Raw genomic sequence first — 57,671 nt, forward strand, 5'->3', positions numbered from 1 at the left:
GGAACGCTCTATCGAAGCTGAGCAGGCCATGATCTCAAAAACCGAAGCCGGTTTTGGGAAGAGGTCATGGTCAAGCGAGAAGTCGACGTTCACGGAGCCGCGCGAGTTCGGCTAGCCGCTCCAGCGTACCGGTTTCCGGTGCCCAGCCCTGCGATATCAGCAGCGAAGGGTCGCATATCTGCGTCGCGGTCATGCTGTCCCAAAACGCCCGCTTGCCCAGTACGGCCGCGGCCGGCCGCATCAGGCCGGCCGGCACCGTGATCAGGCGCGTCGGCCGTCCGAAACCCCTGCGAAAGGCGGCAATGACGGCAGCGACCGTGACCGGTGGCACATCAGCGCCGACATAGATCGGGCGAAGCGGTTCCGAATGGCTCAGCAGGTGCGACACGGCTCGCGCCGCGGCTTCGGAGGACATCAGCGAGCGGATTCCCGCCAAGGCGCCTGTCGGCAGCGGCAGCGCCGTATCGGCCAGGCGCATCAGCGTCGCCAGGTTTCCCCTCATGCCGCTTCCATAGACCGGAGGCAGGCGCAACACGGCGGCATCGGAACGGCCGTGCGACGCATAGGCGCTCAGAACCTTGATTTCGGCTTCGCGCTTCGAGCGCCCATAGACGCATTGCGGGGCAGGAAGCGTGTTCTCGTCGATCGTTGCGCTGGCGCGAGCGCCGATCACGGCGCGGATCGACGAGAGGTGGATGAAACGTCCGCTGACCTGCGCGGCCGCTGCCTGCGCCAGCCGCGCGCTCAATTCCACATTGGCCGCCCGATAATCGGCTTCGGTGGCGTCGCCCTGATCATTGTTGAGGCCGGCGCAATGGACGACATGGGTCACATCCCTGGTCAGCGCCAGGAAGGCCGCGGCAGGCGCATCGAAACCGGGCATCGCCACAGCTTCGCTTCCCGAACCCAGCCTCTCCGGGTGACGGGAGGCGAGGCGAAGCTCGGCACCTGCGTCGCGAAGGTGGTGCACGACAAGACGTCCGATGAAACCTGCCGCACCTGTCACCAGGACTCTCATTGCCTTGCTCGCGACAGCTCTTGGGTGGCTGGTGGAAGCGCCTGTCCTTCCACCTCTGGTGGAAGTACTTGCCCTTCCGCCAACGGAGCCTGACGTCCGGAGGCAAGATATGTCCCGCACACCAGGAAGACCATCAGCACGGAGTCTAGAATGTCATGGCCGATCAGGATGCCTGTCATCCCGGCTGTGAGATAGGTGATCACAACGATGACAATCATGGTCGCGCCGAACCGTTCGACCGGATCGCGGCTGTCTTGCAAGACCCGGACGGCATTTCCAGCGGCAAAGACAAAGATCGCCGCCAGCGTCATGGCGCCCAGAATTCCTGCTTGCACCAAGGCGGTCAGGAAGCCGTTGTGGAAATGGTTGAAGCCTGTGTCCATTGCGAACTGGTCATGAAAGCCCTGCTTGATCAGAAGCTGGCTCGCGCCCACGCCATGTCCGAACACCGGCATGTCATGGAATGCCTTGAGGCCGATGTCCCAAAGGGCAACACGTATCCCCAACGAGGTGTCGTAGTTGTCGTGGGTCCCAAGCGCATCCCAATCGGAGCGCAGAAAGTCGACGCGCCCGGATATCGCCTGGGAGCCGAAAGCCGCGATGACGACACCGACTGCCGTTAGCAGCAGCAGCACGCGAACGGCATTCCTGCCTCTGAGCCTCTGATGGTTGATCAAAAGAACAGCGATGCCGGCAATCAGCAGCGCCAGCCAGACAATACGCGAACCGGAATAGATGATGGCGATCGTCCCGGCCAGTGCGGCGTAGAAGAGGGGGTTTCGGGCTCGCTCTATGCCTGACAAGGCACCGGCCACGCAGACCACCACGGCAAGGCAGACGACGGTTGCGAAGACGATCGGATTGCCGGCCCCGCCCTCGGCCCTGACCCCAATCCAATATTGCTGGATGACGGCCATCAGCAGTGCGACAAAACAGGCGGCCATGCTGCTGAGCACGATAGTACGGGCAAGCGTGGCTTTCTGCGTGATGCTCCAGGTCGAATAGGAGATTGGGAAAAACAGGAAGGTAACGAGCGGGATCAGGTGTGGCGCATCTCTGGCGAACGCATTGTTGACGATGGAAGCCATGAGATTGGCCGCGCAATAGGCATAGATCGCGACCGTCAGCCAGATCATGGGCCGGTCGATGTTGAAGCGCCTTTTCCCGGCGGCAATCAGCGCGAGGGAGGCGAGGGCTCCGCCATTGAACACAAAACTGACCAACGATCCCAGAACCGGTGGAAAAAAGAAGCAAAGGATGGAGAAGTAGACATTCACCCGCGAGGCAGTGAATTGCTGTCTTATCGATGAAAACCGGTTCAATGCTCTAGGTCACAATTCTCTGGGAGCGATAGGTGTCGTCGGCGGCAACGGATATCGCCTCGAAATAGCACGTGTTCCATCATGCGTCGTGCTCGTCTTCAGCAGCCGGTATAGCGGCTTGGCCCTTTTTTCGATAGTGCGGCAAGGTAGGATTGCCGCCAGAAATCGATGGCCACCGACGATGGCCTGGGTGAGGCTCTCACGTAGCAATTTGCATGTTCAGCCAGGCAATATTTTCCCTCGCTTTTCCTAGCGGCTTGCCCTGTGAGCAGGAATTTCCGGGTTTTGCCGCGCCCATGGAAAATTCATTCCCGAACCGTGCGCCGCGGGGCCAGTCCAGCATTGTTCTCTCCAACGGCGATCTGCTAGAACGCCGGCACGAGAGAGATTGTCCAGAAGCAAGGCTTGAACCGGGCGCAAAAAGCCCGATGATTTGAGGCAAGGTCTTCTGTCGGAAGGCACGAAAGAACGCTTACAGTCCATGACCATTGCGCTTACGCATCTTCAACGGCTTGAAGCCGAGTCCATCCATATCTTCCGCGAGGTTGCGGCTGCCTTCGCCAAGCCTGTCATGCTCTATTCCGTTGGCAAGGACTCTTCGGTGCTGATGCATCTGGCGATGAAGGCGTTTTATCCCGCCAAGCCGCCATTCCCTTTCCTCCACGTCGACACGACATGGAAGTTCCGCGAGATGATCGCTTTTCGCGATCAGATGGCGCAGAAACTCGGTTTCGATCTGCTGGTTCATGTCAATGAAGACGGCGTGCGCGATAACATCAATCCGTTCGATCACGGTTCGAACACCCACACCCATGTGATGAAGACCGTGGCGTTGCGCCAGGCGCTCGACAAATACGGTTTCGACGCGGCCTTTGGCGGCGCCCGTCGCGACGAGGAGAAATCGCGCGCCAAGGAGCGCATATTCTCCTTCCGCAACGCGCAGCACGTGTGGGACCCGAAGAACCAGCGGCCCGAGATGTGGAAGATATTCAACACCCGCATCGCATCGGGTGAATCGATCCGCGTCTTCCCGCTGTCGAATTGGACCGAGCTCGACATCTGGCAGTATATTCTGCAGGAAAGCATCCCGATCGTGCCGCTCTATTTCGCCAAGCAGCGGCCGGTGGTCGAGCGCGACGGCATGCTGATCCTGCGGGACGACGAGCGCATGAAACTGCGTCCCGGCGAGACGGTGGAGAACCGGCTTGTGCGGTTCCGCACGCTCGGCTGCTATCCGCTGACCGGCGCCATCGAATCGGATGCCGACACGCTGGAAGCCATCGTCGGCGAAATGCTGACCGCGCGCACCTCCGAACGGCAGGGTCGCCTGATCGACCGCGATGAAGCCGGCTCTATGGAAAAGAAGAAGCGCGAGGGGTATTTCTGACCATGCGCCACATCATGGCAAAGAGCCTCGCACCCACCGACGGCGTCCGCGACTACCTGGCGGCGCAGGAGAAGAAGTCGCTGCTGCGTTTCCTGACCTGCGGTTCGGTCGATGACGGCAAGTCGACGCTGATCGGGCGCCTGCTGTCGGACACCAAGCAGATTTTCGAGGACCAGCTCGCCGCGCTCGAACGCGATTCGCGCAAACACGGCACGACCGGCGACGACATCGATTTCGCCCTCCTGGTCGATGGTCTCGAGGCGGAGCGCGAGCAAGGCATCACTATCGACGTCGCCTACCGCTTCTTCGCCACGCCGAAGCGCAAGTTCATCGTTGCCGACACGCCCGGCCACGAACAATACACGCGCAACATGGCGACCGGCGCCTCGACCGCCGACCTGGCGATCGTGCTGATCGATGCCCGGCAAGGGGTATTGCCGCAGACGAGACGTCACTCGATCATCGCCTCGCTGCTCGGCATCCGCCACATCGTGCTGGCGGTCAACAAGATCGATCTCGTCGGGTTCGACCAGGCGGTCTTCGAACGCATCACCGAGGCCTACGGCCAATTCTCGCGCGATCTCGGCTTCCAGACCATCGTGCCGATCCCGATGTCAGCCCGCTACGGCGACAACGTCACCAGCCGCTCGGACAGCATGGCATGGTATTCTGGTCCGACGCTGATCGAGCATCTCGAAACCGTCTCCGTCGAGGAAGCAGTGGTCGAACTGCCGTTCCGTTTCCCGGTCCAGTATGTCAACCGCCCCAATCTCGACTTTCGCGGCTTTGCCGGCACGATCGCGTCCGGTTCGGTTGCACCCGGTGACGAGGTCGTCGTCGCCAAGTCCGGCAAATCCTCGCGCGTCAAGCGGATTGTCTCCTATGGCGGCGACCTGGCCCAGGCGGCCGCCGGCCAGGCCATTACGCTCGTCCTGGACGACGAGGTCGAGATCTCGCGCGGCAACATGCTGGTTTCGCCGGCCGCACGGCCGCAGGTCGCCGACCAGTTCGCCGCCAACATCGTCTGGTTCGACGAGCATGCGCTGCTGCCCGGCCGCTCCTACATCCTGCGCACCGAGACCGATCAGACCAGCGCCACCGTCACCGACCTGAAGTACCGGATCAACGTCAACGACTTCGCCCATGAAGCGGCCAAGTCGCTTGACATGAACGAAGTCGGCATTTGCAACATCTCGACACGGACGCCGATCGCCTTCGATACCTTCGCCGAGAACCGCACCACCGGCGCCTTCATCCTGATCGACCGCATCAGCAACGCCACGGTCGGCGCAGGCATGATCCTGCACTCGCTGCGCCGGGCCGAGAACATCCATTGGCAATCGCTCGATGTCGGCAAGCGCGTGCGTGCCGACATGAAGAACCAGCGGCCCGCCGTGTTCTGGTTCACCGGACTGTCGGGCTCCGGCAAGTCGACCATCGCCAACCTGTTCGAAAAGAAGCTGTTCGCCACCGGCCGCCACACCTACATCCTGGACGGCGACAACGTCCGTCACGGCCTCAACCGCGATCTTGGTTTCACCGACGCCGATCGCGTCGAGAACATCCGCCGCGTCGCCGAAGTGGCGCGTTTGATGGCCGATGCCGGATTGATTGTCATTGTCTCGTTCATTTCGCCGTTCAGCGCCGAGCGGCGCATGGCGCGCGAATTGATGGCCGACGGCGAATTCATCGAGGTGTTTGTCGACACGCCCTTCGAGGAATGCGCCAGGCGCGACCCGAAGGGCCTCTATGCCCGCGCGCTGAATGGCGAGATCAAGAACTTCACTGGCGTGGATTCACCCTACGAAGCGCCGGAAAAACCGGAAATCCATCTGCAGACGCTCGGCAAATCGGCCGAACAGATGGTAGACGCCCTGGAACACTGGCTGAACGAGCGCGACATTGCCGAAGACCAATACGACAACGGCGGCGGCATCTGACGACAGGCTGATGCTCGAAATCTTCGAGCGGCTGGCCCTGGCGGCCGGCCGCGAGGTCATGCGTGTCTTCCATGCCGGCTGCGCGGTCGACCGCAAGTCCGACGCCTCGCCGGTGACCGAGGCGGACCGCGAGAGCGAAAAGATCATTCTCGCCGGGCTGCGCGCCGCATTTCCCGACATCCCCTGCGTGGCCGAGGAGGAAGCATCCGCCGGCATCGTGCCGCCGGATCTGGATGGCCCGTTCTTTCTCATCGATCCGCTCGACGGCACCAAGGAATTCGTCAACCGCCGCACCGATTTCACCGTCAACATCGCGCTGGTCCGCCATGGCGTGCCGGAAGTCGGTGTCGTCTTCGCGCCCTGCAGCGGCCGTTTTTTTTCGGGCCGGCCGGGCAGGGCGGAAGCCATCGAGGTCGACAACGACTACCGGATCACAGGCCGCCGGCCGATCTCAGTGCGGACGGCCGTGGAACCATTGGCCGTCGTCGCCAGCCGCTCCCACAACACACCGGAAACCGAGGCCTATATTCGCGACCTCGGTGCTGCCGAGATCGTCTCGGTCGGCTCGTCCTTGAAATTCTGTCTTCTCGCCAGCGCCGAAGCGGATGTCTATCCGCGCTTCGGCCGCACCATGGAATGGGACACGGCGGCGGGCGATGCCGTGCTGCGCGCGGCCGGCGGCATGACGCGCACGCTGGACGGCCAGCCCCTGGTCTACGGCAAGCGCCAGCAGAGCGATGACGAGGATTTCGCCAATCCGCATTTCATTGCCAGCGGCAAAGTTGGCGCCAGCAGCAGGGCAGGCGAGGCCAGCCGCAGCTGAGGCGGGCTGGCAGCTTACTCGGCTGCCGCCTGTGCCGAATTCGAGCCGATATAGTTGCGGATCGTCTCGATGATCCGGTCCTGGTCGGCTTCGCCGAGATAGGGGTGCATCGGCAGGCACAGGATCCGCTTCGGCAGGTCCTCCGACACGGCAAGGCCGGTCGGCGTGCGCGGGTAGTCGCGATAAGCAACTTGGGTATGCAGCGGCTTCACATAATAGATGACCGATGGAATGCCCTTTTCGCCGAGATGCGCCTTCAGCCCGTCGCGCTTGGGCGTCTCGATCGCATACTGTGCCCAGGCCGACCGGCTGCCGTCCAGATTGCGGGCCGCGGTGACGATATCGCCAAGCCCTTCGGCGTAGCGGTTGGCCACCACCTGGCGGGCCAACATCTCGTCTTCGAGGATGGCCAGCTTCTCGATCAGGATCGCCGCCTGTAGGGTGTCGAGCCGCGAATTGATGCCGACACGGACATTGTCGTACTGCGTCTCGCCCTTGCCGTGGAAGGCGAACGACCTGAGCTGCTCCGCCAGCGCATCGTCATTGGTGAACATCGCGCCGCCGTCGCCATAGCAGCCGAGCGGCTTTGCCGGGTAGAAGCTGGTCGAGCCGACCGTGCCGAACGAGCCGCACATCTTGCCGTCGCTCGAGCCGCCCATCGACTGGGCGGCATCCTCGATCACCATCAGCCCTTCGCGGTTGGCGATCGCCATGATGGCATCGTAGTCGGCGGCAAGGCCGAACAGATCGACGGGAATGATCGCCTTCGGCTTCAGCCGGCCTTCTTTCTTGATCATGGCGATGGCCGCCTCGAGGCTGGCAATGTCGATGTTGTAGCTGTGCGGATCGACATCGACGAACACCGGCTCTGCCTTGGCCAACGCCACCACTTCGGCCGTGGCGGCGAAAGTGAAGCTTGGCACGAATACCGCGTCACCCGGGCCTACGCCGGCCGCAAACAGCGGCAACAGCAGCGCATCGGTGCCGTTGGCGCAGGCCACGACATGCTTGGTGCCGACATAGGCGGCGAGCTTGTTCTCGAATTCGGTGACTTGCGGGCCGAGTATATAGCGGCCTTCTTCGACGACACGGTCGATCGCGGCCTTCAGCCGGTCGCGGATTCGTTCGCGCTGCGCGCCAAGATCGATGAACTGCATGTCGGCCTCAAAACGGGTTAGCCAGATAACCGGCCGCTGGTATCAGAGTTGTGCCGGGCGAGAAAGCCGCAGGAGCAAAACCGCGAATTGCGCAAGTGTCGCAGTCTGTTACCTGTATTTTCCGGCGTGTTCTTCGCGATATGCCGGAAATCCGGCTTTCGTCGGGCCCGATCCCACCTTGATAATCCCTGAGATCGGCCCTGCGAAACATAAAGTGATCGAGAAGCCCGATCTGTCTTTAGCCCTTCGAGACCTGGTCAGGCGATCTCATGCCGCCAGGGCGGATTGGCGCCGGCCCGCGAGACGGTCACGGCCGCCGCCTTGTTGCCAAGCGCCAGTGCCTTGCCGATGGCGTCCTGCGAAAGGCCGGCGATTGCCGTCTTTGTCARCAGGCCTTGTTCCTGCAGCGAAGCGAGGATGCCGGCATTGAACGTGTCGCCGGCCCCGACCGTGTCGACCACCTTGACCTTCTCCGTCATCACCGTCACGGCGTGTTCCTTGGTGTAGCCGATGGCGCCCTCGCTGCCACGCGTGACGACGATCAGCTTCGGGCCGCGGTCGAGCCAGTTGCGGATGACATCCTCGTGCGATCCGGCTTCGCCGAACCAGTTCAGGTCCTCATCCGACAGTTTCACGATATCGGCCATCGCCATCATGGCGCGGATGCGCCTGAGGTGCTTGGCCTTGTCAGGGATGAAGTTCGGCCGAATGTTGGGGTCGAGCATCATGACGCGGCTGTCATGCTCGCGCTTCATGAACTCCTCATAGGCACTGCCGGCCGGCTCGGAGATCAGGCTGATGGCGCCAAACAGCATGGCTTCGATCTCGTTGCCGAGCTGCGGCAGGTCGTCGACGGTCAGCATGCGGCCGGCGGTGTTTTCATCATAGAACGTGTAGGTCGCCTGGCCGTTGTCCAGCTTGACGAAAGCAAGCGTCGTTGGCCGTGGTGACGTGTGCGCATAGGTGGAGCTGACCTTGCTCGCCCCAAGCGCATCCCTGAACTGACCGCCGAACAGATCCGACGACAGGCCGGAAAAGAATCCGGCCGGCGCGCCCAGCCGCCCGAGCGCGATGGCCGTGTTGAACACGGYGCCGCCGACATAAGGGGCAAAGGCCGGCTCGCCGTTGGTCGTCGTGCGCGGCAGCATGTCGATGAGGGCTTCGCCGCAGCAGAGGATCATGGCTTCCTGGTCTCCGGCGGATAGATCACGCCCTTGCGGATGATGATGTTGGCGTAGAGCCGCGGCTCGCTTGTCGCGACGATGGCGTGTGCCGATTTGACCCGTGCATAGAAGTCGGCGCCGGCCAGCGCAACCACCTTGCGGCCGGGCGCGCGTTTTGCGCATAGCGCCTCGATCTCGTGATGCACGGGATCGGCAAGAGAGGGATCTCCCTTGACCGAGGCGCGAAACAGCGCCTCTGGCACGGCATCGTCGACCGGCAGCACGCTCAAGATCGCGTCGAGCACCGGCAGGAGATGATGACCGTCGGCTCGGATGAGCCGGTTGGCCTGCTCTTCCGCCGGATAGTTTCCGTCGACAATGGCGATCTCGTCGCCATGGCCCATGGCGCGCAACGTCGCCAGAAGCTCCGGACCAAGCAGCGCCGGGATCCCGATCAGCATCAGGCACTCCTGGAAATCGTCGTCGAACCGATCAGGAAGCGCTCGGAGAGCGGCAGGCTGGCGCCGCCGAGCGCCCGGGCATGGATGCCGACGGTTCCCTCGCGGACGGCTGGGAGCTTCAGGCCTTCTCCGTCGATCGTGGCGATGGCCGCGATGATGGCGTCGACCAGCCGGCGGCGCACTGCCTTCGGCATCCATCCGTCGATCACCGCTGCTTCGAAATCGATGACCGAGGACGCGGCAACGATTGCATAGGCGAGCGCCCGCGAGGCGCTGGCAATCCAGTCATCGAGTTCGGGGCCGATCTCGCCCCAGTCTTCCGGCGATGTCCACAAATGCGAAGCCTCGACGCCGCGCGCATTGAGAGCCTTTTCGAGCATGGCGATGGACGCCACATCGATCAGCTGGGTCGGCTTGCCATTCGGCCCCGGCACGGGCATCGAGCCGAGTGCTCCGGCATTGCCGGTTGGCCCGCCGAAAAGCCGGCCATTCAGCACGATGCCGCCACCGGCAAAGGCGCCGATGTAAAAATAAACGAAGTCGCGAGCAGCACCGGTCTGGCCGAAGACGAGTTCAGCGCCGCAGGCCGAAGTCGCATCGTTCTGCAGGTAAACCGGAAAATCGCACTGTGCCTGGATGTCCGCCCTGATGTCGCGATGACGCCATTCGTCCATGGCGTCGCGCGGGGCGCCTGCGGTATCGGCCCAGTTCCACAATTCGAACGGCATGGCGATGCCAAGACCGGCGATGCGCTTGTCCTGCGCGGGCGTCAGCTCGCCACGCATCTTCTTCATTCCGGTGGTGACGAACTCCACGGTCTCGCGTGGCGCCGGGTAGCGGTAGGAATGCTGCAGCATCGACCGGACTTGGCCAAGGAAGTCGATCAGCACGAGTTCGGCGCTGCGGCGGCCGATCTTCAGGCCAATGAAGTAGGCGCCGTCGGGGTTGAGCGCCATCGGGATCGAGGGTTGGCCGATCTTGCCGCGCAACGGCGCCTGCCGCAGCAGGAGGCCTTCTTCCTCCAGTTCGCGCATGATGACCGAAACCGTCTGCGCCGAAAGCCCGGTCATGCGGGCGATGTCGGACTTCGCCAGGCTGCCGTGCTGGCGCACCAGCGAGAGCACCAACCGCTCGTTGTGGTCCCGCATGCCGCTCTGGTTGGTGCCACGGTGCAGACGGCTCTCGGCTGCCTCAGGCGAACCGTGCCTCGCAATGCCGGTCTCCACCTTTGTTCCTCCCGTCGTTTCCCCTCACTGCTTTTGGGTCAGAATGGGTGAATGGCGCAAGGCTGTCAATAATAAATAAGAGTGATTTAATTATTGACAGCAATCGTCGACTGGTGTCTGTTGCGATAAGGCGTCCATGCTGGGAGAATGTCGTGGATGCCATGGAGGCCGGTTGGCCGGCACCCGAAAATGCATCATTGGGAGGAAGTCATGGGTAAATGGAATATCATGAAGGCGGCTGTTGCCGGCCTTGCCTTTTACGGCGCGATGGCAGGCGCCTCGTATGCGGCCGATACCGTCGGCCTGATTACCAAGACCGAAACCAATCCGTTCTTTGTGAAAATGCGTGAGGGCGCTCAGGCCAAGGCTAAGGAACTTGGCGTTACCCTGATCGCCGCCGCCGGCAAGTTCGATGGCGACAATGACGGCCAGGTGGCGGCGATCGAGAACCTGATCTCGGCCGGCGCCAAGGGTTTTGCCATCGTGCCGAGCGACTCGAAGGCGATTGTGCCGACCATCAAGAAGGCGCGCGACGCAGGCCTCAAGGTGATTGTGCTCGATACGCCGCTCGATCCGATGGACGCTGCGGACGCGACCTTTGCGACCGATAACCGCAAGGCCGGCATGCTGATCGGTCAGTGGGCTGCCAAGACCCTGGGCGACAAGGCAGCGGACGCCAAGATCGTATTTCTCGATCTCGCGACCAACCAGCCGACCGTCGATTTTCTGCGCGATCAGGGCTTCATGCAGGGCTTCGGGATCGACGTGAAGGATCCCAACAAATACGGCGACGAAGACGACAAGCGTATCTGCGATCACGAAATCAGCCAAGGCGACCAGGAGAAGGGCCGCACGGCGATGGAGAACGCGCTGCAGAAGTGCCCGGATGTAAACGTGGTCTACACAATCAACGAGCCCGCCGCGGCCGGTGCGTGGGAAGCGCTCAAGGCAGTAGGCAAGGATGACGGCAGCGTGATGATCGTTTCGATCGACGGTGGTTGCCCTGGCGTGAAGAACGTTCAGGCAGGCGTAATCGGCGCGACCAGCCAGCAGTATCCGCTGAAGATGGCGGCGATGGCTCTAGAGGCGATCGTCTCGGGCAAGATTCCGGATATCGACCCGAAGATGGGCTTCCTCGACACCGGTGCGCAACTCATTACAGCCAAGCCGGTTGAGGGCGTGACGTCGATCTCGGTCGAGGAAGGCCTGAAGCTCTGCTGGGGCTGAGCGCCTTTCAACATCGTTCCATGAAGACTATTGTCCAGAACTCAAAGGGGGCGCACGTGGCGCCCCCTGACAGCGAGGCGTTGGGGAGGATTGCCTGATGAGCGACGATACCGCGGGTTCGGTCACCGCCGAACGCGGGCTGAAGGGTGCCACCGAAGCCCTGGCCAGTTTTGATGAGTCGGATGCCGGCGCGATCCGCCGCCTCCAGGCCTTCCTTCATCAATTTCCCACGTCCATTCCCTTTTTCGTTCTGCTGTTGGGTGTGGTCATCTTTTCGATTGCAGCGCCGGACAAGTTTTTTGCTCCGTTCAACTTTTCGTTGGTGCTGCAGCAGGTGACGATCATCGCTGTGCTCGGTGTGGCGCAGACGCTGATAATCCTTACGGCCGGAATCGACCTGTCCGTCGGCGCTATCATGATCCTGTGCTCGGTGGTGATGGGGCGGACCGCGGTCGTCTACGGCGTTCCGGTATTGATCGCATTTCCGCTCGGGTTGCTCTGCGGTCTGGCATGCGGCGTCGTCAACGGCCTGATCGTGACGATGCTGCGCTTGCCGCCCTTTATTGTCACGCTTGGCACCTGGAGCATTTTTGGCGCGCTGAACGTTTGGTATTCCCAGAGCGAAACCATTCGCCAGCAGGACATGGAGGCGGCGGCGCCATTCCTGCAGTGGACGGGTACGATCTTCAAACCTTATGATTTCTTCTCAAAAACGCTCGGGCTCGACTGGACCTTTTTGAAAGGCTGGGTGCTGACCTATGGTTCGCTGGTCATGTTGATCCTGGCGTTCGTTATTTGGTACGTGCTGAACAGAACGGCGTTGGGTCGACACATCTACGCCACTGGTGATGATCCGGATGCAGCCAGACTGGCCGGTATCAACACCAAACGGACCCTGATCGCCGTGTACGGGCTCGCCGGTTTCATCTGCGCGATCGCCGCCTGGGTGCTGATCGGGCGCATCGGTGGCGTAAGCCCGCAGGCTGGCCAGACCGCAAACCTCGACTCCATCACCGCTGTCGTGATCGGCGGCACCTCCCTGTTTGGCGGCCGCGGCTCGATCGTCGGAACGCTGATCGGCGCCTTGATCGTCGGCGTCTTCCGCAACGGCCTTGCGCTTTCGGGGCTTGAGTTGCTGTGGCAGGACTTCGCCGTGGGCGTGCTAATCATCGTTGCTGTCACCATCGACCAATGGATCAGGAGAATTTCGGCATGAACGTTACTCCGGTTCTCCAAGCTAGAGGCCTCAATAAGCGCTACGGCAGGGTTGTCGCCCTCGATAATGCCGATTTCGACCTGTTGCCAGGCGAAATCCTCGCTGTCATCGGCGACAACGGCGCCGGCAAGTCGACGCTGGTCAAGGCGCTATGTGGGGCGGTGATTCCGGACTCAGGCACGATCGAACTCAATGGCCAGCCGGTGCATTTCCGCTCACCGATCGAGGCGCGTGTGGCCGGCATCGAGACCGTCTACCAGAACCTTGCGCTGTCCCCAGCGTTATCGATCGCCGACAATATGTTTCTCGGCCGCGAGATCCGCAAACCGGGCTTTGTCGGACAGTGGCTGCGAAGGCTCGACCGCTCGGCGATGCAGAGGATCGCCCGTGAAAAGCTCTCCGAACTGGGGCTGATGACCATCCAGAACATCAACCAGCCCGTCGAAACGCTCTCCGGCGGTCAGCGCCAGGGCGTTGCGGTGGCGCGCGCCGCCGCTTTTGGCAGCCGCGTCGTCATCATGGACGAGCCGACCGCCGCCCTCGGCGTCAAGGAAAGCCGCCGTGTGCTTGAGTTGATGCTTGACGTCAAGAGGCGCGGGCTGCCGATCGTGCTGATCTCGCACAACATGCCGCATGTCTTCGAAGTCGCCGACCGCATCCACATCCACCGGCTGGGCCGTCGCCTCTGCGTCATCGATCCCAAGCAATATACGATGTCGGATGCCGTGGCCTTCATGACGGGAGCCAAGGTTCCGCCGGAGGCGGCACTGGCGGCCTGAACTGTCAAATTGCCGCAGGGTAACTCCGCGCAGGTTCATCTAAATCGATTGAACATGTGGGAGTATTGGCTAGCATGGGCTGGGAGGGACGATGAAAGCCGGTATGATCATGGCAACAGCACGAGAGGCAGCATGACGCGCGCTATGACATCCGAACCCCTCCCGCCACTGCTCAAAAATCCTGACCCCCAGACGCTCGCAAGGGAAGTCTTGATGGCCCTCAAATACAGGGTCGGCAAGGATACCACCGTCGCGACCCAGTRCGACTGGCTCACCGCCTCGATCAAGGTCGTGCGCGACCGTGTTGTCGATCACTGGATGCAGGCGACGAAAGAGGCGTACGACCAGAAGGAAAAGCGCGTCTACTATCTGTCGCTGGAGTTCCTCATTGGCCGTCTGATGCGCGACTCCTTCTCCAATCTCGGCCTGATGGACAATATGCGCGAAGCCTTGTCCTCGCTTGGCGTCGATCTGGACCTCATCGCCGCACTGGAGCCGGATGCGGCACTTGGCAATGGCGGCCTCGGCCGGCTCGCGGCCTGCTTCATGGAAAGCATGGCGACCGTCGATATTCCCGCGCATGGCTACGGTATCCGCTACGCCAATGGCATGTTCCGCCAGGAGATTCACGACGGCTGGCAGGTCGAACTGCCCGAGACCTGGCTCGATCACGGCAACCCCTGGGAGTTCGAACGGCGCGAACGCTCCTTCGAGGTCGGTTTCGGCGGCTCGGTGGAATCGATCACCTCGAAGGACGGCCGGCTCGAACGCCATGTCTGGAAGCCGACCGAGCATGTCCTGGCCGTCGCCTATGACACGCCCGTCGTTGGCTGGCGGGCCAACCGCGTCAACACGCTGCGACTGTGGTCGGGCATGCCGGTCGATCCGATCCTGCTCGACAAGTTCAATGCCGGCGACCACATCGGCGCGCTTGCCGAAAGCAACAAGGCTGATGCCTTGTCACGCGTGCTCTATCCCGCGGATTCGCACAAGGCCGGGCAGGAGCTGCGGCTCAGGCAAGAGTACTTCTTCTCCACAGCCTCGCTGCAGGACATCGTCCAGCGCCATCTCAGCCAGTATGGTGATCTGAAGTCGCTGCCCGACAAGGCGGCGATCCATCTCAATGACACCCATCCGGCCATCGCGGTGCCGGAGCTGATGCGTCTGCTGATGGACGTCCACGGTATGGACTTCGACCAGGCCTGGAGCATCACCAAGCGCACCTTCGGCTACACCAACCACACGCTGCTTCCCGAAGCGCTGGAAAGCTGGCCGGTGCCGCTGTTCGAGCGGCTGCTGCCGCGCCACATGCAGATCGTCTACGCCATCAATGCCGAAGTGCTTCTGGAGGCGCGTGCCTCCGACCAGTTCTCGGACGAGCAGATCAGCCGCATCTCGCTGATCCAGGAAAATGGCGACCGCCGGGTGCGCATGGGCAACCTGGCCTTTGTCGGCTCGCATTCGATCAACGGCGTTTCGGCTCTTCACACCGACCTGATGAAGGAGACGGTGTTCGCCGACCTGCACAAGCTCTATCCCGATCGCATCAACAACAAGACCAACGGCATCACGCCGCGGCGCTGGCTGATTCAGTGCAATCCCGGGCTTACGTCGCTTGCCCGCGAAGCGATCGGCGACCGTTTTCTCGATGACATCGACGCCATCAAGGATCTCGATGCCTTCGCCGACAATGCCGCCTTTCGCGACAAGTTCGCCGCCGTCAAACGCGCCAACAAGACGCGGCTGGCCAATCTCGTTGCCGACCGGCTCGGCATCAAGGTCGATCCCTCGGCGCTGTTCGATATCCAGATCAAGCGCATCCACGAATACAAGCGTCAGCTCCTCAACATCCTCGAAGCGATCGCGCTCTACGACCAGATCCGCTCACACCCGGAACGCGAGTGGATGCCGCGCGTGAAATTCTTCGGCGGCAAGGCGGCGCCCAGCTACCACAACGCCAAGCTGATCATCAAACTCGCCAACGACGTCGCCAAGGTCATCAACCGCGACCCGGCCGTGCGCGGTTTGCTGAAGGTGGTGTTCGTGCCGAACTACAATGTCAGCCTGGCCGAGATCATGATGCCGGCTGCCGACCTATCCGAGCAGATATCGACCGCCGGCATGGAGGCGTCGGGCACCGGCAACATGAAGTTCGCGCTGAACGGCGCGCTGACCATCGGCACGCTCGACGGCGCCAATGTCGAGATCAAGGAATGCGTCGGCGACGACAACATCTTCATCTTCGGCCTGACCACGGCCGAGGTCGCCGAGCGGCGCAACAATGGCTACAACCCGCGCGCTGTGATCGAAGCATCGCCCGAACTGGCACAGGCAGTCGCCGCCGTATCGTCGGGCGTGTTCTCGCCGGATGATCCGGAGCGTTACCGCGACTTGATCAACGGTCTCTATCAGAGCGATTGGTTCATGGTCGCCGCCGATTTCGACGCCTACACCGCGATGCAGCGCGAAGTCGATGCCGTCTGGCGCAACAGTCCCGACTGGTACGCCAAGGCAATCCGCAACGTTGCGCGTGTGGGCTGGTTCTCCTCCGATCGCACGATCCGCCAATATGCGAAAGAAATCTGGAACGTGCCCGTCTGATGTGATTGCATGAGGCCACGAACAATCGGTCTCGTTGCATGTCGCCCAAAGTGCATAGCCGTTTTGGGACAATGACAGGCACGAAACAAACATTGGTGCATGTCGCCCGAAAGTGCCTGGCGGTTTTGGGATAACGACATGCACAAGCACAAAGAGTCGTGCCCGGGGAGGGACACTGCCTGATGAAGAAGCCGCGCGCGACCGCTGCGACAAGCGGGCCGGACGGACTGGCGGCAGCCAGCGATGTCGCGGCGATTGTTGCCGGCACGCATGGCGATCCCTTCGCTATCCTTGGCGTTCATGAGGTCGGCAAGAGCCTGTTTGCCCGCTGCTTCGTCCCGCATGCGGAGTTCGTCACCGCCTATACGTTGACCGGCAACATCGCCGGTGAACTGTCGAGGCGCGACGACGGTGGGTTTTTCGAAGGCAAGCTGTCGATCCGCAAGCGTCAGCCGCTGCGCTATCACGCCAGGAACGCCGGCGGCGACTGGTGGCTGACGGATCCCTATTCGTTCGGTCCAGTGCTCGGGCCGATGGACGATTACTACATCGCCGAGGGCTCGCATCTGAGGCTGTTCGACAAAATCGGCGCGCATGTCATCGAGCACGAGGGCGCCACGGGCGTGCATTTCGCCGTCTGGGCTCCCAACGCGCGGCGCGTCTCGGTGGTCGGCGATTTCAACGAATGGGACGGCCGCCGGCATTCGATGCGCGACCGCCGCGACACCGGCATTTGGGAAGTGTTCATCCCCGATATCGGCGCCGGCCGGCCGTACAAATACGAGATCATCGGGCCCGATGGTGTCAGGCTGCCGCTGAAGGCCGACCCGTTCGCCTTCAAGTCCGAATTGCGGCCGGCGACCGCCTCGGTGACCGCGGTGCCGCCGGCGCATCCGTGGGGCGACGAGGCCCATCGCAGTTTCTGGCGCAATGCCGATCATCGGCGCGAAGCCATCTCGATCTACGAGGTCCATGCCGGGTCCTGGCAGCTTCGCGACGACGGCACGTTCCTGTCATGGGACGAACTGGCCGACCGGCTGATCCCCTATGCAGTCGAGACCGGCTTTACACACATCGAGTTCATGCCGATCTCCGAACACCCCTATGATCCGTCGTGGGGTTATCAGACAACCGGACTTTATGCGCCGTCGGCCCGCTTCGGCGATCCCGACGGCTTTGCCCGCTTCGTCGATGGCGCCCACCGCGCCGGCGTCGGTGTCATTCTCGACTGGGTGCCAGCGCATTTTCCGGTCGACGAGCACGGCCTCGTTCATTTCGACGGCACCGCGCTCTATGAGCACGCCGATCCGCGCAAGGGCTTTCATCCCGACTGGAACACCGCGATCTACAATTTCGGCCGCCGCGAGGTGGTGTCGTTCCTCGTCAACAACGCGTTGTTCTGGGCCGAGAAATATCATGTCGACGGGCTTCGCGTCGATGCGGTCGCCTCGATGCTCTACCTCGACTATTCGCGCAAGCAGGGCGAATGGATCCCCAACGAGAAGGGCGGCCGCGAGAACCTCGAGGCGGTCAGCTTCCTGCAGAAGATGAACAAGGAGGTCTACGCCCACCATCCGGGCGTGATGACCATCGCCGAAGAATCGACCTCGTGGCCGAAGGTCTCGGCACCGGTGCATGAAGGCGGGCTGGGCTTCGGCTTCAAGTGGAACATGGGCTTCATGCACGACACGCTGGAGTATTTCTCCAAGGAGCCGATTTTTCGCAAGCACCACCACAACGATCTCACCTTCGGCCTGACCTACGCCTTCTCGGAGAATTTCGTGCTGCCGCTCTCGCATGACGAGGTGGTGCACGGCAAAGGTACGCTGCTTGGCAAGATGGCCGGCGACGACTGGCAGAAATTCGCGACGCTGCGCGCCTACTACGCCTTCATGTGGGGGTATCCCGGCAAGAAGCTGCTGTTCATGGGGCAGGAGTTCGCGCAGCGCCGCGAATGGAGCGAGGCACGCGCGCTCGACTGGAACCTGCTTGAGTTCCGCCCGCATCGCGGCGTCTGGCAGACGGTGCGCGATCTCAACTATCTCTACCGTTCGCGCCCGGCGCTGCATGGCCGCGATTGCGAACCGGAGGGGTTTTCCTGGCTGATCGTCGACGACAGCCAGAATTCGGTTTTTGCCTGGCTGCGCAGCGCGCCGGGCGGCAGCCCGGTGGCCGTCATCTCCAATTTCACGCCGGTGCCGCGCGACAATTATCGCGTGCCATTGCCCACGGCCGGAAACTGGCGCGAAATCATCAACACCGACGCTGCGGAATATGGCGGTTCCGGCAAGGGCAATGGCGGCATGGTCGAGGCGCGGGCGGAGGGAGGCGGCATCTCGGCAACGATGCTTCTGCCGCCGCTGTCGACGATCATGCTCGAACTGGTTGCGGACTGAGCCCCGAAACTGGGTAACATGTCGAGACTGAGTAACTTGGGAGGGTAGAAATGGCAGAGTTGAAACGGACCCAGCCGCTGGCGCGCGATGCCATGGCCTATGTACTGGCCGGCGGCCGTGGCAGCCGCCTCAAGGAACTGACCGACCGACGCGCCAAGCCGGCCGTCTATTTCGGCGGCAAGACGCGCATCATCGACTTCGCGCTCTCCAACGCGCTCAATTCCGGCATTCGCCGCCTCGGCGTCGCCACCCAGTACAAGGCGCATTCGCTGATCCGCCATCTGCAGCGAGGCTGGAACTTCCTGCGGCCCGAACGAAACGAGAGTTTCGACATCCTGCCGGCCAGCCAGCGCGTCTCGGAAACGCAGTGGTATGAAGGTACGGCTGACGCGGTTTACCAGAACATCGACATCATCGAGGCCTACGGGCCCGAATACATGGTCATCCTCGCCGGCGACCACATCTACAAGATGGACTACGAGTTGATGCTCCGCCAGCACGTCGACGCCAATGCCGACGTCACCGTCGGCTGCCTCGAAGTGCCGCGCATGGAAGCTGTCGGCTTCGGCGTCATGCATGTCGATGCCAAGGACAACATCATCGCCTTCGTCGAAAAGCCCGCCGATCCGCCCGGCATTCCCGACAGGCCGGAGTTCGCGCTGGCCTCGATGGGCATCTACGTCTTCAAGACCAAGTTCCTGATGGAGCAGCTGCGCCGCGACGCCGCCGAGCCGGGCTCGAGTCGCGACTTCGGCAAGGACATCATTCCCTATATCGTCCAGAACGGTAAGGCGATCGCCCACCGCTTCGCCAAGTCCTGCGTCCGTTCGACCGCCGAGAACGAGGCCTACTGGCGCGATGTCGGAACGGTCGACGCCTATTGGGAAGCCAACATCGATTTGACCGACGTCACGCCGGAACTTGACCTCTACGACCGCGACTGGCCGATCTGGACCTACGCCGAATTGAAGCCGCCGGCCAAGTTCGTGCATGACGAGGATGGCCGCCGCGGCTCCGCCGTCTCCTCGCTGGTCTCGGGCGATTGCATCGTCTCGGGTGCCTCGCTGAAGAGAAGCCTGATCTTCACTGGGGCGCGCATCAATTCCTATTCGACGCTCGAAGAAGTGGTCATGCTGCCCGACGTTCATGTCGGCCGGAACGCAAAGTTGAAGCGCGTTGTCATCGACCATGGTGTTAGGATACCGGAAGGGCTGGTGGTCGGCGAAGACCCCGTCCTCGACGCCAAGCGCTTCCGTGTTTCTGAAAAGGGCATCTGCCTAGTCACCCAGGACATGATCGACAAGCTGGCGCTTTAGAGCAATTCCAGGAAAAGTGTGAAACGGTTTTCCGTCCGGAATTGGGTCAAGACAAAGGGCTCTAGGACAGACAGGATCGGATTGTAGGCGCATGCAGGTTCTGTCGGTCACGCCCGAGATTTTTCCGCTGATCAAGACCGGCGGGCTTGCCGACGTGACCGGTGCGCTGCCCATCGCGCTGGCGGCCAAGGGCGTGACCATGCGCACGCTTATTCCCGGCTTTCCGACCGTGATGGCGGCCTTCAAGAAAAAGAAGGCCGTTCTGCAATATCCCTTGCTGCAGGGCGCCAAGGCCTCCGTCCATTCCATCCAACTCGCCGGGCTCGAACTGTTCGTGCTCGACGCGCCGCATCTGTTCGACCGTCCCGGCGGCCCCTATGGCAATGCGACCGGCGTCGATTGGCCTGACAATTGGCGGCGTTTCGCGGCGCTGAGCCAGGTCGGCGGCGACATCGCCGGCGGGGCCATCTCCGGCTACCAGCCCGACATCGTCCATGCCCATGACTGGCAGTCGGCGATGACGCTGGCTTACATGCGCTACGGCAAGGCGGTCGGCGTCCCCTCGATGATGACCGTCCACAACCTTGCCTTCCAGGGTCAGTTCGGCGCCGGCATCTTCGGCGAGCTTGGCTTGCCGGCGGTGGCGATGGCGCTCGACGGCGTCGAATATTATGGCGGCGTCGGCTTCCTCAAGGCCGGCCTGCAGGCGGCCTGGGCAATCACCACGGTCAGTCCGACCTACGCGCAGGAGATCCGCTCGGCCGAATTCGGCATGGGCCTCGACGGCCTTATCAACATGCGCTCCAGCGATCTCTATGGCATCGTCAACGGCATCGACACCGGCATCTGGGACCCGGAAACCGACAAGCATCTGGTCTCCGACTATACGGCCGCGACGCTAAAGGCGCGCGCGCCCAACAGGGCTGCCGTGGAGGACCGCTTCGGCCTCGAGCGCGACGACAGCCCGATCGTCTGCGTCATCAGCCGCCTGACCTGGCAAAAGGGTATGGACATACTGGCAATGGTCGTCGACGGCATCGTTGCCAGGGGCGCGCGGCTGGCCATCCTGGGTTCGGGCGATGCCGGCCTCGAAGGCGCACTGCTCGCCGCCGCGGCTCGACATCGTGGCCGCATCGGCGTCGTCATCGGCTATGACGAGGGGCTGTCGCACATCATGCAAGGCGGCTGCGACGCCATTGTCATTCCCTCGCGCTTCGAACCCTGCGGGCTGACGCAGCTTTACGGCCTGCGCTATGGCTGCGTGCCGCTGGTTGCCCGCACCGGCGGCCTGGCCGATACGGTCATCGATGCCAACGAGGCCGCCGTCTCGGCCGGCGTCGCGACCGGCTTCCAGTTCGCGCCCAACAATGGCGGCGCCCTGCTGCACGCCGTGCGCCGCCTCGTCGACGCACATGCCAGTCCAGCGGTCTGGGAATCGCTGCAGCGCCAGGGCATGAAAGCCGATGTTTCCTGGGACAAGAGCGCCGAAAAATACGTCGAACTCTATCGCTTGCTGCTTTCGAAAAGGGTTGCCTGAAGCATGATACGGACCGTCCCCACCAAACCCTATTCCGACCAGAAACCCGGTACTTCGGGCCTGCGCAAGAAGGTGCCGGTGTTCCAGCAGGAGCACTATGCCGAGAACTTCATCCAGTCGATCTTCGACGCGCTCGACGGGTTCAAGGGCAAGACCCTGGTGATCGGCGGCGATGGCCGCTTCTACAACCGCGAGGTCATCCAGAAGGCGATCGCCATGGCCGCCGCGAACGGCTTCGGCAAGGTGATGGTCGGGCAGGGTGGCATCCTGTCGACGCCGGCCGCCTCGCATGTCATCCGCAAATACAAGACCTTCGGCGGCATCATCCTGTCGGCCAGCCACAATCCGGGCGGTCCGCACGAGGATTTCGGCATCAAGTACAATGCCGGTAATGGCGGTCCGGCGCCGGAAAAGCTGACCGACGCGATCTTCGAAAAAACCAAGACGATTGCGAGCTTCAAGACCACCGATATCGAGGCGATCGACATCGACAAGATCGGCACGGTCAAGGCCGGCGGCATGACGGTCGAGATCATCGATCCGGTCGCCGACTATGCCGAGCTGATGGAAAGCCTGTTCGATTTCGACGCCATCCGCGCCAATTTCAAATACGGCTTTCGCATGCGCTTCGACGCCATGCACGCGGTGACCGGCCCCTACGCCAAGGAGATCCTGGAAAACCGGCTTGGCGCGCCCAACGGCACCTGCCGCAACTTCAAGCCGCTGCCCGATTTCGGTGGTCACCATCCGGACCCCAACCTCGTCCATGCCAAGCATCTCTATGACGAGATGATGGGGCCGGACGCGCCGGATTTCGGCGCCGCCTCCGACGGCGACGGCGACCGCAACCTGATCATCGGCAAGGGCATATTCGTCACGCCGTCGGATTCTGTCGCCATGCTTGCCGCCAACGCCCGCCTGGCTCCCGGCTACCGCGAAGGCCTGAAGGGCATCGCCCGCTCGATGCCGACCAGTGGCGCGGCCGATCGCGTCGCCGAAAAACTCGGCATCGGCATCTATGAAACTCCGACCGGCTGGAAGTTCTTCGGCAACCTGCTCGACGCCGACATGGCGACGATCTGCGGCGAGGAAAGTGCCGGAACCGGCTCCAACCATGTCCGCGAAAAGGACGGCCTGTGGGCGGTGCTGCTGTGGCTCAATATCCTCGCCGCGCGCGGTGAGAGCTGCAAGCAGATCGTCACCGAGCATTGGGCGACCTATGGCCGCAACTACTATTCGCGCCACGACTATGAGGAGGTCGAGAGTGACCGCGCCAACGCGCTGATCGACGAACTTCGCGCCAAGCTCGGTTCATTGCCGGGGACCAAGGTGCGCGGCATGACGATCGCCAGCGCCGACGACTTTGCCTATCACGATCCGGTCGATGGTTCGACCAGCGAACACCAGGGCATAAGGGTGCTGTTCGAGGGCGGTTCGCGCGTCGTCTTCAGGCTTTCCGGCACCGGCACGTCGGGCGCGACTTTGCGCGTCTATATCGAGCGCTACGAGCCGGACACGTCGAGGCACGATCTCGATACCCAGGCCGCCCTTGCCGATCTGATATCGGCGGCCGATGATATTGCAGGGATTCGCAGCCATACCGGCCGCGCCAAGCCGAGTGTCATCACTTAATGAAATCTGCGATGCCGGCCGATCAGCGGCCGCGATTTGGCGGGCTTGTTTCGGAGGGCGGCATTCGCTTTGCCGCATGGTCGCAGGCCGCCCGTCGGCTCTGGGTCTCGATTTTTGACGAGCAGGGCAACCAGGAAATCGAACGGCTTGAGCTGCAGCTGGAAGGCGAGGGCGTGCATGCGCTCTTCGTCGCCGGTCTTGGCCCAGGCACCCGCTACGGGTTTCGCGCCGATGGCGACTATGCGCCGGATCGCGGCCTATGGTTCGACCCCGAAAAAATGTTGATCGATCCCTACGCCCTCGGGATCGACAGGCCTTACGCCTATGACTGGCAGCTGACCCGGCGCCGGGGCGAGGGCCTCGATACCGCGCCGCTGATGCCAAAGGCCATTGCCGCTGCCTTGCCGAAACCAGTGCCGGCAGCGCCGCCGCTGTTCCAGCCCGGCGGCCTGATCTACGAAGTGCCGGTGCGCGCCTTCACCATGCTGCATCCGGACATTCCCGAGAACCTGCGCGGCACGGTCGCTGCTCTCGCCCATCCTGTGGTTATCGAGCACCTGAAAAAGCTCGGCGTCAGTGCTGTCGAATTGATGCCGGTGACGGCGTCGATCGATGAACGGCACCTGCCGCCGCTCGGGCTGCGCAACGCCTGGGGCTACAATCCCGTCACCTTCATGGCGCTTGATCCACGCCTTGCGCCTGGCGGCATCATGGAATTGCGGAACGCGGTCGCCGCGCTACGGCAGGCCGGCATCGGCGTCATTCTGGACCTTGTCTTCAACCACACCGGCGAGAGCGACCGGCTCGGGCCAACACTGTCGCTGCGCGGTTTCGACAACCAGGCCTATTACCGGCACACGCCGGACGGCAGGCTGGCCAACGACACCGGGACGGGTAACACGGTGGCATGCGACCACCCGATCGCTGGGGAGATGGTCCTCGACACGCTTCGCCATTTTGTCCGCTATGCCGGCGTCGATGGTTTCCGCTTCGACCTGGCGCCCATTCTGGGACGGGTCGAAGGGACATTCGACGACGAGGCGCCGTTGCTGAAGGCGATGGGCGAGGACGTGCTGCTGGCCGATCGCGTGCTGATCGCCGAACCTTGGGACATCGGTCCGGATGGCTATCAGCTCGGGAATTTTCCGCCGCCTTTCCTCGAATGGAATGACAAGTATCGCGATGATATCAGGCGCTTCTGGCGCGGTGACGCCGGCATGGTCGGCGCACTGGCGACCCGGCTTTCCGGTTCGTCCGATGTGTTTGCGGCAAACGAACAAAGCGCCAGCCGCACGGTCAATTTCATCGCCGCCCATGACGGCATGACCCTGACCGACATCGTGCGCTACGAGCGCAAGCACAACCAGGCCAATGGCGAGCAGAACCGCGACGGCCACAATGAAAACCTGTCCTGGAACAACGGCGTGGAAGGCGATGCGGACAAGCCGGCCGTAGCTACGGCGCGCCTCAACGATCAGCACGCGCTGCTCGCCACCTTGTTTGCCTCGCGCGGCACCATCATGCTGACGGCCGGCGACGAATTCGGCCGCAGCCAGCAGGGCAACAACAATGCCTATGCGCAGGACAACGCGATCACCTGGCTCGACTGGGCCGGGCGCGACCAGGCGCTGGAGCATTACACGGTCCTGCTTTCGACGCTGCGCCGAGCGGTGCCGGCACTCTCCGACACGCGCTTTCTCACGGGCCGGCCACCAGGAAATTCCGACATAGCGGACGTCGCATGGCTGACCGAAACAGGCGCGCCGCTCGACCAACAAAGCTGGCAGGACCCGCAGCGGCACCGCCTGGTCATGATCCTGGGCGGCGACAGCGATGACGAACGCCGTCTTGCGGTGCTCATCAACGGCGACCGCCGGGCCTGCATTTTCACCCTGCCGCCTCGCGAGGGATTTTTCTGGGAGCCGGCCATTGAAACGGCTGAGGCGGCCGACATCGAGCGGCCGGTATCGGGGCGGTCGGTGATCTTCATGATCGAACGCGCAGCTGCACAGGCCGGCACAGGGGAGAAGCGCAATGGCGGCAGGTGACCGGATCGGATGGTGGCGTGGCTGCGTCATCTATCAGATCTATCCGCGCTCCTTCCAGGATACGACCGGCGACGGCAGCGGCGATCTGCGCGGCATCGCCAACCGCCTGGAGCATGTCGCCTCCCTTGGTGTCGACGCCATCTGGCTGTCGCCCTTCTTCAAGTCACCGATGGCTGACATGGGCTACGACGTGTCGGACTATTGCGCCGTCGATCCGATGTTCGGTGGCATGGAGGATTTCGATGCGCTGGTCGCCGAGGCGCATCGGCTCGGCCTGAAAGTCATCATCGACCAGGTATTGTCGCACTCATCCGACAAGCACGAATGGTTCGTCGAAAGCCGCTCCAGCCGCGACAACCCCAAGGCCGACTGGTATGTCTGGGCCGATACCAAGCCCGATGGCGGCGCGCCCAACAACTGGCTCTCCGTCTTCGGTGGCCCGGCCTGGGAGTGGGATTCGACCCGCCGGCAGTACTACATGCACAATTTTCTCGCTTCTCAGCCGGATTTGAATTTCCACAATCCGGAGGTCCACGACGCGCTTCTGGAAACGGTACGGTTCTGGCTGGAGCGTGGCGTCGACGGCTTTCGGCTCGACACGGTCAACTACTATGTCCACGACCGCTGGCTGCGCAGCAATCCACCCTTGGCGTCAAGCGTCGCCGGCACCAACAGCGAGACCAACACCTACCTCTACCAGGAACATCTGTTCGACAAGACGCAGCCGGAAAACCTGGCGTTCCTCAAGCGCTTCAGGGCGCTGCTCGACGAGTATGACGACCGCGCCGCCGTCGGCGAGATCGGCGATGAAGGCCGCTCTTTGCAGACGCTCGCCGCCTACACCACCGGCGGCGACAAGCTCCATATGTGTTACACCTTTGACCTGCTTGGCCCACAATTCTCGGCGGCGCATGTGCGGGGCTGTGTCGAAGCCTTCGAGGCGGCGGTGTCCGACGGCTGGGTCTGCTGGGCGTTTTCCAACCATGACGTGGTGCGCCACGTCACCCGCTGGACGAGGCCCGACAGCGATCCCGATACGGTCGCAAGGTTCTCGATCATGCTGCTCTCCTGCCTGCGCGGATCGATCTGTCTCTACGAGGGCGAGGAACTCGGCCTGGAGGAGGCGGAACTCGCCTTCGAGGATCTGCGCGATCCCGTTGGCATCCGCTTCTGGCCGGGCGTCAAGGGCAGGGACGGCTGTCGCACGCCGATGGTCTGGGAGGCCGGTGCCGACAATGCGGGCTTCTCCACCGGTAAACCGTGGCTGCCGATACCGGCCAGCCATCGCGACCGCGCGGTCGACGTCCAGAACGCCGACACCGCCTCGGTGCTCGCCTTCTATCGGACCATGCTCGCCTTGCGCAGGGGGCATCCGGCGCTGGTCGGCGGTTCGATCCAGTTTTTCGATGCGGACGGCGAAATTCTCGCCTTCATCCGCGAAGACGGCGGTGAGAAACTTCTCTGTGTCTTCAACTTCGCCGAGGAGCCGGCGAATTGGCCGTTGCCGCCGGATACAGGAGCTGTCGTGGCTATTGATGGTGGCCGCGGGGTTGTTGAAGAGAGCCAGATCTCGCTGCCGGCGCTTGGCTGTTTCCTTGGTCAGCTCGACTGATTCAGTGCTTCGGCCGCCGCTTGCGAGGAAGGTGATCCCGCTTGGGCTGCTGATGCCTTATTGAACGAGAACCGCGCGCCCGCAGGTCGCACCGGTGACACGCACATCGGCCTGGCCGACGCCGATACCGAGCGCCGAAAGCACGTTGTAGAGCAGGTCGTCGACCGGCGCCGTTACGCCGTTCAGCACGGCCATGACTGCCGGCTTCACCGTTGCGAGCAGTGCGGTCAGATCGATTCCGAGACCAAGCGCATTGACCGAAAGCGACAGGTTGCCGACCAGCGATGTGGTCAGCGACTGCGATATGTTGCGCGTCGAAACGGTCTTGACCGTCTTGTTGGCGATGTCGGTCGCATTGAAGTTCAACGTCGTCGGGCTATTGTTGGTGATCGCGGTGGCGGCGGAACCCATCACCTGTATCAGCGGAATGTTGATCAGCAGCATATGGAGGCTCACATCCGCGATCTCCGCGTCGGTGAACGTCTGCGGCTGACTGAAATCGCCGAAGCCTGAACTGTTGCTGTTGGCCAGATGCAGCGAGGCGATACCCGGGTGCGCGGCGATGGAAACATTGATGCTGGAAGGCCCGGTCGGACAGGTGATGTCGGTCAGTTTGGCTTCGGCATAGGCGACTTCCACATTGAGCGGCAGATTGACGGCCAGCAGACTGATACCGCCGCCGAGACCGGGCGTGCCGACACCGACGCTGGCAACCAGTTTGATGCGCGTCTGGGCGGTGCGCACCACGGTTCCGATGCCATCGACCGCCAGCCATGGCGAAGATTGCATCGGCTCGCCAATGGCAATGGTAAGCGCCGTGGACAGAAGCCCGGGTACGGTGGCGCCAAGATTGACCTGGGCCTGGTTGGTGCCGTTGGCCAGTACGGCGGCAGCGGTCAGCATGCCCATGGCGTTGGTGTCTAGCCCAAGGCCGGTTGGTCTTTGCCCGAGAGCCAAGCTGCCGACTGAACCGAGATCGACAAGCTTGTTGAGCGGGATCTTGCCCGTGCTGGTCGATTTCGAGGCGATGGTCTGCAGCGCCAGCTTGGCCGTGTTGCCAAGCCCGGGCACGTTGGCCATGGCGGCGGCGATCTGGCCGACAGTCGCATTCGATGCCAGCACGTCCGAATAGGTGACGCCGGTCAGGCTCAATTGTGTGGCAAGACCGTCTATGAACGAGAGCACGCTGACATCGGCCGAGATCAACCCGTTGTAGTCCATGACGCTGAGCGAGATGTTGCCGCCGAGAAGTCCACTGAGCAGCGCGTTGAGAATGCCGCCATTGACGCTGAGCAACCTCGACCCGACCGAGAACGTCGCCTGCGGCGTCATGCTGGCGGTGGCCTCGGTGCCGATGACGGGAGTGGGGAGCAGCGAACTCGCGAAATAGCGGGCAGGGATCTTCTTCAGGGTGACACGGACGGCATTGTAGGGCGTTACGCCGGACTGGAAGCGTTGGCTGACATTGGCGGTTGATGCCGCGTAGCGGCCGGGCGTGACCGACACGACGGTTTTGCCGACGGCCGGCGCGATCGTCTGTCCCGAGCCTTGAACGACCACGCCTGGCATGCCGTTGTCGGTCAGCGTGGTCACGACAGCGGTGTCGACTTTGGTGATGTTCGAGGCAGCGGTGATCGCAGCAAGGTCCACCATTGCCTGGGCTTCGCGGCGCTCGGTATAGATCGAGGCTTCGTCGATTGCCACCGCAGCCAGCGCCAGCGCGACCGGCGCGCTCAACGCGGTCATGACGGCGATGTTCGCCTGTCTGTCGGCCAGCATCAATCGGGCGAGCCGGCCGATCGCATCGCAAGCCCGCAGCAGCATTCAGATGCCCCCGACCCTTATCGTTGACTGGCGCTTGATCGTACTTCCCGGCATGGCAATGCCCGGGAAGAGATTCCAGATCGGCAGGTTGCGGGCATCGTACTGGATGGACACCACGAACTGGCTTCCGTCGGCCGTGCTGTCGTTGGCCTGGTAGGTCAACTTGCTGGCATCCACGAAGGGATACCCGCCGGCATTGTTGGTGACGAAGCTGGCGACGAGCGTCTGGCGCTCGGTCTGGTTCAGTCCGGCAATTGCTGTGCGGGCCGCATCCGCCGCGATCTGCTGGATCGAGTTTGCGGCGCCAAAATATATGCCGTATGCAACCATTCCGAGTAGAAGGAGGATGAAGATGGGCGAGAGCAGTGCGAACTCAACCGCAGAAGTACCGGATTCTTCTTGAAATTTCCGCATTAACTGACGGATTTCTATTGATTTACTTGTCCAGGTACTCATGACTGCCACGCGTCTGAGATGGAATCGTATAAAAGGCACCCATAATGTAACTTATGGTTGCTTAAGAACGCATTAACACATTCCGGCAAACTGGCGCGGCCACAGATTCCGGGTGAAGAATGGCGTCGAGATGAGGAAACCAAGTCAAGCTTCTGGTTTCGGCTGGTGTTTCGGCCGTCACGGCACAACTTTCGTGCCGCCTTACTTTGGGTGACCCAGAGAGTCTGTTGAAATAAAAATTCTCCGCGTTAGTGTCTGGGCACCAGCCGCAGGAAGGGAACCGGCGGCGCGCTCAAAGGGGTCAGACATCGGCTCCGGGGCGTCAACACTCAAAGGCGCGCCGACGGCAGCGCCGACAGGGAGAACTTCATGCTGAGAAACATGCTGAAGGCGACGGTGTTCGCCACGACGATGGCATTGGCAGCCGGCACATTCTACACGCCGGCTTTCGCCGAGACCGTCTACAACAGAGGCGCCGCCGCCGAGGCGGAGACGGTCGACCCGCACAAGACCTCGACCGTCTACGAAGCCGATATCATTCGCGACCTGTTCCAGGGACTGGTCATGCACGATCAGAAGACGAACCTCATACCGGGCGCCGCCGAAAGCTGGACCGTATCGGATGACGGCACCGTCTACACCTTCAAGCTGCGCAAGGACGGCTTGTGGTCGGATGGCAGCCCGGTGACGGCGGACGACTTCGTCTACTCCTTCCGTAGGCTGGAGGATCCGGCCACCGCCGCCGAATACGCTTCCATGCTCTATCCCGTGAAGAACGCCGAGGAAGTCAACACCAAGAAAGGCAAGCCCGAGGATTTGGGCGTCAAGGCGATCGACACCAACACCCTTGAAGTGACTCTGAAGGCGCCGACGCCCTACTTCCTGGAGATGCTGACCCACCAGGCCACCTATCCGGTCAACAAGGCCTCAATCGAAAAGCTCGGCGCCGACTGGATCAAGGCGGGCAATCTCGTTTCGAACGGCGCCTATACGCTGGCCGAGTGGATTCCCAACGACCACATGAAGCTGGTCAAGAATCCGAAATTCTGGGACGCCGCCACCGTCAAGATGGACGTCGTCAACTATATCCCGACCGAAGACCGTTCATCGGCGATGAAGCGCTTCGAGGCCGGCGAACTCGACAGTTACGGCGACCTGCCGACCGAACAGCTCGCTGACCTCAAGGCCAAGTTCGGCGCTCAGGTCCGCGTCGGACCGTATCTCGGCACCTACTACTATGCGATCAAGACCGACAAGGCGCCTTGGGACAATGTCGAGCTGCGCAACGCCATCTCGATGGCGATCGACCGCGATTTCATCGCCGAAAAGGTCTGGCAGAACTCGATGCTGCCTGGCTATTCGATGGTGCCTCCGGGCATAGCCGGCTACACGCCGGCAATGGCCAAATACGCCGACATGCCGCAGATCGACCGCGAGGACGCCGCAAAGAAAATCCTCGAGAAACTCGGCTATACCCCCGAGCATCCGCTGAAGATGGAGATCCGCTACAACACCTCGGAAAACCACAAGAACACCGCGGTCGCCATCCAGGAACAGCTGAAGCCGCTTGGCGTCGAGGTCACGCTGCTCAACACTGACACCAAGACCCACTATTCCTTCCTCGAGCAGAAGGGCAATTACGACGTGGCGCGTGCCGCCTGGATCGCCGACTACAAGGATCCCGAGACCTTCCTCGGCATCACACGCAAGGCCAGCGGCAACAACTATTCGAGCTATGTCAGCCCGGCATATGAAGCGGCAATGGACAAGGCGGCGGCTGCCGGTGGCAAGCCAGAAGAGCGCATGAAGGACCTTACTGAGGCCGAGCGCATCCTTGTCGATGACGTCGGTAACATTCCGCTTCTCTACTACAGCTTCCACGATATCGTTTCCTCGAAGCTGCATGGCTTCGACGACAATGTGATGGATGTGCATCCGTCGCGCTTCATCAGCAAGGACTGATCCCTGGCCAAGCCGCCGCGCATTGAATGCGCGGCGGCGCTGGTTTGCCATCGCATCGGCCCGGGAACCGGAATCGCTTTTCGGCAATGTCGGTGCGAAGATTTGAAGGCTAGAGTGCAATCGTCCAACTGGACGCGCGCTGCTCTGGATCAAGCGGGGCACCGATGCTGCGATATGTACTAAGGCGGCTTTTGACCGCCATTCCGACGCTGTTCGTCATCGTGACCATGGCGTTCTTCCTGATACGCGTCGCGCCGGGAGGCCCGTTCAACCAGGAGCGAGGGCTGAGCCCCGAGATCAGGGCCAATCTGGAAGCGCAATTCGGCCTAGGCGATCCGCTCTGGCTGCAATATGTCCACTATCTCGGCAATCTGCTGCGCGGCAATTTCGGACCGAGCTACAACATGCCGGATTTCACCGTCACCGAACTGTTCGCCAAGGGGCTGCCGATTTCGATCCAGCTCGGCACCTCGGCGCTTGTCCTTGCACTTCTGCTCGGTTCGGTGCTCGGCACCATTGCCGCGCTCAACCAGAACAAGCTTGGCGACTATACTGTGATTGCGCTGGCAACCGCCGGCAGCACAATCCCCACCTTCGTCATCGCGCCGGTGATCCAGCTCCTGTTCGGGCTGACCTGGAAGCTCCTGCCGATCGGCGGATGGGGCGATGGCGCCTTCATCAACAAGGTTGGCCCGGTGCTGACGCTCGCTCTGCCGCAGATCGCCATCGTCGCCCGGCTGATGCGTGGCTCGATGATCGAATCCTTACGGTCCCATCATATCCGCACAGCCCGCGCGCTCGGCCTCTCCGACTGGTCGGTGGTGGTCAAGCACGCGCTGCGCGGCGCCATCCTGCCGATCGTCTCCTTCACCGGCCCGGCAGCCGCCGCGCTGCTGACCGGCTCGGTCATCGTCGAGACGATTTTCTCCATTCCGGGCGTCGGCCGCTATTTTGTCGATGCCGCGCTCAACCGCGACTACACGCTGGTGATGGGAACGGTGGTGGTGATCGCCATCTTTACCATCGTCTTCAACCTGATCGTCGACGTCATGTACGCGGTCGTCGACCCGAGGGTGCGCTATGACTGACATTGCAGCCACGGCTCCCGCCGTCATCGGCCGCTCGCTCTGGGYGGACGCCTGGGCGCGCCTCAAGGCCAATCGCGCCGCCATGTTCAGTCTGTATTACCTTGCCCTGATCGGTGTCGTCAGCGTGTTCGGACCCTGGTTCGTGCCGCATCAATACACCACCATCTATGCCGACTATGTGCGCATGCCGCCCAGCCTGTCGGCCTATCCGAAGGCCGAGATGATCGAGACGGCGCTCACCGAAGCGATCAAGCGCATGCGTGTCGACATCAAGGAATGGCGGCAGGAAGGCAACCAGGTCTTCGTCACCGTCAAGTCGACCAAGCCGATCGACGACCGCAACATCCGCTATCTCGACCGTTCCGACGCCTTTGACGACACCAAGATCGAAAGCAAGTCGCCCGACGGCCTCGAAGTGACGATGAGCGCCTCGGTCAAGCAGCAGTATTTCCTGTTCGGCACCGACAACACCGGCCGCGATCTCCTGTCGCGCACGCTGATGGCCGGGCGCATCTCATTGGCCATCGGTCTGCTCGCCGGCGTCGTGGCGGTGGTCATCGGCGTCGTCTATGGCGCGGCGGCCGGCTTTGCCGGGGGCAAGGTCGACGAGGTGATGATGCGCATCGTCGATGTGCTCTATTCCTTACCCTTCATCTTCTTCGTCATCATGCTGGTGGTGTTCTTCGGCCGCAACTTCGTGTTGATGTTCCTGGCCGTGGGCGCCGTGCTGTGGCTCGACATGGCCCGCATCGTGCGCGGCCAAGCGCTGTCGATCCGCCGCCAGGAATATGTCCAGGCGGCGGAAGCCATGGGCGTCGGCCAGCGCGGCATCCTGCTGCGCCACGTCATTCCCAACCTGCTGGGTCCCGTGGTGATCTACATGACGCTGCTGGTGCCACAGGTCATCATCCTGGAGAGTTTCCTATCGTTCCTCGGGCTCGGCGTGCAGGAGCCGATGACCAGCTGGGGCGTGCTGATCTCGGTCGGCGCCAAGAACATCGGCACCGCCAACTGGCTGCTCCTGTTTCCCGCCTTCTTCCTCGTCTCGACGCTGTTCGCCCTGAATTTCGTCGGCGACGGCCTGCGCGACGCGCTCGACCCCAAGGACCGCTGAGATGGCTGCTTCCGAAACGATCCTCAGCGTCAAGGACCTGCGCGTCCGCTTTCGCACGCTCGACGGCGCGGTCGAGGCGGTGAAGGGTATCAACATCCACGTCAATGCAGGCGAAACCGTTGCCGTGGTTGGCGAGTCCGGATCCGGCAAGAGCCAGACGATGATGGCGGCGATGAGCCTGCTGGCGTCGAATGGCGAAGCCACCGGCAGTGTCGACTATCGCGGCCGCAACCTTCTGACATTGAGCAAATCCGAACTGAACAAGGTCCGCGGCGCCAAGATCAGCATGATCTTCCAGGAGCCGATGACCTCGCTCGATCCGCTCTATTCGATCGGCAACCAGCTGATCGAACCGATCCGCCGGCATCGGGGCTTGAATGCCGCCGAGGCGCACGAAGAGGCGCTCAAGCTGCTGCGCCTCGTGCATATCCCCGATCCCGAGCGGCGGATGAAATCCTACCCGCACGAAATGTCGGGTGGCCAGCGCCAGCGCGTCATGATCGCCATGGCGCTTGCCAACGACCCGGACATCCTGATCGCCGACGAGCCGACGACGGCGCTCGACGTGACCATCCAGGCGCAGATCCTGATGCTTCTGGCCGAGCTGCAACGCAAGCTCGGCATGGCGATCGTCTTCATCACCCACGATCTCGGCATCGTCCGGCGCTTCGCGGATCGCGTCTATGTCATGCGCCAGGGCGAGGTCGTCGAGGAGGGGGAGGCGGAAGCCATCTTCGTCAATCCGCAGCATGCCTATACGAAAATGCTGCTGGCGGCCGAGCCGACCGGCAGCAAGGCGCCGCCGCCCGCCAACGCCCCGGTGGTGCTCGAAGGCAGGAATGTCGAAGTGACATTCAGGATCGGCGGCGGGTTTCTTGCTGGCGAGCCGCTGATGCTGCGCGCCGTCGACCACATTTCGATCCGGCTGCAGCGCAACCAGACCATCGGCATTGTCGGTGAATCCGGCTCGGGCAAATCGACGCTCGGCCGCGCCTTGCTGCGGCTGTTGCCGAGCGATGGCCTCATCCGTTTCGGCGACCGCGACATTTCCACCGCCGACCGACAAGCGATGCGGCCGCTGCGGCGCGAGATGCAACTGGTCTTCCAGGACCCGTTCGGCTCGCTATCGCCGCGCATGACTGTCGGCCAGGTCATCAACGAAGGATTGCTGGTGCATGAGCCGAACCTGTCGGGCAAGCAGCGCGATCAGCGCGCGGTCGAGGCCCTGAACGAAGTCGGCCTCGATCCCAATGCACGCAACCGCTACCCGCACGAATTCTCCGGCGGGCAACGGCAGCGCATCGCCATCGCGCGGGCCATGATCCTGAAGCCCAAGCTGGTGGTGCTGGACGAGCCGACCTCGGCCCTCGACCGCTCGGTGCAGAAACAGATCGTCGAACTGCTGCGCAAGCTGCAGGCCGACCACGAACTGTCCTACCTCTTCATCAGCCACGATCTCTCGGTCGTGCGCGCCATGGCCGACTACATCATCGTCATGAAGCAAGGCAAGATCGTCGAGGAGGGGCCGACCGAGGCGATCTTCAGCAACCCGCAGCACGCCTACACACAGACGCTGATGGCCGCCGCGATCGACGTCACACGCTTCAGGCTGAGCGCCTGAAGCGCGCCCGCTCGGGAGAACTCAAGCTCATTGCGAAGGCGAGGTGCATCGGCGTGCCCTGGCGCTGGCAAGAGCCGCTTGCTGCTGTTTCAGGCGGTCGATCCTGGCCGTTTCGCGCTCCGCGACCGCGCCCTTCACGCGCGCGCCGCCCAGCAGCCAGCGTGGGACGCTGGTGTTGGCGACCTTGCCGCGGGTGATTGCTGTTTGCGAGATGTCGCGCGCGACGACACCCATCGCGCTGTTGAGCTCGGCGCAGCTCATGCTGTCGTATTTCGCCGGATCGACGGTTCGGCCGATCGACGAACAGCCGGCGAGAAGAAACAGTGCAATCACAAGAGCCGGTGGTGAGGCTGTCGTTGAAATCAGATTCATGTCCGCACCCGGCACAGCCGTTTCACTGGCTCCATCATATGCATCGAACTACTAGAGCCGACGGCCATCTTCGTCAAAGTTTCCGATCGCTGCGGAACCCATCACAGAGGCGAGCCCATCGCCACATGAACACACGGGGTTCCCGCAAATTTCAGGAACGTTCTCTGTCACTCGAAGTTGGTGTTCGTCGAGTGCACTAAAACAATGACTGGTAAACGGGAAAGCCCGTCCCGGCTGACGCTGGGGCGGGCTTTCTTTTCGTGTTCGCTTGGGCAGGCAGTGGGCGATCAGTAGCCGTCGTTTTCGATGACCACGGGGTGGTGGCGATAGTGACGGTGAGTGGAAACGGAGCCTGTCACGACGACGGTGTCTGGGCGATGATGCCGTCTCACGACGACCATGTCTCCGCGATGATGCCGGCGTCCATGGTCATAGAACGCAACTTCGCCATGGCGGCGGTGATGCAAGCGCTGACCGTCCTCGTTGATGATCCTGACGCTGTTGTGGTGTCGATGGTGGGTTCTGATAACCACATCGGCCTCGGCTGCCGAAGCTATGGCCGGCAAGCCGACGGAAAGCGCCAACGCGCACATGATCATTGTTTTCATTGCAGTTTCTCCATTTCCTGAATTGGCCCTTCGTTTGGATAACTGCCTGTGATCAATTTGGTTCCGGCCTGCTTGGGCCAGCCCGAAACGCTTGCGGCATGTCGAAAGAGGGGCGATCGCATCGCCTAGGGCTGAGAAGGGGCTGCCTCTCGCTGATGGTATTTGCAAAGAACGATGCGTCTCGACGCGTCGGTCTCGCTCACGTCGGGCAGCACAACGATCTGCCCCCAAAAATCGCAATATCTGGCTACTGCCTCCGGCAGCTCCTTGCCGCTCATGCCAGAGATCGCAGCGATATCACCTTCGCTACAGTTGGTCTTTCCGGAGAGCTGCGCTGCCGCCGGTACTATCTTGCATGACCGCTCGTCGTTTGCCTGCGAGGGCGCGCAACCGCAGGCAAGTGCGACTGCTGCTGTGACAACCAATTTGCGCATGTTGGCTCCGGACCTGACCGGCATTCTGTCGCCGCCGTAACTACAAATATGAAGCGCAGCTAATACAAAGGCAAATTCACCAGGCCATCTCTCGATTTGCCAAATGGCGGAACATTAGACGTGCCTAATTGTTCTACTCCTCACAGCCGACATCCGTGTCTGCTGAAGATCAGCCGGCAAAGGCTGGTCGGCCCGCGTTCTCCGCCAGAGGCGCGGGCTTCCCAAGGCAACAGGAGAACGATTATGAACAACATCATTTGGCTCGTTGGCGCGGTGGTCATCGTAATTGCGATATTGAGCTTCTTCGGCCTCCGATAAACGCGACGCGAGTTCTGGCCGGTCGCCCGTTCATCGGCCCGTCGGCCATCGGCTTCCGTGGGGAGGAGCGGGGAGTGTTCGCATTCCGTCCCCCCGGTAGCCACCCTCGGCCATAGCGCCAATGCCAAGCATGCACTAACATCCCAGCTTGACCCCGTAGGGGCTGCCCAGTGATCTGTTCAAATTGGGGACATACCCATGACCAATCATTGCTGTGGACCGGGCTATGCTTCCCCAGCCGAGGCGATGACCGCACCTCGCGAAAAGCTGCTCTATACGATTGCCATCTACACCGGCACGGGCATTCAGAAGCCGGACTATTTGTGCACCATTGATGTCGACCCCGAGAGTTCGACCTACAGCCAGGTGATTTCACGTTTGCAAATGCCGGGGATTGGCGATGAGCTTCATCACTCGGGCTGGAATGCCTGCTCGTCGTGCCATGGCGATGCGAGCATGGAGCGGAAATATCTGATTGTGCCGGGTGTGCGCTCGTCCAATCTGCACATTGTCGATTGCGGCACCGATCCCCGCAATCCGACACTATTCAAAATCATAAGCGGCGCTGACATCAAAGCCAGGACCAACTTGTCGGCACCGCACACGGTGCATTGCCTCGGCTCGGACATCATCGTTTCCATGCTTGGCGACGCTCAGGGCAATGCCCCCGGCGGCTATTTGCAACTCAGCAAGGAGTTCGAGATTGTCGGCCGTTGGGAAAACTCCATGGGCGGTATCAAGTTTGGTTATGATTTCTGGTACCAGCCGCGACACAACGTAATGGTCAGTTCGGAGTGGGCCGCTCCCAATACCTTCATGCCCGGTTTTGACCTGGAAGAGGTTGGCCATCTGAAATATGGCCGGGAGATCCATTTCTGGGATTTTGAAAAGAAGGAGCCGAAGCAAACATTCTATCTCGGTGAAGATGGCCTGATCCCACTGGAAGTGCGGTTCCACCACAATCCCGACAGCAGTCACGGCTTTGTTGGCGCGGCCCTTTCAGCAAATATCATCCATTGGTGGAAGGATGCGGCGGGTGATTGGCAATGGGAAAAAATTATCGATGTCGACAATGAGCCACATCCCGAATGGCCGATCCCGATTCCGGGCGTGATCTCGGTCATCCTGCTCAGCATGGACGATAGATACCTCTATTTTTGTAACTGGTTGCACGGCGACATCCGTCAGTACGACATCTCGGACCCTCACAATGCCAAGCTTACCGGACAAGTGTGGATGGGCGGACTTCTCGGCCGTGCGCCTGAGGTCAATGGCGTGAAAGTGACTGGCGGGCCTCAGATGATACAGCTCAGCCTCGACGGCAAGCGCCTGTATGTGACAACCTCACTTTTCTCCACCTGGGACAATCAGTTCTATCCGGAAATCCGCACCAATGGCGGATGCATGCTGATGGTCAATTGCGATACCGAAAACGGCGGCATGGAAATCGATCCGCGATTTGTTGTCGATTTTGGCAAGGAACCAAATGGACCAAGCCGCTGCCATGAAACCCGTTATCCCGGCGGTGATTGCACGAGTGACATCTGGGTATGACCAACTTCACCATCACTCTCGCCAACCAAGGCGGTGCGGCCTTTGACGTCGATCACCGCAAGCCCCTCTTGCAAAGCTTGCGCGAGCAGGGCGTGGATTTGCCCTACGGGTGCCAGTATGGCGGCTGCATAAGCTGTGCGGCCAAAATAATCAGCGGCAAAGTCAATCAGCAAGCGCAGCGGGCGTTGAACAACCGCCAGATCAACAATGGCTACATAATCCTTTGCGTCGCCCGCCCTTTGAGCGACTGCACGCTGGAGGTCGGCGTTGAAAGTCACGACAAGCTCTACCGCAACCCCTTCCTTGACCCCCTGGCCGCGCATGAATTGAAAGCCGATATTGCGACCCCGTTGGACGAACAGAAATGACCCATATGAACCATGATGAGCCCTATCCGGAGGCTTATCTGCAAGGAATTCTGAAATCGGTCAAAACCATCGCGATGGTGGGGGCCAGCCCCGACAAGACCAAGTTCTCCTATGGTGTACTGCGGGTGCTGCACGAGATCGGCTACGATATGATCCCCGTCAACCCCAGTCCCGGTCTGGATGAAATCCGAGGGCTTAAGGTGTACCCGTCGCTGGCGGCCATCGACCGGCCTGTCGATATGGTCGAGGTTTTTCGCCGTTCCGAAGATCTGTTGGACGTTGCTGAGGAGGCCATCGCCATCAACGCCAAGGTTCTGTGGGGTCAGATTGGCGTGCGCGATGACGCTGCCGCCCGGTTGGCGGAGGAAGCAGGCTTGAAAGTGGTGATGAACCGCTGTCCAAAGATTGAGTTGTTCCGCCCCTTCTGGAAGCCGAAGTTGCACCTGGGAATATGATTGCGGGTCACCGAATTCGGAGGTGTCGCGGCGACGGACCTGTTCCCTGGTCTTTGATTGAATTCTACCCCAGGTATGATGCCAGATGGGCGCTGAGATCACGCGCGTCGTCGCCAGCGCCGTCGATCAGCGCAGATTTGCGGCGGCGCAGAAACTGCATTCCCATCAGGTACAGGCCCGGATGTTCGGCAACCCCGCCGTCGTGACGGACGTAACCCTTGCGGTCGAGGACCGGCAGCTCCAGCCACGAGTAGTCCGGACGGTAGCCGGTGGCCCAAATGATCGTCCTGATCGCGCCGCTGGCGAGGTCGAGGCCGAGCGGCGGGTTGTCCTCGACATGGGTCGCCGGCGGGCGATCCGGGGGCCCGACCGTCGCGTCCAGGCCGTTGTCGCGCGCCCATTCGTCGATGAGGTCGAGCAGCCGGGCCATCTTCAGATCGGAAAGCGCGCACATGTTGCGCAATGACCCCGCAAACTGGGCCTTGCCGTCTTCGGTGATGCCGGCGAGGCGGCCGACGAGCCGGACCCCGAGGTCGACCAGCGCATTGAGGTCGAGGGTGGTGCGGTCGGGCGTGCCGGCAAGCTGCAGCGAAGGAACCCGTCGTGCCCGCCTGATGTCGTCTACCTCGTCGTAGCGCTCGTCGAGCACGCCGGCGGCGTCCATCCACCACTCCAGGTCCTTGCCGCGATAGACGCGGGGCGCCCGGATGTGCTCGCCCACCGACAGGGTCACTTGGCGCCCCGAACGCTGCAGTTCCTGAGCGATCTGGGTGCCGCTGGCCGACGCGCCCACCACCAGCACGCCACCGTCGGCGACCTGACCCGGATTGCGGTAGGACTGCGCCGTCAGCATGGTGATCGACGGCGGCACGCGGACGGCGAAATCGGGCAGGCGCGCAAAGTTGCACGCGCCCGACGCCAGCACCACGGTCCGGCACCGCCACTCGCCGCGATCCGTGCGCACGAGATATCCCGCCCCGTCGCTGCGAACCGAGGTGACGGTCGTGTGGGTTCTGACCGGAGCCGAGATCGCCTTGGCATAGTTCCCGAGGAAATCGATCACCTCTGGCATCGTCCGGTAGCCATCGGGGTCGTCGCCGTCATAGCGGAAGCCCGGTAGCCGGCTCTGCCAGTTCGGGGTGAGCAACCGCAGCGAATCCCACCGCTCGGTGCGCCAGGTATGGGCAATCTCGCCGCGCTCCAGCAGCACATGGTCGATCGAACGCTCCGCGAGGCAGCGGCTCATCGCGAGCCCCGCGTGCCCTGCACCGACGATCACGGTGGTGACGGAACTAATCGCGCCCTCTCAGAGTCTATCGCTCGAAGTGCCTTTCAATTCACCACGACCGTGACGTTCGTCGGATTGGTGACAATGTCATAGACCGCAGATCGCTTCTGCGACTGAGCGACGAGAGCCTCGATGTCCTCGGGCTTGGCGTCGGCGTCGATGTTGTACTTTACCGTGATGCCGCTGAAGCCGTTGCGGACGTCGCTGTCGATGCCGAGTATGCCGGCGAGATCCATGTCGCCTTCGATTGTCGCCTTCACCGACTTCAACTGGATATTGCGGTTCTGGGCAACCGCGGCGATGCCGGCGGTCAGGCAACTCGCCAGCCCGACCAGCACGTATTCGACAGGCGTGGCGCCCTTATCCAAGGAAGCGAAGACCTCCGGATGGTCGGCGTCGAATGCGAACGTGGTCTTGCGATGCTGGTCCTGCCCGAGACCGTAGAAGCTCTCGACTGTCGAGTGGCTGTGGGTGCCGTCCTTCCATTCGCAAGCCGCGCGCCACTTGAATTGCGCGGCCTCCGGGGCGTTGGAAAGCGCTTCCTTTGCGGCGAGAAGCGCCTCTACGTTAACGCCATTATTGGCCTGTACTTCGGAAGCCATGATTATCCTCCCTACCTTGCACTGGCTCAAACCCGACCGATTCCACTGACCTCCTGATCAGATTTCACCAAGGTGTGGCATGGTATGGGTAGCGAAGTTTTTCATCAAGTTGTTTCCGCAGGATACAGTCGTCCCTCGCGCACCGAGTTGCGCTTGCAGACGAAGGAGTGCCCTGCATGTCGGTCGACGGCGACCGTGGGACTGCCACAAGAGCATGCCGCGCGTTCACGCGCCTGACCACTGTGGGCGCGGTGGATAAATAGGCGAAGCAATCTGTGGGGTGTCGGGAGAAACAAACACCTAAGTGTCTGTTTTTTCTGGTCGGAGTGGCAGGATTTGAACCTGCGACCCCCTCGTCCCGAACGAGGTGCGCTACCRGGCTGCGCTACACTCCGTGACCAGACCGCGGGCTTATAGCCGCCGCACTTCGTTCCTGCAAGCGGCAATGGCAGTGGTTCTGTCGCATTTCGTCGTCTTTCGTCGGGCATTCCCGGAAAGCCCGGATTTCCACCCGGGATAAACCGGGCATAAAGCCTTGTGTGCTAGACCGCCGCCTGGATGGATCGTATTTCTGCCGCCTGGAGCTTTGCTGTCTTGCCCCCAAAAATCGTTGGCGAAGCCCGCCCCAACAGCTTCGAATTCGAAATCCAGGCGCTGATCAAGGCGTCGGGTTTTCGCGAATACGATGCGCGCTGGTGGTTCGGTCATCCCGGCTCCGCGCAGCCGCCGGAGCTTAATCTGATCGGAGTCCAGGCGCTCGGCATGGGGCTTGGCACACTGATCCGCCGTCTCGGTGCTGGCCCCGATATCGTCACCGGGCACGATTTCCGTTCCTATTCGCTGTCGATCAAACTGGCGCTGGTCACCGGCCTGATGGCGGCCGGTGCAAAGGTGAGGGATATCGGCTTGGCGCTGTCGCCGATGGCCTATTTCGCCCAGTTCGCGCTGGACACACCGTCCGTCGCCATGGTCACCGCCTCGCACAACGAGAATGGCTGGACCGGCGTCAAGATGGGCGCGGCGCGGCCGCTGACCTTCGGCCCGGAGGAGATGAGCGCCCTGAAGGCGATCGTGCTGGCTGGCGACTTCGACCTCACCGGCGGCGGTTCCTATGACTTCGTCCGCGATTTCCGCGCGACCTATCTCGATGATCTGGTCCGTGACAAGCGCATCACGCGAAAGCTGAAAGTGGTCGCCGCTTGCGGCAATGGTACCGCCGGCGCCTTTGCCCCGGAAGCGCTTCAACGCATCGGTTGCGAGGTCATCCCGCTCGATGTCGAACTTGACCACACCTTCCCGCGCTACAATCCCAATCCCGAGGACATGAAGATGCTGCATGCCATCAGGGACAAGGTGCTGGAGACCGGCGCCGATGTCGGGCTCGGCTTCGACGGCGATGGCGACCGTTGCGGTGTCGTCGACAATGAAGGCAACGAGATTTTTGCTGACAAGGTCGGCGTCATGCTCGCGCGTGATATTTCGCTGCTCCACCCCGGCTCGACCTTCGTCGTCGACGTCAAGTCGACCGGCCTGTTCAACACCGACGCGGTGCTGCGCGCCAACGGCGCCGTCACCGACTACTGGAAGACCGGTCACTCCTACATCAAGCGCCGCGTCGCCGAGCTCGGCGCCGTCGCAGGCTTCGAAAAGTCAGGCCATTTCTTCTTCAATCCGCCGATCGGGCGCGGCTATGACGACGGGCTGGTCACCGCCATCGCCATCTGCCGGATGCTGGATCGCAGCCCCGCCAGCTCGATGGCCGACCTCTATCGCGCGCTGCCGCTGACCTTCGGCACGCCGACCATGTCGCCGCACTGCGCCGACGATGTGAAGTATGGCGTGGTCGAGCGGGTGGTTGCCGATTTTCAGGCGATGAAGCGCGATGGCGCGAGTTTCGCTGGCCAGAAGATTATCGATCTGATCACCGTCAACGGCGTGCGCGTCGTCGCCGAGGACGGCACCTGGGGCCTGGTGCGCGCCTCGTCGAACAAGCCGGAGCTTGTCGTCGTCGTCGAAAGCCCGGTGTCGTCGCAGCGTCGCCGGCAGATGTTCGACGCTGTCGACGCCGTGCTGCGCCGCAGTCCCGAAGTCGGCGCCTACAACCAGACTTTCTAGCTGCAGGACCTAGTCACTTCGCGATTGTCAGCGACAGGGTACTCAGCCGGCGGAAGCGGTCTGCTCCAGGGCGCTCCAGTCGAACGCTCGCGCCCAGTCGGCAAAACTGTGCCAGCGGACCTCGGCGAAATCCTTGCGCAAGGCGGTGATATCGACGTCGTAGCCGACGCGGTCGAACCATTCGAACATCAGGGCCGCATCCTCGCTTTGCTGGCGCGCCACGGCGAGCGGGATTTCCTGATAGCGGATCGGGCGACCGATGGCCTCGGACAGGATTTTSGCTTGCTCTTCGCCCGACAATTCGTCCCCGGCGAAATCGAACCGCTTGCCGAACACCTGTTCTCGCCGCTCGGCCAAGGCCGCGACGAAGCCGCCAATGTCCGCCAGCGAGACCAGTTGGAGCGCGCGTTTGGAAGGCATCGCGAAGGCATGAGTGCCCTGGCTGAGCGCGCCGATCGACCATGGCGCCACAACATTCTCCATGAAGGCGACCGGCGCGCTGATCGTGTAGGGGATACCAAGCCCGACGACATGCTTCTCGACCAGATACTTGCTTTCGAAATGCGGGATGCCGGTCTTCTTGTTGGCGTCGGCAACGGATGAATAGATCAGGTGTCCGACGCCGGCAGCCTTGGCGGCATCTGCGGCGATGATCCCCTGGCGGGTTTCCTCCTGCATGCCAGCCTCATAGCTGTTGCCCATCAGGAACATGGTCTCGACGTCTTTTGCGGCCCTGACGACAGAGGCTGCGTCAGCGAGGTCGCCAGCCACGATCTCTGCGCCCGCCAACGCCAGTTGGCGTGCGGCCTCACTGTCCGGCTTGCGCGTCAGGGCCTTGACGCGATGTCCCCTGGACAACAATGCGCGCGCAACCGCGCCGCCTTGCTGGCCTGTCGCGCCGGTCACCAGAATGTTTCGTTTGCTGGCCATGGTGTCTGCTCCTTCTTGTTTGGCTGCAGCAAAACTAGGATCTTTCGGATTGATGCATAATTGACTATAATTGGGAAACGTCGTCCCAATTTTGAATACAATGATCGATCTCAACGATATCGTCGTGTTCGCTCGCGTCGTCGAAGCCGGCAGCTTCACCGCTGCCGCGCGACTGCTCGCCATGCCCAAGACGACGGTCAGCCGCCGCATTGCCGCGCTCGAACGCGAAGTCGGGGTCCGCCTGCTGCAGCGCACGACACGTAGCCTCAACCTGACGGATGCCGGGCGTCTCTACTATGAGCAGAGCAGCCAGGGGCTGCGCACCATCGAGGAGGCAAATCTGCGCCTGGCGGAGGCGAGGGCGGAGCCGTCGGGCACGATTCGCATTTCGGCCCCGGTCGGCTTTGGCGGCCATTTCCTGATCCGCGCCGTGGTCGACTTTCTCGCAATGTATCCGAAGACCAATGTCGAACTCCGCCTCACCGACGACAGGCTCAACCTGGTCGAGGACGGCATAGACCTCGCTTTCCGCACCGGGATGCTGCAGGATTCGACGCTGATCGCCCGCAAGCTCGGCTCCACGCACCGGCTGCTCGGCGCCAGCCCGGACTATCTCGCCCGGCACGGCACGCCGCAAAGCCCGGCGGACTTGACGGACCATCAATGCGTCATCGCAGGCGCTTCGGCCTCAGGCGCCCATTGGGTGCTGGAAGGGCCACACGGCCAGGAAACGGTCATGGTGGCAGGGCGCTTTGCCGCCAATGAAATGCAGGCGGTCGTTGCAGCCGCGCTCGCCGGCTTCGGTATCGCCCAATTGCCCCAGGCGATGGCCGAAGGGCTGATCAAGGAGGGGCGACTGCAGCACGTTCTCGCGGACTACACGACACCGGCCGGCGGCTTGCATGCCCTCTATCCGAGCAGCCGCCACCTATCGCCCCTGGTCAAGGCATTTGTCGAGCTTGCATCCAAACGCATTTCCAAGGGCATAAACACCGCTTAAGGCTTGTGTAGTAGCAACCGGTCACCAATTGCTTCTGAGCGCGAGACCTGAATGACCGAGCGGATCGTTAGTTTTGTCATGAGCGGCGGCATCGGCTCGCGGCTATGGCCGCTGTCGCGCGAGGACAACCCCAAGCAGTTCCACGATCTGTCCGGCGATGGCTCGATGCTGGCCAAGACCTTGCGTCGGCTCACGGCGAGACCGGAGGGCGAAACGCCCATCTTCCTGATCGCCTCGGAGCGTCATGCCGACCGCGTCCGCGCTGACCTTGCCGGCCTCGATCTCGCCGGCGGCGGGCCGTTGTTCGAGCCGACCGGCCGCAACACCGCCGCCGCCGTCGCGCTGGCGACGCTGCGCACGCTGTCCGAGTTCGGCGACAGCCTGGTTCTGGTGGTGCCGTCGGATCACGAGATCAACACTCCGCGCCAATTCTGGCAGAGTGTCGAAGCCGGTGCCGAGGCGGCGCGCGCCGGCCGGCTGGTGGTATTTGGCGTCAAGCCGACGCAGCCCGAGACCGGCTATGGCTATATCGAAGTCGCGGCTGAAAGCGGCGGCACCTTCGACGTGTCGCGCTTTGTCGAAAAGCCGGACCTTGCGACGGCGCAGAGCTATCTCCAGGCCGGGAATTTCTATTGGAACACCGGCATCTTCCTGTTTCGCGCCGGCGCCATGCGCGACGCCTTCGCGGCGTTCCAACCTGACATCTGGCAGGCCACCGAAGCGGCCTACAGAGCGGCGACATCGGATCTGTCCGGTCTCTATATGCCGCTGGAACTCTATGGGGCCATCCCGTCGAACTCGATCGACTACGCCATCATGGAGCGGGCAAAAGACATCGCCATGGTGCCAGCCGGCTTCCGCTGGAACGATCTCGGCTCCTGGCAGTCGCTGCTCGATGTCGGCCCTGCCGACGACCAGGGCAATGTCGTCATCGGCGATGTCGTCGCCATTGACTGCGAGAACTCCTACATCCGCAGCGACGGGCGCCTGCTATCGGCGATCGGCATGAAGGACGTCGCCATCGTCTCGACCACTGACGCCACCTTCGTCGCCCCGGTCAGCCACAGCCAGCACGTCAAGAAGATCGTCGAACAGCTCGAGAAATCGGGGCGGCTGGAAACCCGGTTCACGCCGGCGCATGACCGCGTCATCGAAAGCGGCGCCTGGCGACGGCGCGTGCATCACTGGCTGTTTCAGGAGACCTTGCCGCTATGGTCGACATCGGGCGTCGACGAGCGTCATGGCGGTTTTCACGAAGCGCTCGGCCTTGATGCCTCACCGCTGATGAAGCCCAAGCGCATGCGCACCATGGCAAGGCAGGTCTATGCCTTCGCCGTCGCCAAAGCGCGCGGCTGGGACGGTCCGGCCGACCGGCTGATCAGCCACGGCATCGACTTCGTGGCCAAAAATGGCCGCACCGACAAAGGCGGCTGGGTGCGCACGCTGAACGTCGACGGCTCCGTGGCCGACGCCACCGAGGATGCCTACGATCATTCCTGCGTGCTGCTGGCACTGGCGCATGCGCATATGTCGGGCAATCCCGACGCCTTGCAGCTTGGTCAGGAAACCTTAGCCTTTCTCGACACATATCTCGAGGACAGCCGCTTGACTGGCTTCCTCGAAACATCGGACGGGGAGGGCGAACGGCGCTCCAACCCGCATATGCATCTGCTCGAGGCCTTTCTTGCCTGGTATCAGGCGACCGGCGAGCGCACCCATCTGCGCCGTGCGGCACGCATCATCGACCTGTTCCGCAGCTATTTCTTCGACGCCGAAAGTTGGACCCTGGGCGAATATTTCGATGCCGAATGGAAACCGTCCGCCGGCGAGAAGGGGGCCTGGACCGAGCCCGGTCATCACTTTGAATGGGCGTCCCTGCTGGTCGATTTCGCCGGGCGTAGCGGCCAGTCCGAACTGAGCGGCTTCGCCCGAAAACTCTATGCCTCGGCCATCGCCAACGGCCTCAACCGCGCTACCGGTCTCGCTTATGGCGCCGTCTCCAGGCAAGGCCTGCCGCTCGACCGCGTCTCCCGCAGTTGGCCGCAGGCCGAAGCGGTCAAGGCGGCGATTGCGCTGGACGGCTCGGGCGGGCCCGACCTCAAGCCCGAAATCGAGGAACGCGTTGGCCGCCTGTTCCGTTGGCACATCGACCCGGCGCCGCTAGGCCTGTGGATCGACCGCATCGACGAACGCGGCCGCTCGCTGGCGACCGACGTGCCGGCCAGCATCTTCTATCACCTGGTTTGTGCGCTGACCCAGTATCTGGACAGCACGGCGCAGAAGCCGACATAGGCTGGGTTCAGTACGGGCTCGCCACGTCGCCGGTCTCGACATAGATCGACTTCAGCTGCGAATAGAGCGCCAGTGCCGCCAGCGAATTCTCGCGGCCGATGCCGGACTGCTTGAAGCCGCCGAAGGGGATCTCTACCGGCGTCAGATTGTAGGCATTGATCCAGCAGGTGCCGGCCTGCAGCTCAGCGATGACGCGATGGGCGCGCGGCAGGTCGCGCGTGAAGACGCCCGCGGCAAGGCCAAACTCGGTGTCGTTGGCGCGGTCGATCACCTCGTCCTCGCCGTCGAACTTCAGCACGCTCATCACAGGCCCGAAAATCTCCTCGCGGGCGATGCGCATCGTGTCGGTGACGCCGGTGAAGACGGTAGGTTCGACGAAGAAGCCACCGTCGAACCCCTGCAGCGAAGGCACGTTGCCACCGCAGGCCAGAACTGCGCCATCCTGCTTGCCGACCGCGATATAGCCGACCACCTTCTCATGCTGCGCTCTGGAGACCAGCGGTCCCATCTGGGTTTCGGGGTCGAGCGGATCGCCGATGCGGATTTTTTTCGTCCGCTCGACAAGCCGTTCGACGAAGCGGTCGTGGATGCCGCTCTGCACGAAGACCCGCGTGCCGTTGGAGCAGATCTGGCCGGTCGAATAGAAATTGCCGAGCATGGCGCCACCAATGGCATTCTCGATGTCGGCATCATCGAAGACGATCAGCGGCGACTTGCCGCCAAGCTCCATCGTCGCGTGCTTCATCTTCGAACCGGCCAGCGACAGCACCTTGCGACCGGTCGGCACCGAGCCTGTCACCGAGACCTTGGCGACGACATCATGACCGACAAGCCCGGCGCCGACATCGCCATAGCCCTGCACGACGTTGAACAGCCCATCCGGCAGGCCGGCCTCGCTGTAGATTTCAGCCAGCGCGAGCGCTGACAGCGGCGTGTTTTCCGACGGCTTGAACACCATGGCGTTGCCCATGGCCAGCGCCGGCGCTGATTTCCAGCCGGCGATCTGGATCGGGTAGTTCCAGGCGCCGATGCCGACACAGACGCCAAGCGCCTCGCGCCGCGTATAGGCGAAGGGCCCGCCGAGATCTATCGCCTCGCCATTGTAGGCGGCGACTGCGCCGCCGAAATATTCCAGGCAGTCCGCGGCCGACGGCGCATCTGCCACCAGTGTCTCCTGGATCGCTTTGCCGGTGTCGAGCGTCTCTATGCGAGCGAGGTCGGCGTTGCGGGCGCGCAAGATGTCGGCGGCGCGGCGCAGGATGCGTCCGCGTTCGACCGGCTTCAACCGCGCCCAGGCAGGCTGCGCGGCACGCGCGGCCTCGACGGCGAGTTCCAGCACGTTCGGCGTCGCCGAACGCAGCATGGCGATCGTCTCGCCGGTCGCCGGATAGATGACCGGCAGCGGCGCGCCCTGCTCATCGTCGATATAGCGTCCGTTGACATAGTGCGATGCCGTGGGCTGGGCGCGCATGGAGGTCTCCAAATCGTCTTCGCTTGGGCGGAATGTTCGCCGGATCATGCTCTATCTGTCGGATGCCTGCCAGCGCGGATTGATCCAGGGTTCCTGGTTGGACGGCGCCAGCGGTGTGCGGCCGAGAATGTGGTCGGAAGCCTTCTCGCCGGTCATGATCGACGGCGCATTGAGGTTGCCGTTGGTGACGCGCGGGAAGATCGAGGAATCGGCGACGCGCAATCCCTCGACGCCGATGACCCGGCATTCCGGATCGACGACGCTCATCATGTCGTCGGCGCGGCCCATCTTGCAGGTGCCGCAAGGATGGTAGGCGCTCTCGGCGTGATCCCGGATGAAGACATCGAGATCGTCATCCGACTGCACGTGGYCGCCCGGCGAGATTTCCTTGCCGCGGTAGCCATCGAACGCCTTCTGGCCGAAGATCTCGCGGGTCAGCCGGATGCAGTGGCGGAACTCCGTCCAGTCGTCAGGATGCGACATGTAGTTGAAGCGGATCACAGGCTTCGATTTCGGGTCCGGCGAGCGCAACGTCACCGAGCCGCGCGACTTCGACCGCATCGGCCCGACATGCGCCTGGAAGCCGTGCGACTTCGCCGCCGCCTTGCCGTCATAGCGGACCGCCGCCGGAATGAAGTGGTACTGGATATCGGGATAGTCGACACCGGCGCGCGAGCGCACGAAGGCAGCCGCCTCAAAATGGTTGGTGGCGCCAAGCCCGGTCTTGAAGAACAGCCACTGCGCCCCGATCAGCGCCTTCGAGAACGGGTTGAGCACCGAGTTCAGCGTGATCGGCTGTGTCGATTCCTGCTGGATGTAAAGCTCCATATGGTCCTGCAGATTGCGGCCGACACCGGGCCTGTCGGCGACCACTTCGATGCCGTTTTCCCTCAGATGCTCGGCCGGACCGATGCCCGACAGCATCAGGATCTTGGGCGAATTGATCGACGATGCGGCGACGATCACCTCACGTCGCGCCTTAACGACCTGAATCTGTTTGTGAGCTTCGATCTCGACGCCGACGGCGCGTTGATTCTCGATGATCACCCGGCGAGCGAAACCCTTGAGCAGGCTAACATTCTTGCGGTTCAACGCCGGCTTCAGATAGGCGCTTGCAGCCGACCAGCGGCGGCCGCCGCGAATGGTCTGCTCCATCGCCCCAAAGCCTTCCTGCTTGGAGCCATTGTAGTCGTCGGTCAGTTCGAACCCGGCCTGGCGCCCCGCCTCGACGAAGGCGCCGTAAAGCGGATTGCGTCGCGAGCCGCGCTGTACGTGCAATGGCCCGCCATGGCCGCGCCAGCCATCCTCGCCGCCGTCATTGTCCTCCATGCGCTTGAAGTAGGGGAGCACGTCGGCAAAGCCCCAGCCGGTCGCACCTTCTTCGGCCCAATGGTCGAAGTCGCGGGCATGGCCGCGCACATAGACCATGCCGTTGATCGAGGACGAACCGCCGATCACCTTGCCACGCGGCGTCGCCAGCACGCGGCCGCCGAGATGCGGCTCGGGTTCGCTGGCAAAGCCCCAGTCGTAGAGGCTCATATTGAGCGGGATCGACAGCGCCGACGGCATCTGGATCAGCGGCCCGACATCGGTGCCGCCGAATTCGACGACGATCACCGAATGCTTGCCGTCTTCCGACAGCCGATAGGCCATGGCCGAGCCGGCCGAGCCGGAGCCTATAATGACGAAATCCGCTTCAAGCATGGTTCATTTCAGCCCATCGTTCATATGCGTAATGAAATCGGCGAGCGAGACGTTGCCGCCAGTTGCCATCACGAGCACGGTCTTGCCCTTTACATCCACCTTGCCGCCGAGCAGCGCCGCCAGCGAGGCGGCCCCCGACGGTTCGAGCACCAGCTTCATGCGCTCGAAGGCGATCCGCATGGCGCGCCGTACCGATTGATCGTCGACGGTGATGCCGCGGACGCCGGCGGTCTTGACCGCCGCGAACGGAGCGTCGCCGGGCCGTCGTGACATCAACCCGTCGCAGATCGACTTCGGGCCGATCGGCATCGTCTCGATGCTGCCATGCGCCAGCGACGAGCCCATGCCGTTGAAACCTTCCGGCTCGACGCCGATGATCTCGGTGGCCGGCGAGAGATAGTGGAAGGCGAGCGAAACGCCGCCGATCARTCCGCCGCCGCCGACCGAGCAGAACAAAAGGTCGGCGCTGGCGTCCTTGGCGGCAAGCTGGTCGAGCGCTTCGAGACCGGCCCCCGCCTGGCCGGCGACGATCTCCGGATCGTCGAACGGATGCAGCAGGGCCAGCCCTTCGGTCTCGGCGATCTCGCGCGCCTTGGCGGCGGCGACTTCCTCACGCGCGCGCTCGCCATGGTCGGTCAGCACGACACGGGCGCCATACCCTGCGGTGGCGTCGCGTTTGGCGGCGGGTGCATCGATCGGCATGACGATGGTGACCGGAATGCCGAGTGCCTGGCCGGCCGCCGCCAGCCCTTGCGCAAAATTGCCGGAGGAATAGGCGACGACGCCTTTCTTCGCCTCTTCGACCGAAAGCTGCTTCAGCCGCCAATAGGCGCCGCGTATCTTGAACGAGCCTGCCCATTGCAGCGATTCCGGCTTGATGAACACGCGGGCGGCGCCCGTCTCGCGCGCGAGTGCCGCCGATTCCAGCAGCGGCGTGATCTGTGTCGCCCGCGAGGTGACGGCATAGGCCTGCTTGAGATGGTCGAGGGAGGGGACGAGTAGGTCTGCCATCATTCGCCTCGTGGATACCGTTTGCTCTCCTCGAGATTGTCGAGGTTCATGTGATTGCGCATGTAGCGTTCCGACGCCTTTTGCAGCGGCTGGAAATCCCATGGGTAATAGGCGCCGTTGCGCAGCGCCGGATAGACGACCCAGCGGCGCGCCTGGCTTTCGCGCACGGCGGCGTCGAAGCCGGACATGTCCCAGCGCGCGCGGACTTTGCTCATGAACGCCGCCACCAAGTCCGCATTGGCCGGGTCGCCGGCCAAATTGTCTCGCTCGAGCGGATCGGTCTCGAGATCGAACAGTTGCGGCGGGTCGAGCTCGCAATGGACGAATTTGTATCTGCCGTCGCGGATCGCAACGAGTGGTGCGCAGGAGCCCTCCGCCGCATATTCCATCAGCACAGGCGCGGCGCGCTGCCCGCCATTGGCAAGCGGCAGCAGCGACTGGCCGTCGGTCCACGGTGCGATCGCCCCGATGTCGATGCCGGCGAGGTCGCAAAGCGTCGGCGCTACATCGAGATTGGAGACCGGCGCTTCGATCAGTCCGGCGCGAACGCCCTTGCCGGCAATCATCAGCGGCACCCGCGCCGAGCCTTCGAAGAAGCTCATCTTGAACCACAGGCCGCGCTCGCCGAGCATGTCGCCATGGTCCGAGCAGAACAGGATGATGGTGTCGTCGAGCATGCGCGTTCGCTGCAGGACGTCCAGAACCTCGCCGAGCTTGTCATCGACATAGGAGATGTTGGCGAAATAGCCGCGCCTGGAACGACGTACTTGTTCAGGGGTGATCTCGAAAGACGGATAGTCGCTGGCGTGATACAGCCGCTGCGAATGCGTGTCCTGCTTGTCATGAGCGATGAACCCGGTTTCCGGGTCCAGCGCCTGGCAGTGTTCGTAGAGATCCCAATACTGCTTGCGCGCGACATAGGGATCGTGCGGGTGCGACAGCGAAACGGTGAGGCACCAGGGCCGATGGTCCGCATCGTCCTGCTCGCGCGAAAGCTGATAGAGTTTCTGCGTGGCCAGGAACACGACCTCGTCGTCATATTCCATCTGGTTGGTGGTCTCGGCGACGCCGGCGCCGGTCACCGAGCCCAGATTGTGATACCACCATTCGATGCGCTCGCCGGGGTTGCGGTAATCCGGCGTCCAGCCGAAGTCGGCCGGATAGATGTCGGTGGTCAGCCGCTCTTCGAAACCGTGCAATTGGTCCGGTCCGACGAAATGCATCTTGCCCGACAGGCAGGTGTAGTAGCCGGCGGCGCGCAGATGATGGGCAAAGGTCGGGATCGACGAGACGAATTCAGCGGCATTGTCATAGACCCCGGTGCGAGACGGCAGCTGCCCGCTCATGAACGAGGCCCGCCCTGGCGCGCAAAGCGGCGATGCGGTGTAGTTGTTGGCAAAGCGCGCCGAGCGGGCGGCCAGTGCCTTGAGATGCGGCACATGCAGGAAGTCCGCCGGCCCATCCGGGAACAGCGTACCGTTGAGCTGATCGACCATGACGATCAGGAAATTGGGTCGCTTGGCTGTCACTGTGTCTGCCGTCCACCGAGTTTGGTTTCGAGATAGTCCTCGACCAGCGCGATCGCGGTCGCGGCGTCGGGCACGCCGTCCTTCAGCGCCCGCCTGATGTAGAGCCCGTCGATCAGCGCCGCGGTCGCTTCGGCGACGCGATCGGCCTCGGCTCTCGGCAGGATGCCGGTCAGCCCGCTCAACAGGTTGGAGTGCAGGCGCCGAGCATAGACCTTGAGCAGCCGGCGCAGCGCCGCCGATTTCTGCGCCTCGACATAGAAGGCGAGCCAGGCGGCGATGGTTTCCGGCTGGAACTGGAGCTCGGAGAAGTTGACGGCCACGACCGCAGAAACGCGCTCGCGCGGGCTGCCGGCGGCGCCAAGGGCGCGCCGCATGTCGATGGTCAGTTCGGCCAGGATGTGGCGCATCGTCGCCAGCAGCAGCTCATCCTTGGCGCCAAAATAATGATGGGCAAGGGCGGAGGACACGCCGGCGCGGCCGGCGATCTCGGACATGGTCACGTCGAGCGAGCCGCGTTCGCCGATCGCCGAGATCGTCGCGTCGATGAGCGCCTTGCGGCGCAGGGGTTCCATTCCGACTTTCGGCATCTAGGTAGGGTCCTTTGAAGCAGGATTATTTTTTATTGACGGGTCAATCAACAAAAAAATCGACACCCGCCCAGCCTGCACCAAGCGATTGTCCCATTCCGGCCCTTCCCGGCACGGGCACGATTGTTTATATTTGAACAATAAAGGCGAAATGCGCCATGAGCCCTCATGCTAGGCTGGCGCCAAGGATGGAGACCGCCATGACCGCATGCATCGTTGGCTGGGCGCATTCGCGCTTCGGCAAGCTTGAGGGCGAGACGCTCGAAAACCTGATCGTCAAGGTGGCGACCGACGCACTCGACCATGCCGGCATCGGCCCGGACGAGGTCGACGAGATCGTACTCGGCCACTTCAACGCCGGCTTTTCGGCGCAGGATTTCACCGCCAGCTTGGTGCTTCAGGCCGACGACCGGTTGCGCTTCAAGCCGGCGACGCGCGTCGAGAACGCTTGTGCCACCGGTTCGGCGGCGGTCAGGCAAGGCATCCGTGCCATCGATGCCAACGCTGCCCGCATCGTGCTGGTGGTCGGCGCCGAGCAGATGACCACGACGCCCGGCCCCGAGATCGGCAAGAACCTGCTCAAGGCTTCCTATCTGCCTGAGGATGGCGATACTCCGGCGGGTTTTGCCGGCGTCTTCGGCAAGATCGCGCAGGCTTATTTCCAGCGCTATGGCGACCAGTCGGACGCGCTGGCGATGATTGCCGCCAAGAACCACAAGAACGGTGTCGACAATCCCTACGCGCAGATGCGCAAGGATTTCGGCTATGAGTTCTGCCGCCAGGAAAGCGAAAAGAACCCCTTCGTTGCCGGTCCGTTGAAGCGCACCGACTGTTCGCTGGTCTCCGACGGCGCCGCGGCCCTTGTCCTAGCCGACACCGCGACGGCACTGAAGATGCGCCGCGCCGTTGCCTTCCGCGCCAATGAGCATGTGCAGGATTTCCTGCCGATGTCGAAGCGCGACATCCTGACCTTCGAAGGCTGCGAACAGGCCTGGACCCGGGCGCTGAAGAATGCTGGCGTGACACTAGACGATCTGTCCTTCGTCGAGACGCATGACTGCTTCACCATCGCCGAACTGATCGAGTATGAGGCGATGGGCCTGGCCAAGCCGGGCGAGGGGGCAAAGCTCGCCATGAGCGGCGAGACCGCCAAGGATGGGCGCCTGCCGGTCAATCCATCGGGCGGGCTGAAGGCCAAGGGTCATCCGATCGGCGCCACCGGTGTTTCCATGCATGTTCTGACCGCCATGCAGCTTGTCGGCGAAGCCGGCGGCATCCAGGTGCCGGGCGCAAAACTCGGCGGCATCTTCAACATGGGTGGCGCGGCGGTCGCCAACTACGTTTCCATTCTCGACCGGATCAGATAAACCGCCCGCATTACAGCGCCGCGCACCTTTTGAGGCGCGCAAAAGGACGCTGTAACACTTTGATTCTGCGCATGACCTCGAAGATCGATTCCGATCTTCGAGGTCATGCGCAAGCGGGAGGGTTCATGACAAATCCGGTTCTGATCGAAGTCTTGCGCGGCGCGATCGTCGAGAGCGCGCATCGCGGTACCGTCGCGGTCTTCGATGCCGACGGCAAGCCGGTCCTGGAGATCGGCGACACCTCGAGGCCGGTGTTTCCGCGCTCCGCGGTCAAGGCGATCCAGGCATTGCCGCTGGTCGAAAGCGGCACGGCGGACGCCTATGGCTTCGGCAACCGCGAACTGGCGCTTGCGTGTGCCTCCCATTCGGGCGAGCCAGCGCATGTAGAGTTGGCGCGTTCCATGCTGGCCAGGGCCGGGCTGGACGGGTCAGCGCTGGAATGCGGCGCGCATTGGCCCTCCAGTCATGACGCGGAGATTGCGCTGGCCCGCACCGGCGGTTCGCCGAACGCGCTGCATAACAATTGCTCCGGCAAGCATTCCGGCTTCCTCTGCACCTGCGTCCACACCGGCATTGCGCATCGCGGCTATGTCAAGCCGGAGCACGCCCTGCAGGAGATGGTGCGCGACGCCATGCAGGCAGTGACGGGCGCTGTCCATGGCGCCGATGAACGAGCGACCGATGGCTGCTCGATCCCGACCTTCGCGGTGCCGCTCAGGAGCTTCGCCCTCGGCTTTGCCCGTATGGCCACGACAAATGGTTTTGGTCCCGAGCGAGCCAAGGCCGCAAAGCGTCTGATGAGCGCCTGCATGGCAGAACCGTTCTTTGTCGCTGGCACCGGCCGCGCCGATGTCGCTCTGATGGAGGCCGCGCCCGGGCGGATTTTTGCGAAAGGCGGCGCCGAAGGTGTTCACTGTGCCGCAATTCCGGAAATTGGCCTCGGCATCGCGCTCAAATGCGATGACGGTGCCGGCCGCGCCGGCGAAGCCATGGTTGCCGCCGTGCTCGCCAAATTGCTGCGCGCGGACGAGGCTTCGGCGGCGAAGCTGCTCGAACTGGCCAACGCTCCGATTGAAAGCCGGATTGGGGCCAAGGTCGGGGCGCTCAGGCCCACAGTGGCCTTGGACTAAAAGTCCAGCATTCAGCTGACGTGATTGCGCTCGACGGTCAGGTGCGCGTAACCGCTCTTGTCCAATGATGTCAGGTCGCCTGTCGCCGGCTCGGCCCAGCGCTGGCCGACAACGGCGCCGTTCAGCGCCCCATCGATGACATTGTCCGAGATGACGGCCGTACCGGCGCCCTCGACCACGCTGACGACGATGCCGGTTCCAGCCTTGCGGATGATATTGCCGGTGGCCACGATATTGCGCAGGTACGGCCCCCAGCCGATCTGCATGCCATAGAGCGGCGCGTTCTCGATGACATTATTGGAAACAGTGGTGTCGGCCTCGACGCCAATGCCGACGCCAAAGCCGGGCGGGTCGGCGGGGTAGGGACCGCTGGTCGACAGATTGCGCACGATGTTGCCCGAGCAGACACCCATGCGGCCACCTTTGTTGAAGTTGACGATCGAGATGCCGTTGGCGGCGCCGTCGACGATGTTGTTGCTGATGACGGCGCCTTCGAACGAGAATTCGGAATAGACCGCGGTCTCGCCTGAGCGCGAGCAGGTGTTGCCTGCTATCTGCAGATTGCTGGCGCTGTTGGCGCGGATCGCCGAAAAGGCGCAGTCGGAGACGATGTTGCCCGAGATGACGACATTGCCGGCCCGGAAGGCGTTGATGCCATTGCCGTTCTGCCCGGTTCCGCCACTGCGCGCCTGGATGCGCTCGACGCGGTTGCCGGTGACCATGGTGCCGTCTTCCGCCGCCTGCCAGCGGTGCACCAGGATGCCGCCATTGGCGCAGTCGGAGACTGTGTTGCCCGCAATTGCCAGCCCATCAGCCTCGACCGAATAGATGCCGGCATCGGCAGCCCCTGAGATGTCCGAGCGCTCGACCCGGCCCGCCGCGTGTTCCAGCGCCAATCCGTTCTTGCCGCTGCCGGTTATTTGGCAATTGTCGACAATGAGGTGCGCGACCCGGCGCAGATCGAGCAATCCTTGCGCGTAGTCGCCCATCGAGCGGTTGCTGCCATCGAAGACCAGCCCGCTGAGTTCGATATGGTCGGCCTGTTCGGCCATGAACAGGTGGCCATCGCCGCCATAGACGATCCGCGTTGCGCCCGGCACGCCGGAAAGACGCACGCGGCTGGGCAGCGAGAGGTTGGACACCACATAGGTGCCGGGTGGGAGGAACACCGGCATGTCGCCGTCGTCGGCATCACGCAGCAGCTTGGCGAAGGCCTTGCTCTGATCGTCGAAGGTGCCAGGCGAGACGCCAAGTTCGGTGGCGTTGATCGAACCGCGCATCGAGGCTTTCTCGATGCCGCTCAGGCTGGCAGCTGCCGCTCTGCCAAGCGAGAGGCCCAAGACGGCAAAGCCGGCGGTTCCGGTTAAAAACGTTCGTCTGTTCAACATCGGCACAGGGTCCTGGCGTTCCACCCAGACACCGCAGGATTCGTGCCAGACGGTCTGTCGCTGCTTGCCAGCGCAGCGACAATGGCTTGTCGAGCAGCCTCTCCGCGCCTAAGCTCAGCGGATGAGCAGAGCTTTTACCCGAGAGGAAGACAGCGAAAACGCCATCGCCGGCATCGGCGAGCGGCCGATCAGCCAGCACCGCAACCTGGTGACGGAGACCGG

47 protein-coding genes and 1 tRNA gene (2 of these 48 only partly in view) are annotated in these 57,671 nt (G+C 62.6%); 27 read left to right on the top strand and 21 right to left on the bottom strand.

The genetic code is table 11. The features are described 5' to 3' along the window. Positions 1-21, top strand: partial view of a sugar transferase gene (locus AC1D0I_RS07805; RefSeq protein WP_477394168.1) — the 3' end only. The gene continues 519 nt to the left of window position 1, outside the view; 21 of the gene's 540 nt are visible here — the last part of the coding sequence; its start codon lies beyond the left edge, outside the window; the stop codon is at positions 19-21. A 49-nt stretch (positions 22-70) separates the two neighbouring features. Here AC1D0I_RS07805 and AC1D0I_RS07810 read toward each other — a convergent pair whose 3' ends face one another. The 3 genes from AC1D0I_RS07810 to AC1D0I_RS07820 all read right to left on the bottom strand — a co-directional run bounded on the left by AC1D0I_RS07810 (position 71) and on the right by AC1D0I_RS07820 (position 2,683). Then, positions 71-1,018: an NAD-dependent epimerase/dehydratase family protein gene (locus AC1D0I_RS07810; RefSeq protein ID WP_477394170.1), complete on the bottom strand. Its 948-nt coding sequence runs from the start codon at positions 1,016-1,018 to the stop codon at positions 71-73. Next, complete coding sequence (locus AC1D0I_RS07815; protein ID WP_477394172.1) at positions 1,015-2,340, bottom strand: O-antigen ligase family protein; 1,326 nt, start codon at positions 2,338-2,340, stop codon at positions 1,015-1,017. Before AC1D0I_RS07815 ends, AC1D0I_RS07810 begins: the two co-directional genes overlap by 4 nt. 199 nt (positions 2,341-2,539) lie before the next feature. After that, positions 2,540-2,683 (bottom strand): hypothetical protein, encoded by a 144-nt coding sequence (locus tag AC1D0I_RS07820; protein ID WP_167392264.1) that lies wholly within the window; start codon positions 2,681-2,683, stop codon positions 2,540-2,542. 138 nt (positions 2,684-2,821) lie between these two features. Here AC1D0I_RS07820 and cysD point away from each other — a divergent pair, with 138 nt between their 5' ends. The 3 genes from cysD to cysQ are packed head-to-tail and all read left to right on the top strand — an operon-like array spanning position 2,822 to position 6,490. Further along, entirely contained in the window at positions 2,822-3,727 is a 906-nt protein-coding gene (gene cysD / locus AC1D0I_RS07825) for a sulfate adenylyltransferase subunit CysD (protein WP_477394174.1), read from the top strand. Between the two features lie 2 nt (positions 3,728-3,729). After that, a complete protein-coding gene (gene cysN, locus AC1D0I_RS07830) occupies positions 3,730-5,667 on the top strand; it encodes a sulfate adenylyltransferase subunit CysN (RefSeq protein ID WP_457151336.1) in 1,938 nt (645 codons plus the stop codon). Positions 5,668-5,677: 10 nt separating this feature from the next. Then, the gene (gene cysQ / locus AC1D0I_RS07835; protein WP_477394224.1) at positions 5,678-6,490 is read left to right on the top strand and encodes a 3'(2'),5'-bisphosphate nucleotidase CysQ; all 813 of its coding nucleotides are present in this window, start codon (positions 5,678-5,680) and stop codon (positions 6,488-6,490) included. A 14-nt stretch (positions 6,491-6,504) separates the two neighbouring features. Here the strand turns inward: cysQ and AC1D0I_RS07840 are convergent, their stop codons facing one another. The 4 genes from AC1D0I_RS07840 to AC1D0I_RS07855 form a co-directional block, all read right to left on the bottom strand. Further along, positions 6,505-7,647 (bottom strand): DegT/DnrJ/EryC1/StrS family aminotransferase, encoded by a 1,143-nt coding sequence (locus tag AC1D0I_RS07840; RefSeq protein ID WP_477394176.1) that lies wholly within the window; start codon positions 7,645-7,647, stop codon positions 6,505-6,507. Between the two features lie 257 nt (positions 7,648-7,904). Next, positions 7,905-8,828 (bottom strand): carbohydrate kinase family protein, encoded by a 924-nt coding sequence (locus tag AC1D0I_RS07845; protein WP_477394177.1) that lies wholly within the window; start codon positions 8,826-8,828, stop codon positions 7,905-7,907. Beyond that, positions 8,825-9,271, bottom strand: a complete 447-nt coding sequence (locus tag AC1D0I_RS07850) for an RbsD/FucU family protein (protein WP_095089731.1) — start codon at positions 9,269-9,271, stop codon at positions 8,825-8,827. Before AC1D0I_RS07850 ends, AC1D0I_RS07845 begins: the two co-directional genes overlap by 4 nt. Further along, positions 9,271-10,497 (bottom strand): ROK family transcriptional regulator, encoded by a 1,227-nt coding sequence (locus AC1D0I_RS07855; protein ID WP_477394179.1) that lies wholly within the window; start codon positions 10,495-10,497, stop codon positions 9,271-9,273. Before AC1D0I_RS07855 ends, AC1D0I_RS07850 begins: the two co-directional genes overlap by 1 nt. Positions 10,498-10,707: 210 nt before the next feature. Here AC1D0I_RS07855 and AC1D0I_RS07860 point away from each other — a divergent pair, with 210 nt between their 5' ends. The 10 genes from AC1D0I_RS07860 (at position 10,708) to bglA (ending at position 26,861) form a co-directional block, all read left to right on the top strand. Continuing rightward, positions 10,708-11,724 (top strand): substrate-binding domain-containing protein, encoded by a 1,017-nt coding sequence (locus AC1D0I_RS07860; RefSeq protein ID WP_457151332.1) that lies wholly within the window; start codon positions 10,708-10,710, stop codon positions 11,722-11,724. Positions 11,725-11,821: 97 nt separating this feature from the next. After that, positions 11,822-12,940, top strand: a complete 1,119-nt coding sequence (locus AC1D0I_RS07865; RefSeq protein ID WP_095089737.1) for an ABC transporter permease — start codon at positions 11,822-11,824, stop codon at positions 12,938-12,940. Continuing rightward, the gene (locus AC1D0I_RS07870; protein WP_477394181.1) at positions 12,916-13,719 is read left to right on the top strand and encodes an ATP-binding cassette domain-containing protein; all 804 of its coding nucleotides are present in this window, start codon (positions 12,916-12,918) and stop codon (positions 13,717-13,719) included. Before AC1D0I_RS07865 ends, AC1D0I_RS07870 begins: the two co-directional genes overlap by 25 nt. Before the next feature lie 132 nt (positions 13,720-13,851). Continuing rightward, the gene (locus AC1D0I_RS07875; RefSeq protein WP_477394182.1) at positions 13,852-16,320 is read left to right on the top strand and encodes a glycogen/starch/alpha-glucan phosphorylase; all 2,469 of its coding nucleotides are present in this window, start codon (positions 13,852-13,854) and stop codon (positions 16,318-16,320) included. Between the two features lie 182 nt (positions 16,321-16,502). Next, positions 16,503-18,716 (top strand): 1,4-alpha-glucan branching protein GlgB, encoded by a 2,214-nt coding sequence (gene glgB / locus AC1D0I_RS07880; protein ID WP_477394184.1) that lies wholly within the window; start codon positions 16,503-16,505, stop codon positions 18,714-18,716. A 50-nt stretch (positions 18,717-18,766) separates the two neighbouring features. Further along, positions 18,767-20,032, top strand: a complete 1,266-nt coding sequence (gene glgC, locus AC1D0I_RS07885; protein WP_477394186.1) for a glucose-1-phosphate adenylyltransferase — start codon at positions 18,767-18,769, stop codon at positions 20,030-20,032. 91 nt (positions 20,033-20,123) lie between these two features. Beyond that, the gene (gene glgA / locus AC1D0I_RS07890; RefSeq protein ID WP_477394188.1) at positions 20,124-21,569 is read left to right on the top strand and encodes a glycogen synthase GlgA; all 1,446 of its coding nucleotides are present in this window, start codon (positions 20,124-20,126) and stop codon (positions 21,567-21,569) included. A gap of 3 nt (positions 21,570-21,572) precedes the next feature. Beyond that, positions 21,573-23,201: an alpha-D-glucose phosphate-specific phosphoglucomutase gene (locus tag AC1D0I_RS07895; protein ID WP_477394189.1), complete on the top strand. Its 1,629-nt coding sequence runs from the start codon at positions 21,573-21,575 to the stop codon at positions 23,199-23,201. A gap of 11 nt (positions 23,202-23,212) precedes the next feature. Next, complete coding sequence (gene glgX / locus AC1D0I_RS07900) at positions 23,213-25,249, top strand: glycogen debranching protein GlgX (RefSeq protein ID WP_477307657.1); 2,037 nt, start codon at positions 23,213-23,215, stop codon at positions 25,247-25,249. Then, positions 25,236-26,861, top strand: coding sequence for a beta-galactosidase BglA (bglA, locus tag AC1D0I_RS07905; RefSeq protein ID WP_477307655.1), 1,626 nt, complete (start codon positions 25,236-25,238; stop codon positions 26,859-26,861). Before glgX ends, bglA begins: the two co-directional genes overlap by 14 nt. A 57-nt stretch (positions 26,862-26,918) precedes the next feature. Here the strand turns inward: bglA and AC1D0I_RS07910 are convergent, their stop codons facing one another. Continuing rightward, entirely contained in the window at positions 26,919-28,685 is a 1,767-nt protein-coding gene (locus AC1D0I_RS07910) for a hypothetical protein (protein WP_477394191.1), read from the bottom strand. Beyond that, on the bottom strand, positions 28,686-29,141 hold the full coding sequence (locus AC1D0I_RS07915) for a TadE/TadG family type IV pilus assembly protein (RefSeq protein ID WP_477226157.1): 456 nt from the start codon (positions 29,139-29,141) through the stop codon (positions 28,686-28,688). A 369-nt stretch (positions 29,142-29,510) separates the two neighbouring features. Here AC1D0I_RS07915 and AC1D0I_RS07920 point away from each other — a divergent pair, with 369 nt between their 5' ends. From AC1D0I_RS07920 to AC1D0I_RS07935, 4 genes are all read left to right on the top strand, one after another. Then, on the top strand, positions 29,511-31,103 hold the full coding sequence (locus AC1D0I_RS07920; RefSeq protein WP_477226158.1) for a peptide ABC transporter substrate-binding protein: 1,593 nt from the start codon (positions 29,511-29,513) through the stop codon (positions 31,101-31,103). Between the two features lie 164 nt (positions 31,104-31,267). Next, complete coding sequence (locus AC1D0I_RS07925) at positions 31,268-32,191, top strand: ABC transporter permease subunit (protein ID WP_477226159.1); 924 nt, start codon at positions 31,268-31,270, stop codon at positions 32,189-32,191. Beyond that, positions 32,184-33,305, top strand: coding sequence for an ABC transporter permease (locus AC1D0I_RS07930; protein ID WP_477394193.1), 1,122 nt, complete (start codon positions 32,184-32,186; stop codon positions 33,303-33,305). Before AC1D0I_RS07925 ends, AC1D0I_RS07930 begins: the two co-directional genes overlap by 8 nt. A gap of 1 nt (position 33,306) precedes the next feature. Continuing rightward, positions 33,307-34,926, top strand: a complete 1,620-nt coding sequence (locus AC1D0I_RS07935; protein WP_477394194.1) for an ABC transporter ATP-binding protein — start codon at positions 33,307-33,309, stop codon at positions 34,924-34,926. A 27-nt stretch (positions 34,927-34,953) separates the two neighbouring features. On the opposite strand, the gene AC1D0I_RS07940 is transcribed toward AC1D0I_RS07935, so the two are convergent. Both AC1D0I_RS07940 and AC1D0I_RS07945 read right to left on the bottom strand, forming a co-directional pair. Continuing rightward, a complete protein-coding gene (locus AC1D0I_RS07940; protein WP_477226162.1) occupies positions 34,954-35,298 on the bottom strand; it encodes a hypothetical protein in 345 nt (114 codons plus the stop codon). A 287-nt stretch (positions 35,299-35,585) separates the two neighbouring features. Continuing rightward, on the bottom strand, positions 35,586-35,906 hold the full coding sequence (locus tag AC1D0I_RS07945) for a hypothetical protein (protein WP_477226163.1): 321 nt from the start codon (positions 35,904-35,906) through the stop codon (positions 35,586-35,588). 950 nt (positions 35,907-36,856) lie between these two features. Between AC1D0I_RS07945 and AC1D0I_RS07950 the strand changes: the two genes are divergently transcribed. The 3 genes from AC1D0I_RS07950 to AC1D0I_RS07960 are packed head-to-tail and all read left to right on the top strand — an operon-like array spanning position 36,857 to position 39,035. Further along, positions 36,857-38,212 carry a selenium-binding family protein gene (locus AC1D0I_RS07950; protein WP_477394196.1) on the top strand — a complete coding sequence of 452 codons (1,356 nt, stop codon included), beginning with the start codon at positions 36,857-36,859 and terminating at the stop codon, positions 38,210-38,212. Next, positions 38,209-38,580 (top strand): 2Fe-2S iron-sulfur cluster-binding protein, encoded by a 372-nt coding sequence (locus AC1D0I_RS07955; protein WP_477394198.1) that lies wholly within the window; start codon positions 38,209-38,211, stop codon positions 38,578-38,580. The genes AC1D0I_RS07950 and AC1D0I_RS07955 overlap by 4 nt, the downstream gene beginning before the upstream one ends. Positions 38,581-38,585: 5 nt before the next feature. Continuing rightward, positions 38,586-39,035, top strand: a complete 450-nt coding sequence (locus AC1D0I_RS07960; protein ID WP_184872230.1) for a CoA-binding protein — start codon at positions 38,586-38,588, stop codon at positions 39,033-39,035. Between the two features lie 64 nt (positions 39,036-39,099). On the opposite strand, the gene AC1D0I_RS07965 is transcribed toward AC1D0I_RS07960, so the two are convergent. The 3 genes from AC1D0I_RS07965 to AC1D0I_RS07975 form a co-directional block, all read right to left on the bottom strand. Continuing rightward, the gene (locus AC1D0I_RS07965; protein ID WP_477394200.1) at positions 39,100-40,314 is read right to left on the bottom strand and encodes an NAD(P)-binding domain-containing protein; all 1,215 of its coding nucleotides are present in this window, start codon (positions 40,312-40,314) and stop codon (positions 39,100-39,102) included. 53 nt (positions 40,315-40,367) lie between these two features. Further along, positions 40,368-40,925 (bottom strand): OsmC family protein, encoded by a 558-nt coding sequence (locus AC1D0I_RS07970; protein WP_095089778.1) that lies wholly within the window; start codon positions 40,923-40,925, stop codon positions 40,368-40,370. 318 nt (positions 40,926-41,243) lie between these two features. Further along, positions 41,244-41,320, bottom strand: a tRNA-Pro gene (locus AC1D0I_RS07975). 199 nt (positions 41,321-41,519) lie between these two features. On the opposite strand from AC1D0I_RS07975, the gene AC1D0I_RS07980 reads away from it, so the two are divergent. Beyond that, positions 41,520-43,040, top strand: coding sequence for a phosphomannomutase/phosphoglucomutase (locus tag AC1D0I_RS07980; RefSeq protein ID WP_477394202.1), 1,521 nt, complete (start codon positions 41,520-41,522; stop codon positions 43,038-43,040). Positions 43,041-43,082: 42 nt separating this feature from the next. Here AC1D0I_RS07980 and AC1D0I_RS07985 read toward each other — a convergent pair whose 3' ends face one another. After that, the gene (locus AC1D0I_RS07985; protein WP_477394204.1) at positions 43,083-43,970 is read right to left on the bottom strand and encodes an NmrA/HSCARG family protein; all 888 of its coding nucleotides are present in this window, start codon (positions 43,968-43,970) and stop codon (positions 43,083-43,085) included. A gap of 100 nt (positions 43,971-44,070) precedes the next feature. Here AC1D0I_RS07985 and AC1D0I_RS07990 point away from each other — a divergent pair, with 100 nt between their 5' ends. Then, positions 44,071-44,970, top strand: coding sequence for a LysR family transcriptional regulator (locus tag AC1D0I_RS07990; protein WP_477394206.1), 900 nt, complete (start codon positions 44,071-44,073; stop codon positions 44,968-44,970). 51 nt (positions 44,971-45,021) lie between these two features. After that, positions 45,022-47,262 (top strand): mannose-1-phosphate guanylyltransferase/mannose-6-phosphate isomerase, encoded by a 2,241-nt coding sequence (locus tag AC1D0I_RS07995; protein WP_477394208.1) that lies wholly within the window; start codon positions 45,022-45,024, stop codon positions 47,260-47,262. Positions 47,263-47,269: 7 nt separating this feature from the next. On the opposite strand, the gene betB is transcribed toward AC1D0I_RS07995, so the two are convergent. From betB to betI, 5 genes are read right to left on the bottom strand one after another with little or no spacing between them, the layout of a single operon-like run. Next, positions 47,270-48,733 carry a betaine-aldehyde dehydrogenase gene (gene betB, locus AC1D0I_RS08000; RefSeq protein ID WP_457152584.1) on the bottom strand — a complete coding sequence of 488 codons (1,464 nt, stop codon included), beginning with the start codon at positions 48,731-48,733 and terminating at the stop codon, positions 47,270-47,272. Positions 48,734-48,784: 51 nt separating this feature from the next. Continuing rightward, on the bottom strand, positions 48,785-50,437 hold the full coding sequence (gene betA, locus AC1D0I_RS08005; protein WP_477394210.1) for a choline dehydrogenase: 1,653 nt from the start codon (positions 50,435-50,437) through the stop codon (positions 48,785-48,787). A gap of 3 nt (positions 50,438-50,440) precedes the next feature. After that, entirely contained in the window at positions 50,441-51,451 is a 1,011-nt protein-coding gene (locus tag AC1D0I_RS08010; RefSeq protein ID WP_477394212.1) for a threonine/serine dehydratase, read from the bottom strand. Continuing rightward, positions 51,448-52,977: a choline-sulfatase gene (gene betC / locus AC1D0I_RS08015; protein WP_477394213.1), complete on the bottom strand. Its 1,530-nt coding sequence runs from the start codon at positions 52,975-52,977 to the stop codon at positions 51,448-51,450. The genes AC1D0I_RS08010 and betC overlap by 4 nt, the downstream gene beginning before the upstream one ends. After that, the gene (gene betI, locus AC1D0I_RS08020; RefSeq protein WP_095089822.1) at positions 52,974-53,564 is read right to left on the bottom strand and encodes a choline-binding transcriptional repressor BetI; all 591 of its coding nucleotides are present in this window, start codon (positions 53,562-53,564) and stop codon (positions 52,974-52,976) included. The genes betC and betI overlap by 4 nt, the downstream gene beginning before the upstream one ends. 200 nt (positions 53,565-53,764) lie before the next feature. Here betI and AC1D0I_RS08025 point away from each other — a divergent pair, with 200 nt between their 5' ends. Together AC1D0I_RS08025 and AC1D0I_RS08030 are read left to right on the top strand one after the other, a co-directional pair. Beyond that, on the top strand, positions 53,765-54,931 hold the full coding sequence (locus tag AC1D0I_RS08025) for an acetyl-CoA acetyltransferase (RefSeq protein WP_477394215.1): 1,167 nt from the start codon (positions 53,765-53,767) through the stop codon (positions 54,929-54,931). Between the two features lie 125 nt (positions 54,932-55,056). After that, positions 55,057-56,061 (top strand): asparaginase, encoded by a 1,005-nt coding sequence (locus AC1D0I_RS08030; protein ID WP_477394217.1) that lies wholly within the window; start codon positions 55,057-55,059, stop codon positions 56,059-56,061. Positions 56,062-56,072: 11 nt separating this feature from the next. On the opposite strand, the gene AC1D0I_RS08035 is transcribed toward AC1D0I_RS08030, so the two are convergent. Further along, positions 56,073-57,449: a TIGR03808 family TAT-translocated repetitive protein gene (locus AC1D0I_RS08035; protein WP_477394219.1), complete on the bottom strand. Its 1,377-nt coding sequence runs from the start codon at positions 57,447-57,449 to the stop codon at positions 56,073-56,075. A gap of 121 nt (positions 57,450-57,570) precedes the next feature. Between AC1D0I_RS08035 and greA the strand changes: the two genes are divergently transcribed. Further along, a protein-coding gene (gene greA / locus AC1D0I_RS08040) for a transcription elongation factor GreA (RefSeq protein WP_095089824.1) crosses the window boundary here: on the top strand, positions 57,571-57,671 show its 5' portion. 373 nt of this gene lie beyond the right edge of the window; only the first 101 of its 474 coding nucleotides appear in the window; its start codon is at positions 57,571-57,573; its stop codon lies beyond the right edge, outside the window.

The organism is Mesorhizobium sp. P2_D1 (assembly GCF_056404455.1).

What these genes read in the sequence shown, in the direction of transcription:
- cysD (WP_477394174.1), top strand. Translation starts at nt 2,822, where the DNA reads ATGACCATTGCGCTTACGCATCTTCAACGGCTTGAAGCCGAGTCCATC.
- AC1D0I_RS07840 (WP_477394176.1), bottom strand. Translation starts at nt 7,647, where the DNA reads ATGCAGTTCATCGATCTTGGCGCGCAGCGCGAACGAATCCGCGACCGG.
- AC1D0I_RS07955 (WP_477394198.1), top strand. Translation starts at nt 38,209, where the DNA reads ATGACCAACTTCACCATCACTCTCGCCAACCAAGGCGGTGCGGCCTTT.
- AC1D0I_RS07820 (WP_167392264.1), bottom strand. Translation starts at nt 2,683, where the DNA reads ATGCTGGACTGGCCCCGCGGCGCACGGTTCGGGAATGAATTTTCCATG.
- AC1D0I_RS07995 (WP_477394208.1), top strand. Translation starts at nt 45,022, where the DNA reads ATGACCGAGCGGATCGTTAGTTTTGTCATGAGCGGCGGCATCGGCTCG.
- AC1D0I_RS07895 (WP_477394189.1), top strand. Translation starts at nt 21,573, where the DNA reads ATGATACGGACCGTCCCCACCAAACCCTATTCCGACCAGAAACCCGGT.
- AC1D0I_RS07860 (WP_457151332.1), top strand. Translation starts at nt 10,708, where the DNA reads ATGGGTAAATGGAATATCATGAAGGCGGCTGTTGCCGGCCTTGCCTTT.
- cysN (WP_457151336.1), top strand. Translation starts at nt 3,730, where the DNA reads ATGCGCCACATCATGGCAAAGAGCCTCGCACCCACCGACGGCGTCCGC.
- AC1D0I_RS08035 (WP_477394219.1), bottom strand. Translation starts at nt 57,449, where the DNA reads ATGTTGAACAGACGAACGTTTTTAACCGGAACCGCCGGCTTTGCCGTC.
- AC1D0I_RS07940 (WP_477226162.1), bottom strand. Translation starts at nt 35,298, where the DNA reads ATGAATCTGATTTCAACGACAGCCTCACCACCGGCTCTTGTGATTGCA.
- AC1D0I_RS07915 (WP_477226157.1), bottom strand. Translation starts at nt 29,141, where the DNA reads ATGAGTACCTGGACAAGTAAATCAATAGAAATCCGTCAGTTAATGCGG.
- betI (WP_095089822.1), bottom strand. Translation starts at nt 53,564, where the DNA reads ATGCCGAAAGTCGGAATGGAACCCCTGCGCCGCAAGGCGCTCATCGAC.
- AC1D0I_RS07925 (WP_477226159.1), top strand. Translation starts at nt 31,268, where the DNA reads ATGCTGCGATATGTACTAAGGCGGCTTTTGACCGCCATTCCGACGCTG.
- AC1D0I_RS07865 (WP_095089737.1), top strand. Translation starts at nt 11,822, where the DNA reads ATGAGCGACGATACCGCGGGTTCGGTCACCGCCGAACGCGGGCTGAAG.
- glgC (WP_477394186.1), top strand. Translation starts at nt 18,767, where the DNA reads ATGGCAGAGTTGAAACGGACCCAGCCGCTGGCGCGCGATGCCATGGCC.
- betB (WP_457152584.1), bottom strand. Translation starts at nt 48,733, where the DNA reads ATGCGCGCCCAGCCCACGGCATCGCACTATGTCAACGGACGCTATATC.
- AC1D0I_RS07960 (WP_184872230.1), top strand. Translation starts at nt 38,586, where the DNA reads ATGAACCATGATGAGCCCTATCCGGAGGCTTATCTGCAAGGAATTCTG.
- AC1D0I_RS07935 (WP_477394194.1), top strand. Translation starts at nt 33,307, where the DNA reads ATGGCTGCTTCCGAAACGATCCTCAGCGTCAAGGACCTGCGCGTCCGC.
- AC1D0I_RS07870 (WP_477394181.1), top strand. Translation starts at nt 12,916, where the DNA reads ATGGATCAGGAGAATTTCGGCATGAACGTTACTCCGGTTCTCCAAGCT.
- bglA (WP_477307655.1), top strand. Translation starts at nt 25,236, where the DNA reads ATGGCGGCAGGTGACCGGATCGGATGGTGGCGTGGCTGCGTCATCTAT.
- AC1D0I_RS08030 (WP_477394217.1), top strand. Translation starts at nt 55,057, where the DNA reads ATGACAAATCCGGTTCTGATCGAAGTCTTGCGCGGCGCGATCGTCGAG.
- glgX (WP_477307657.1), top strand. Translation starts at nt 23,213, where the DNA reads ATGCCGGCCGATCAGCGGCCGCGATTTGGCGGGCTTGTTTCGGAGGGC.
- AC1D0I_RS07945 (WP_477226163.1), bottom strand. Translation starts at nt 35,906, where the DNA reads ATGAAAACAATGATCATGTGCGCGTTGGCGCTTTCCGTCGGCTTGCCG.
- AC1D0I_RS07810 (WP_477394170.1), bottom strand. Translation starts at nt 1,018, where the DNA reads ATGAGAGTCCTGGTGACAGGTGCGGCAGGTTTCATCGGACGTCTTGTC.
- AC1D0I_RS08025 (WP_477394215.1), top strand. Translation starts at nt 53,765, where the DNA reads ATGACCGCATGCATCGTTGGCTGGGCGCATTCGCGCTTCGGCAAGCTT.
- AC1D0I_RS07910 (WP_477394191.1), bottom strand. Translation starts at nt 28,685, where the DNA reads ATGCTGCTGCGGGCTTGCGATGCGATCGGCCGGCTCGCCCGATTGATG.
- AC1D0I_RS07970 (WP_095089778.1), bottom strand. Translation starts at nt 40,925, where the DNA reads ATGGCTTCCGAAGTACAGGCCAATAATGGCGTTAACGTAGAGGCGCTT.
- glgB (WP_477394184.1), top strand. Translation starts at nt 16,503, where the DNA reads ATGAAGAAGCCGCGCGCGACCGCTGCGACAAGCGGGCCGGACGGACTG.
- AC1D0I_RS07950 (WP_477394196.1), top strand. Translation starts at nt 36,857, where the DNA reads ATGACCAATCATTGCTGTGGACCGGGCTATGCTTCCCCAGCCGAGGCG.
- glgA (WP_477394188.1), top strand. Translation starts at nt 20,124, where the DNA reads ATGCAGGTTCTGTCGGTCACGCCCGAGATTTTTCCGCTGATCAAGACC.
- AC1D0I_RS07920 (WP_477226158.1), top strand. Translation starts at nt 29,511, where the DNA reads ATGCTGAGAAACATGCTGAAGGCGACGGTGTTCGCCACGACGATGGCA.
- AC1D0I_RS07850 (WP_095089731.1), bottom strand. Translation starts at nt 9,271, where the DNA reads ATGCTGATCGGGATCCCGGCGCTGCTTGGTCCGGAGCTTCTGGCGACG.
- cysQ (WP_477394224.1), top strand. Translation starts at nt 5,678, where the DNA reads ATGCTCGAAATCTTCGAGCGGCTGGCCCTGGCGGCCGGCCGCGAGGTC.
- AC1D0I_RS07990 (WP_477394206.1), top strand. Translation starts at nt 44,071, where the DNA reads ATGATCGATCTCAACGATATCGTCGTGTTCGCTCGCGTCGTCGAAGCC.